The sequence below is a fragment of the Bradyrhizobium sp. UFLA01-814 genome, from assembly GCF_046718885.1.
Taxonomy (GTDB): Bacteria; Pseudomonadota; Alphaproteobacteria; order Rhizobiales; family Xanthobacteraceae; genus Bradyrhizobium; species Bradyrhizobium elkanii.
This window is the reverse complement of record NZ_JAQOSR010000016.1, coordinates 1-57,671: the sequence shown is the minus strand read 5'-3', so window position 1 is coordinate 57,671 and position 57,671 is coordinate 1. Positions and strand designations below refer to the sequence as shown.

Here is a 57,671-nt window from a genome sequence, read left to right as displayed (position 1 = left end):
AAGCGCTGCAGCGCTGTCTGGGTTTTTGGATGCAGCCTCGGGATACGCTTTCCAAGTGATCAGAACCGCAGCTTTGGGATTTGCCATCGAGTAGTCGTAGCCCTTTGCAACGGCCCGTCCAATTCCCGTTAACATCTTTGGATTGCTCTCGATCGTCTGTGTGCGGGCCAGCAAGCCCACATCCGGCAACGCGCGCAGATTTTCCGCCACCGGTAGCTCGCGAATGCCGAGACCGGAGAACTTGAACTTGGCGAGCGCGGCATCCCAGTAGACGGCCCCGTCGACAAACTTCTGACGGATCGATGTGACGGCCTGCGCTCCAACACCTATCGGCAGAAAGGAAACATCCTTGTCGGGATCCAGGCCGGCGGCCTGCACGAACGCGCGACCAAACGTCGTACCGGCGCTCCCCATCGATTGGACGCCCAGCTTCTTGCCTTTCAGGTCGCCGAGCGCCTTGATCGGACTATCAGGCAGGACGGCGACCGACCAGATGTTCGAATAGTAGAGCCCGTAGAAGTATCGAATGTCGAGCTTTCCGGACTGAACCCCAACCAGAGCTTCACCTGGCGAGGCGGCGCCGACTTCCGCGTTGCCCGCCGACACTTGTATCGCCGATTCGTTGGAGCCGCCGACCGCGATCAGCGTAACGTCGTAGCCTTCGGATGCGAAATAGCCCTTTTCCTTGGCGACGACGAATGGTGAGAACGCTTCGTCGATATTGCGAACTGGAATCAGCAAGCGTACCTTTTCCAGGGCGCTCGCACTCTGCATTCCGCCGAAATAAACGATTATCGCGGTGGCAGCCGCCCCTAATAGTCCGCGCTTACGCAACATGGTCGACATCGGCTATCTCCTAAATTGTTTCACGTCATGACTGGCGCATCGCTACGCCCGATCCAGAAGATGTACCTGCGTGCGGCATACCTCATCAGGCCGTGCATCACCAGGCCGATCGCCGATAAGATGATCAACACGGCAAAGACGCCGGAAACGTCCATGCTGAAGTTCAGCGTAACCACCAGGTAGCCGAGCCCCACCTGAGCGCCAACGAACTCCCCAACGATGGCGCCGATAACAGCAAGGACGGCAGCGATCTCGAGGCCGGCAAAGATCAACACCAATGCCGACGGAATCCTCAGACGCATTAGGGTCTGCAATTTGGTGGCACCGAATGCCTTCATCATGTCGAGCTGATCTTTATCGGTGGAGTGAAAGCCGGCGATCACGCTGACCAACACCGGGAAGAAGCAGACGAGTGCCGTGATTACGATTTTCGACGTCAAGCCATAGCCGAACCAAATGATGAAGAGGGGCGCAATGGCGACCTTCGGCAAGGTTTGCAGCGCGACGAGATAGGGGTAGACCAGTCGCTCAAAAACCGGAATGAGCGAGATCATCGCACCGATAATCAAGCCTGCGGCGCAGCCGAGCACAAAGCCGCTCAGGACCTCGACCAACGTTGCCCAGAGATGCGGCCAGATCATTCCGCTCGTGACCAGCGCATACAGCCTGAACACTATCGAGCTCGGGGCGGGAAGCACGATGGGCGAGACCGCGAATAGGCGGCAAACGCCTTCCCAGAATGCGATCACCGCTACGGCGACGGCGATTGACTGCAACAGGTGGGCTCGCGATGGGGTCATTGGACTGCTCATAGCGATGTCGTCGTCAAGGATTGTGCTCCGAAGATATTCCGGATGTGATCGCAGATCTCTCCGAAGCGTGGAGTTGCCATTGTCTGCAGCGTACGCGGCCGGCCAACGTCGACGTCGATGATCTCGGATATCCGGCCCGGTCGCGGCGACATGACCACGACACGGTCGCCGAGCAGCACCGCCTCCGGGATGCTGTGAGTGATGAAGATGACGGTCTTCTTTTCTTCGGACCAGACCCGCATCAATTCCATGTTCATCGCTTCGCGCGTCATTGCATCGAGCGCGCCGAACGGCTCATCCATCAGCAGGATCCGCGGCTCGCGCATCAATGCCCGGCAGATCGAGACACGTTGCTGCATGCCGCCGGACAGTTCGAAGGGGTACTTCTGCGCGAAGTCCTTCAGCCCCATGAATGCCAGCAGGCGCTCGGCGCGCCTTACCGTCGCTTCCGATCGATCGCTCTTGAGGTGTGCCGACAACAGGACATTGGCCAATACGGTGTTCCATGGCAGGAGCGTCGCTTGCTGGAACACCACGCCGACGTCCGGGCGCGGCCCAGTGATCTGTGTCTGGTCGCATTGAATGACGCCTGACGATGCGCCTTCGAGACCCGCGAGGATGCGTAGCAGCGTCGTCTTGCCGCACCCACTCGGACCAACCACCGAAATGAACTCGTTCTCCTGGATATCGAGATCGACGTTTGTGAGCGCGTTTACGGTTTCGCCGGAACGCGTCCTGAACCGTTTCTCAAGACCAGCGATGTGAATCATCGGCGGTTTCGATCCGCCAGCGTTCGGAACCAGAGCGCCATATGCGCCACCCTCCACGTTAGCTTTCAAAGCAATCATTGTTTCCTTCCCACAGGGCTGACAGTCGCTCTCGAGGGGAGCAAGAACTACGCCAAGGCGCCACATGCGCCGTTTTCTATTTCTGTTGACTATTCAGTTAACTGAATTTTTGAATTTGTCCAGCGTGAAATTTGGGCTGCCTTGATCGCGACAGGATCGCCCGATCGCGCGCTTATGTTGAGATGCTCGTGGAGCCGGTCGCCGCCAGTGATCGCACGTACATTCGAGTTTGCCGCAAGAGGCATCCGGAATGCCCTCGCCTTGCGCTCTGGCGGTTGGGCAGCTTCAACTTCCAATGTTGCCAGCATGGTGATCTGCTGCGGGCGAGCTGGCGCGCCACAGTTCGCTGGTTCCGCTCAAGAGCAGATCTTGGCGAGCGGATCGAGGGCGTTAGACCGAGATGGACCTCTACGTAGACCCTGCCAGCTGCACTCTTTTCAAGCGTCTCGCTTGATGCACGATCAAGAAATGCCTTGTAAGAAGCAGCTCATCTTCCTTCGAACAGGGTGAAACGAATGCTTAGCCAGGGGTCTCTGCGAGCGCTTTGACGTTTGATTTCCGTTCTAACGCCGCGCCGGGATCCAACACGCAATACTGCAGGACGAGATTCGTAACGTGCTTGAGCCAATGTTCTCGCGACGATGCTGAGCTCAAGTCTTTATTGAGCGCATTTTCCAGCGTGTATTGGTTGGAGAGGTAATGATAGCACAGCGACGAGAGTGTCAGATACACGACCGCGGGGTCCAAACCGGAACGAAAAGTTCCGTCTCGACTACCGCGCTCCAGGATGAAACTGAGAGTTTCAACGAGCGGATTGTAGAGCTCCCGGATCCGCTTCGACTTGCGGATATATTTTCCGCGGTGCTTGTTCTCTTCGTTCAGCAGGCGGATCGCATTCGGATTGCTCTCGAGCGCCACGAAGGTGTGCTCGATCAGCTGCTTCAGCGCAAGCACAGGATCACTCGCGCGCACCGAAAGATCGCTCTGTTGATTACGAAAGTCTTCGTACATCCGCTCCAGGGCGGCGACAAACAAGCCTTCCTTGGATTTGAAGTAGTAGTACAACATGTTCTTGCTGAGACCGCAGCGCTCCGCTATGCGGTCAACCCGTGCGCCCTCGAACCCGATGCGGGCGAATTCTTCGATCGCCAGCTTCAAGATCTTCTCGCGTACGCGAGCCGGATCACTGCTACGACGCGCCAAGACGCGGCTCCCTTCGTCTACAAGAGCAATACCCTGGAAGCATTCATTTCGCCAACGGCCTTTGCATTCACCGACGCTCAGGCTGGGGACGCTCCCATTTTGCTGCACGAACAGAGCGCAACCGCACCCGAAAATCAAATGCAAAATGACTAGGTTTTAGCGTGCGATGCCTCCGCCTCCTCGACCAGTTGCCAGATCCGCGGCGGCGACAGCGGCAGCTGCATCGGTTGAACATTGAGATGGGACAGCGCGTCCGCCACCGCGTTGGCCATAAGCCCCCCCACCGGAATAAGCCCACCCTCGCCGGCGCCCTTGGCACCGAGCGGGTTGTTCGGGCACGGCCTGAGCTCAAGCGTCACCGAATCCAGTTTCGGAAAGTCCGAGGCGGTGGGCAGCAGATAGTCGGCAAAAGAGCCCGTCAGGAGCTGTCCTTCGTCGTCATACACCAAGTGCTCGAGGAAGGCGCCGCCGAGGCCTTGAACCATCGAACCGATAGCCTGACCGTGCAAGGTCAGCGGATTTATCATGCGGCCAACATCCTCGACCGACATGACCTCTATCACCTTGACATGACCCGTGCCTGGATCGACGGCGACGTGCGCAGCTTGCGTGCCATAAGCCCAGGTATATTTTTTATTGAAGAATTCGGCCTCGACCTCAAGGGGGGCTTCCGACAGATCCGCAAACGAAAGCTGGTTCCCATCGAAGCTGGCGCGTTCGCTATCGACGATCACTTCCTCCGGCTTGCAGCCGAGCCGCTCCGCTGCCGTTTTCCTGATCAGCTCCTTGAGCTTTTCGGCGCCCAACAGAATGGCCGAGCCGCCCATCACGGTCGAACGAGAGTGATACGCCCCGTAACCATCTTTCACGTAGGCGGTCGATCCATGAAGGATCGTTATCTTGTGGTAAGGCATCTCCATCGCGTCGGCCGCGATCTGGGCCATGATGGTTTCCAGGCCCTGCCCCACCGAGGATGATCCCATATACACCGACAGCGCACCGTCGGTTTCCAGCACCAGGCGCACTTCTTCCTTTGGCCCCGCCGCGCCACCCTCGATGAAGCTGCCGATCGCGATGCCGTGGTAGTAACCGTCGATCAACTTACCACTCAGCTTTTTCTTTTCTTCCCAGTCGAATTCTTTCAAGCAGCGGTCAAAAACGGTGTGATAATCGCCACTATCGAGCTCGGTCGAGCTGTCGTAGGGCGTGATCGAGGGCAGCGGATAAGGCATTTGCGCGTCGGCCACCAGATTGCGACGACGAAGTTCGATCCGATCGATCTTCAAGTCCTGGGCGGCCAGATCGATCATGCGTTCGCGGACGAAATCGGTCTCGTAGCGCCCTGGGCCGCGATAGGTCCCGCACGGCGTCTTGTTGGTGGTCAGCATCGAGCTCTTCAGGTCGACATGCTCCATGCAGTATGGACCGCACATATATTGCGCGATATTCCGTGGACCGACCGATCCGTTGGTGCGCACGTAGGCGCCGATATCCGACCAGATTTGCCCACGCAGACCTATGAAGCGACCGTCACGCGTCGTCGCGAATTCGACGTCGCATTCCATATCGCGCGCGTGGTTGGCGCTCATGAGGTGTTCGCGGCGATCCTCAGTCCATTTCACCGGACGGCCTACGATGCGCGCGGCTGCAGGGATGAGGTAGTCTTCCGGGTAGAACTCGCCACGCGAACCAAAGCCGCCACCGACATCGACCTCGATGAGATCCACCGCCTCGATCGGCAGGTCGAGCTGGGCGGCAAGCGTGCGGCGGTTATGCCAGGCAGTCTTTGCCGCGCCCCACACCGTCAGTTTCCCGGCCACCGCATCCCATTCGGCCACGAAGCCTCGCGGCTCCATGAACATTGCAGCGTGGCGTTGGACCTTGAACGTCTCCCGGCGGATGTAGTCCGCGTTCTTGAACGCATCGTCGGCATCGCCGCGAAACGCCTTCCAGGTGATCGCGACGTTGGAACCATGATCTTCGAACAATACGGATCGCTTGGCTTCGGCATGCTCGCGATTGGCCACGGCTGGCAGCGGCTCGATATCCAAAATGATATGCTCCAGCGCATCCTCAGCCATGGCCGCGCTGTCGGCAATCACGACCGCGACAGGCTCACCGACATAGCGGACTTTGCCATCGGCGATCACCGGCTGATGAAACGTTTCGAGCTGCGGCAACGGCTGCAAGCGCAGCGGAATCCGCGGAACGTTGTCCCCCAGATCCTTGCCGGTCAGTACGCGATGTACCCCTGGCAGCGCGAGCGCCGCGCTGCTATCGATCGATTTGATCAAGCCGTGCGCCGTCGAACTCCGCAAGATCACCGCATAAAGCTGGTTCGGCCGGTTGACGTCTGCGACGTACGTGCCCCTGCCGCGAAGCAGGCGCAAGTCTTCGACCCGCTCCATCGGGCGGCCAATATACGAGTTGGAGGCCTTCATCACTTGCTCCCGGGAACCTGGTAAGAACTGCGCGCTTCGAGCACCGCCTCGACGATCGGGACATATCCCGAGCATCGGCAGAGGTTGCCTGAAAGGACTTCTCGTATCCGCTCCTCGTCCGCATACGGCTCATGGCTCAACAGCGCATGCGCCGTGGTGATGAAGCCTGGCGTACAGAAGCCACACTGCAATCCGTGATGCTTGCGGAACGCGGTCTGCAATGGCGTCAGTTCATCTCCGGAAAGCCCCTCGACCGTTACAACTCGCTCGCCCTGTGCCTGGACTGCGAGCATAAGGCAGGAGCGGACGGCCTCATCGTTCACCAGCACCGTGCAAGCGCCGCAGACGCCGTGCTCGCATGCCAAGTGGGTACCGGTTTGGCCAAGATCGTCCCGGATGCAATCGGCAAGCGTGGTACGAGGTTCAACGTCGGCACTGACGGGTTTTCCGTTGAGGCTGAATTCGATCTTCATCTAAAACTCCTAAACGGCCGACTTCTTTAAACCGCGACTGAGCAGCGTCGCGACAAGGGCTGCACGGTATGCGCCAGGCGCATGAATGTCGCTCGGCGGATCGACGGTTTGCCGTGCCTTTGCCGAAGCCATCGCAATCAACTTATCGGTCACCTGATTGCCATTCAGCACCGCTTCGGCTTCGGCGAGCCGGATTGGCCGGTCGGCGATCCCAATCGCGCCGATATGCGCATCGGTGATGCGGCCGCCGCCATCGAGATCGTAATGAAGAGCAACGCCAGCCATCGCGAAATCGCCCTTGCGACGCGCAAATTCGAGGAATGCCCACCGTCGTTCCGCCGGCCACGCCGGCAAATGCACCTCGGTGAGAATTTCGTCCGGCTCAAGGCTGGTCTCCAGCGGACCGGTGAAGAAATCCGCCGCCGCCTCGACGCGCGTGCCGGCGGGGCCGACGATCGTCATGCGCGCATCGCAAGTCAGGGCGACGCCGGGCATCTCGGCCGATGGATCGGCATGCGCCACCGAACCGCCCACGGTGCCGCGATTGCGGATCTGGTAGTGGGCAACGTGCTTGATGGCTTCGGCGAGCAGCGGATGGCTGACCGCGAGCCGCCGGTCATTTTCGATATCGCACCACCTCACTTTTGCACCCAGCCGGACGCCGTCCGCCTCGATCCGGATCGCAGCGAGGTCTTTCAGATGCCTCAAATCCACGAGCAGCTCAGGTGCAGCCAAACGATATGCGAGCATCGGCATCAGGCTCTGACCGCCGGAAATCACCTTGGCATTTCCGTTGCGCGAAGCGAGAAGGCTGACGGCCTCAGCCAGTGTCGAGGGCGCGGCGTATTCGAAAGCGGGCGGCTTCATTCTGTCTCCACCAATGCGCGATGGGCCGACTTACGGTCTGCATCGCGACCCAATAAGAACGAAAAGGAGCGCTCGCAATTCGCTCGGCCCAGCCATCGCCGGATCAGCGCTTCACGGCGTGGCCGGACTATGTCTTATGTTGACTATATAGTCAACAAACGAATAGGCTTTGGACGCAACCGGAGACGGCCCGTGGATCGACCTCACCGGAGCCAGCGCCGGCCAGAGGTACAAAAAGAGGCATTCGCCATGTTCAACGATACACCAGTGATCGCCATCGAGGAACACTATTGGGACCCCGAGATGGCGCGGCATTTCCCAGCCGGCGAGAACAACTCTCATGTGGCCGATCAGCTTGCCGAGATCGGCGACACCAGGCTGCGTGCGATGGATGAGGCGGGAATCGACGTCCAGGTGCTCTCCCATGGAGCGCCCGCAGCCCAAAAGCTGCGGCCTGAAATCGCGGTCGACTTAACGAAACGGGTCAATGATCGCCTTGCGGAGGCGTGCGCCAGACATCCCGGTCGATTTGCCGCGTTTGCTGCTCTGCCGACACCGGTGCCCGAGCAGGCGGCGCGGGAACTCGAACGCTGCGTCAATGAGCTCAAGTTCAAGGGCGCAATGATCCACGGGCTAACCAACGGCCTGTTCATCGACGACAAACGCTTCTGGCCAATCTTCGAGGTCGCCGAAAAGCTCGATGTGCCGATCTATCTGCATCCGTCGGTGCCACATTCCGAGGTCACCAAGTATTATTACGAGGACTATGCGCGCGATTTTCCCACGGTGATCCGGCCGGCTTGGGGATTTACCGTTGAAACGGCGACCGCGGCGATTCGGCTCGTGTTGAGCCGTGCGTTGGAAAAGTACCCAAGGCTACAGATCATCCTCGGCCACTTTGGCGAGACCTTGCCGTTCTTGCTCTGGCGCATTGACCAGGCCTTGGCCCGCCCTGGTCAGGAAGGCTTGGGCTTCCGTAGGCAGTTCAGCCAGCATTTCCACGTGACCTGCAGCGGCTTCTTTTCGACGCCGGCGTTGACCTGCACCATGCTCGAGCTCGGCATCGACCGCATCATGTTCGCCGTGGATTACCCTTACGTCGACAATAAGGATGGAATGAACTGGATCCGAGAACTTCAGCTTTCGATCGACGACAAACGTAAATTGGTCGGCAATAACGCCAGACGACTGCTCAAGCTGTAACTGGCGAACCAGCGAAGACACACGATGGTACGTCGACTGATGACCAAGCGCCCCGAGATCCCTTCCGATCTCCGCGTCCTGATGGCCGAGATTGGCCCAAAGTGGGCGAGCGACACCACGGGCCATGTGAGGCTGATGGTGGAGGAATTCAGCCGGGTGTTGAAGTCTTCACCGAAAGACGGGATCCAGGCTGAGACGGTGAGATATGGAACGCACGAACGGCAGGCGTTCGAGGTATTCCAACCGGCTGACGGCAGTTCCACAACGCGGCCCGGTCTGATTTTTGTCCATGGCGGCGCGTTCACCGAGGGCAGCCGCCATCGCAGCACGGAGATATACGCGAACGTACTCTATTACTTCGCGCGCCACGGGATCGTCGGCATCAACGCCGGCTATCGCCTGGCGCCCGACGCGCGGTATCCCGAAGCCACCCGGGACATCGCGGCCATCGTGCATTGGATGCGGAACAACGCGGCAAACCTGGGTGTCGACCCCAATCGGATATTTCTGATGGGACACTCCGCCGGCGGCGCTCATGTCGGAAGCTATGCCTATGATAGACGGCACCAGCCCGCGACGGGGCATGGCCTCGCGGGCGTTCTGATCGTCAGCGGCCGCGTACGGGCGGATGCGAGAGCGGACAACCCCAATGCCAAGCGTGTCACCGAATATTACGGGCCTGACGTTTCGACCTATGACGATGTCTCGCCCGTTTCGCATGTCGATAGTTCTAGTCCGCCGACCTTCGTCGCATGCTCCGAGTTCGAAAATCCGCTGATCGACGTATACTGCTTCGAGCTTGCCCACCGACTGGGGGCGGCGAAGGGTCATGCACCGCCGTTCGCCTGGATGAAAGGCCACAATCACACGTCGATCATCGCGCACTTCGACACCGCCGAGGACGTTCTGGGCCAGGCCTGCCTCGACTTTATCGCTGAAACGTGCGACGCGACCTCGGTTCAACTCGCCTGATGCAAGATCGCGTCACGGCCCCCTTTCTGAGGGCGTTCACCTGGTCCCCGGGTTTCTGCGTCTGCCGGAGCCCGATCGCGATCTGCTCAAGGTAGCCGAATGCCGGTGAATTTCGGCTGCGTGTATTCCTCGAACGCGTAGGGCAGCCCCTCGCGTCCAACTCCGGATCGACCGACGCCGCCAAAGGGATAATTGTCGAGCCGGAAGCGGCTCGCTTCGTTGATCCAGAGTGAGCCGACGTGGACTTCCTCGGACATCCGCAACGCGTTCGCGAGGCTTGACGTAAAGCACGATCCCTGCAGACCGAACTCACAATCATTCGCTATGCGGATCGCATCATCGATATCGCTGGCGCGCATCACCACAACGACGGGTCCGAATACCTCTTCCCTGATCAACCGGGTGCCTACGGGCGGATCAACCACGATCGTCGGCGGAATTATGCAATCGACCACTTCACCGCAGGTCTCGACCCGACAACCGCGACCACGCGCGTCATCGATCATCGCGGTGATCCTTGCGGCTGCGCGCGACGAGACGACTGGACCGAGATCGGTGTCAGGTAGCGTCGGGTCGCCCACTTTGAGGCGCTTTGCCGCATCAATGAAGCGTCGAAGGAATGCGTCGAATACTGACGCTTCCACAATGATGCGCTGCGTCGAGATACATTGCTGACCGCTCGCCTCGAACGACGACGGAACGATGCGCTTCACCGCATCCTCGAGATCGGCATCGGCAAGAACGATGTTTGGTGAGTTTCCACCCAGCTCGCCGATAAATCGCTTCGCGCCGGCTGCCCGGGCCAGCGCATCTCCTGCGGCAGTGCCTCCGGTCAAGGTGACGACATCGACATCGGAGTGAGCGGCCAAGCCAAGCGCCTCCTCGCGATCACCGGGAAGGACTTGCACCAGCCCCTCCGGGACGCCGCCGGCGATGAAAGCCTTGGCGATTGCTCCAGCGATCTCCGTGCCTTCCAGGCATGGCTTGATGATGACCGCGTTGCCGGTAATCAGCGCGGGAGCAAGCTTTTGCACCAAGAGGTTCGAGGGCGCGTTAAACGGCGTGACCGCAGCCACCACGCCATACGGCACGCGACGAGTAAAGCCGAACAACGCCGCGCCGTTGGGCACCATGTCGACCGGCACCAGCTCGCCTTTCAAGCTGTGCAAATGCGTCGCACAGGCGCGGACAAACGCGACACTGCGCTTGACCTCCATTTCGGCTGCCTTACGGGGTTTGCCGATATGAGCGATGGTCATCTCGACGAGGTCGACGGCCACGCTCTCCATTGCAGCTGCGGCCCCGCTGAGCCATGCGGCGCGCTGATGGGCGGGAGTCCTGAGATACGTCCGGAACGCCGTTTTCGCTACGCGCACACTGCTCGCGAGCCGAGCCGGACCGCCAGGTCGTACGTTGAAAGCGACGCCGCCGCTGTAAGGGTTTCTCACAGGGAATACCTGATCCATTGCGGACGCTGCCGTCGAAGCCGAGGTACCGACATCAGTCGTGGTCATCTTCTTCTTCCCGTTTGAGTGAAGCCGCCCAGGAGCGCGACCTCGATCGCGCGGAGTTTTCGGCACGGCTTGCGTGCAGAAGCCGAAAGCTTGACACTATGTTGACTATATAGTCAACATGATTTGGAGATGCGTAATCGTCCGGGATTGGAGGCCATCATGAGGGTTGCGGTCATTGGTTTCGGGGCGATCGGAAGCTTTGTCATCGAGCATCTGCAAGCCGATCGGTCCATCGAGGTGAGCGCGGCGTTTTCGCTCCCACGCCCCGAAGCGTGTTCAGTTCCCGTCGTCGACAGCCTCGAAGCTCTCCTGGCAACCGGCCCCGAACTGGTGGTCGAGTGCGCGGGTCACGGGAGCTTGCGCGACGTTGGCGAAGCCATCCTCCGGCACGGAACGGATCTTCTGGTCGCTTCAGTCGGCGCGTTGGCAGATTCGGTACTTGAGCATGCGCTGCGAAAGGCAGCAGCGGATGGAGGCGGCCGCCTGCTGATACCAGGCGGCGCACTCGGCGGCATCGATGCGGTCAGCGCCGCTCGTGAAGCCGGCCTCGATTCGGTGGAATATTCCGGCCGCAAGGCGCCGCAGGCTTGGAAAGGTACCCGGGCGGAGCAATTGATCGATCTGATCTCCGTCAGGCAGGCGACCGCGTTTTTCGAATCCGATGCACGAACGGCCGCGCTCCAGTTTCCGCAGAATGCCAACGTCGTCGCGGCACTGGCGCTGGCCGGGCTCGGCTTCGAGAAAACGAAAGTGCGCTTGATTGTCGATCCTGCCGCCGACGGCAACAATCACTCGTTTGTGGCGCGCGGCGCGTTCGGCGAGATTTCGGCTTCGATTCGATCAGCGACCTTGCCGTCTAATCCGAAAACATCCGTGCTGGCGCCGTACAGCTTGATCCAAACGATCAAAAAGCGGGCCGGCCTGATCCTTGCGTGATCCGCCGGCCCGAGTTCAGCGCCATCCCCTCCGTCACAGAAAGGCTCAGGCGCTCGGGAGAAACTGGCCTCCTACGACGCCTTCAAGTGCTCATCGCGGCGCTTGTAGAGCTCGTCATCCGCGTACCCCATCGTTTCGGGCTTGGCGCGACCGAGCATGACCTGGAAGTAGACGGGCTCGAGACTGTTGTTATCGTAGCCGTGGATCACACCGGCCGGACAGGAAATGCATTCCCATGGACCCAGGCGTTTGCTGATCTTGCGGCCATCTTCGTCCTGCACGAAGACGTCGAGGTGCCCCTGCAGGACAAAGAATACTTCTTCGACCTCATGGGTATGAGCGGCATTGCCCTGCCCGGGAGGGACGAACATGATCGAAAGAGTGAAATTCCCGGGCGGGATCGCCGCGACGTCGTTGTGCTTGCCCGAGCCGCCAGCGCCGATGAAGCGGTGTTGCGCGCGCTTGAAGCCTTCGATCTTGGCGTCCTCGAACGCCGCCCAATCCGCGCGGCGGTCGGCATAACGCGCGACGTAGCGATCCATGATCTGCTCCAATGAAGCCGATTCAAGCTCCTTCGAGCGAGCGTGCCTTGCCGTAGCCATCTAGTTCTCCTGTCTTCAAAACAATCTGGTTTCGCCTAGCGTCGGCGGGCACCGGCCCAACCTTTCGCATATCGCCTTAGATGGAAAAGCCGACCACAACTGGTGCCGCCACGTCATCCGGGTTGTACTCTATGTTGACTAACTAGTCAACATAGAGGCAGACTGGCGGTCTTACCGGAGCTGCTGCTCACCGCGTCGATCCGCGCTGCCCTCTAGGATCGTCTCGGGGGACGTCGGTTCGTGGAATGCGTGATCGGCCCGTCAAATGACTCAGATCTGTACTTCTTTGGCAAAGTTGCCGAAAAACTGGTCTGCCAGTTTTTTGGCCGAGCCAAGGATCAGGCGCTGCCCCAACTGCGCAAGCTTCCCGCCGATTTGGGCTTCGACATTGTAAGTCAGCAGCGTGCCACCGTCCTTTTCAACCAAAAGCACCGTCGCACCTCCTTTGGCGAAGCCGGCGACTCCGCCCTCTCCTTCACCGGAAATCTTGTAGCCATTGGGCGGGTCGAGATCGCTAAGCGTTACGCGTCCCTTGAAGCGGGCCGACACCGGGCCGACCTTCATTTTGGCAACCGCACGAAAGCCGCCGTCGTCCGTCGGTTCAAGCTCCTCGCAACCGGGAATGCACGCCTTGAGCACCTCGGGATCGTTCAACTTCGCCCATACCGCCTCACGAGACGCCAGAAGCTGGACTTCGCCGTTCATGGTCATGGCCATGCAAACCATCTCCTCTGTTCGCCACCCCTCCGCAGAGCCGGGGCCAGATTGTTTCCGCCGCATGATGTCCTTAGTTGACCAAATAGTCAACATAGGTATACTTTGCGGCAGATGCACCTGGGCGGAGCGGTCTATGACGAAGTTTCGAGGAGTGTTTCCCTATCTTCCGACGCCGCTTCGAAGCGACGGGACTGTCAATGGTCCCGCGTTACGGGCCATTTGCGATGATCTGATCAAGGCCGGCGTGCATGGTCTCGCAGCTCTCGGTTCGACGGGCGAATATGCCTATCTCAATGCCGACGCTCGTGCCGACGTCGTGCGACACACTGCCGATGCGACCCAAGGGCGGGTGCCTGTTATCGCCGGCGTCGCAGCCACCACGACTCGCGAGGCCATCCGGCAAGCCAGGCGCTGCAAGGAACTGGGAGCTGACTGCATCCTCCTGGTACTCGAGTCATACTTCCCGTTGGATGAGAGGCAAATCGAAAGCTACTTTCGTGCCGTTGCGGATTCGGTCGCTTTGCCACTCTTGATCTACACAAATCCCCAGTTCCAGAAGACCGACCTTTCGATTGACGTTATCGAACGCCTCGCCAACCATCCCCAAATTCAGTACGTGAAAGACGCCTCCAACAACACGGGGCGGCTCCTTTCAATCATGAACCGATGCCCCCAACTTGGCATCTTTGCAGCTTCTTCTCACGTTCCGGTCGCCGTCATGATGCTGGGAGGATTGGGATGGATGGCAGGTCCGGCCTGCATCCTGCCCCGCACGAGCGTCAGACTTTATGATCTGTCAGTCGCCGGGCGCTGGGAAGAGGCGGCTGCTCTTCAACGCCGGCTATGGCGCGTCAACGAGGTCTTCGCAAGGTTCAACCTGGCAGCCTGCATCAAGTATGGCCTTGGCTTGCAGGGATACGACGTCGGATTGCCCGCTGAACCGCAGTCTCCCCTGTCTGAAGCAGCAGGCGCCGAAGTTTCCGACATCCTCAAGGAATTTGGTGAACTCGGCACACTGATCTCTGAAAGCGCGCCCACCTCCTGAGGGTTCGATCTCAGTCATTTTTCGCTGGCCGCGCTGCCCGTCCGCGCCGGCACTCGTCAAACGCAGAAACGGAATCCGCGTGGTGGCCTGCTTCGACGGAAGCGTGAGGCGGACAACCGGGCCCACTGGATGTCGCGGAAGCAGTCGCCTGTCCTGCCGGCGCGCATCCAATTTGTACACTTGTACGACTATTCGTACAGATGTACAGTTTGCTGTCGACGGATAGAGGGCGCCATGAGAGACGTTGCGATCGTAGGGTACTCTGAAACAAAAATAGATGTCCGCACCGGGCGTACATCCTATGAGCTTGCGGGAGACGCTCTCGACGAGATCTTGGTCCGGACCAATGTCGATAAGTCTGAAATCGATGGGCTTTCCGTTTCGGAGACCATGAGCGAGAGCGCGAATCCATTTTGGGCGCAATACATGGCGGACGTACTGGGCATCTCGCCGAGCTGGCTCGAACTGATGGGATTGGGCGGCGTATCGAGCATCGGCGGCGTAGCGCGGGCAGCAATGGCGATCCGCGGCGGCATGTGCTCGATTGCGTTGGTTCTTGCAGCAGACGCGCAATCCAGTGGCGCGACGCCGGAGCAAGGTGCACAGCGGCACGAGTTTCAATATCCAACCGGCTTGCGCGGACCTGTCGGCGCCTTCGGCATGATCATGCGCCGCTATGACCATCTCTACGGCTTGAACAGGGACGCATTGGCAAAGCTGGCGGTCACCCAGCGGCAGCACTCGATCTTGAATGACAATGCTTGTCCGCGCCTGCGCAAGCCGATGACCGAGCACGACTATCTGAATTCGAAGTTGGTCTCCGACCCGCTGCGTGTGCTGGACAGCGTCATGGTCTGTGATGGTGCGAATGCCGTTCTGGTGATGTCGGCAGCGGAAGCGACGAGGCGGGGTCTCAAGGCGGTCTATCCGACGGGCTACGCGGAAAGGACGCACTACAAGGTGACCGAGCCGATGACTGAAATCATGGATTCCGGGTTTCTTGAGGTCGGCCCGCGGGCGCTCAAGCAGGCCGGGCTCGAAGCTTCGGACATCCAGTCGTTCCATCCATACGACGACTTCATTATCGCCATCATGTTGCAGCTTGAGCAGATTGGCTTCTGCCCACAGGGTGCGGGTGCGGATTTTGTCCTGAGCCGGGACATGACGTTCAAGGGCGATTTGCCCCTCAACACCGGAGGCGGTCAGATATCTGCGGGTCAACCAGGTCTCGCGGGCGGCGGGCTCAATCTGGTTGAGGCCGTTCGGCAAATGTTTGGTGACGGCGGCCCGCGCCAAATCAAGAGAACCCGGAATGCTATGGTGACCGGCATCGGCGGCATTCCCTACGCGCGCAACTGGTGTACGTCCGGTGTGATGATCCTGGAGCAATAATATGATCAACGACAACATCAAGCCCCAGCGTCCACTGCCGAAGATCGGCTCCTATCTCGATACCAAGGAGTTTTGGGGCGGGGCCAAGCGCGGCAAACTCATGCTGCAGTTCTGCACACAGACGCAAAGATACCAGCACTATCCGCGGCCGATTAGTCTCTATACCGGCCGACATACGATCGAATGGCGCGAGACCTCGGGAAAGGGCACAGTCTATTCGTGGACGGTAACGCGCTCGCCCTGGCCCGGTCATGAGGCGCGGGTGCCTTACCTGTGTGCCTATGTCGACCTCGCGGAGGGAGTGCGGTTTCTGTGCAATCTCGTCGATTGTTCAGAGGACGAAGTTGTCATCGGCATGCCGGTCGAGGTTCGCTGGGACCGGCTAAACGACGAGACCGTCTATCCCGACTTCGCTCCTGTACGGGTCGCGCCGTGAAGCTTGCATCTTATCTGGCTGCGCAAGCGCAGGCGTTCCCTGACAAAGCCGCACTCGTCTGCGGCGAGACCCGCGTGACGTTTCGTCAATTGTACGAGGACAGTGCTCGTATAGCGACCGCACTGCGGAAGTCGGGCGTTGCTATCGGTGATCGGGTGGCAATGTGCCTGCCCAATTGCTGCGAGTTCGTCACAGTGTTCTTCGCGATCGTGAAGAGTGGCGCGCTAGCGATGCCGATCAACATGCGATTGTCGACCAACGAGATTGCGACCATCTTTGCTGACGCGGCGCCAGCCGCGGTCTTCTTCAGCGAAGGCGAGCGTGAAGTGGTCGATCATATCTGCCGTGGAGGCGCCGTCCGCCGCTTCGTGGTCGGGCCTTCCGACGACCCGACTGAACTTTCCATTGCGTCGATGCTCGCATGTCAACCGGAACCAATTGAACGGCCTTCCGAGCACGACGATTGCATGATTTCCTACACGTCCGGTACGACTGGACACCCCAAGGGCGTCATCACCACGCAGGCGAACTATATCGTCGGAAACGGCTTCCTGAACGCGATGTATTGGAAGCTGTCGCCCGATGATCGCATCGTCGTGACGACGCCGCTTGCGCATCGCACGGCATTTGCACGGGTCGGCAACATGGCCGTGTTGGGCGCGACACTGTATATCATGCCGCGCTTTGACGTGAATGAAGCGATGCAACTGATCGAGGCCGAAAAGATCAGCTTGATTTCGATCGTTCCGACCGTCGGAAGAATGATGTTGCCCGTCATCGAGGCTGAACCGACCCGATTCAGTTCATTGCGCGTGCTGGTCGCAACGGGCGAGGCCTTTCCAGCCGAGATCAAGCGGCGTTTGCTAAAGGCGCTGCCGAAGCTCGAGATATTTTCATTTTTCGCAATGACGGAGGCCGGCTCGCTGGCGATGCTCAAGCCGGACGAACAGTTCGACCATGGGGCTTCGGTCGGTCGCGTCACTCCCGGCGTCGAAATGCGCCTCGTCGATGCAGACGGACAGACGGTCAACACCGGCGAAGCAGGCGAGATTTGGGTCAGATGCGGGTTGCCCGGACAATATCTGCTGTTCAGGACTTACTTCAATCAACCGCAGGCGATGCGAGACGCCTTCCAGGAAGGCTGGTTCAAGACAGGCGATATCGGCCGTTTCGACGCGGATGGATTTCTCTATATTGTCGACCGCAAGAAGGACATGGTGCTATCCGGCGGATACAACATCTACTCCAAGGAGGTCGAGCAAGTGCTGCTCCGATATAGCGGGGTTGCCGACGCCGCCGTCGTAGGCGTCCCCGACGACGTTTACGGAGAAGCCGTTGCCGCGTTCATCGAGCCTGAGGTGGATGTGATGCTCACCGAGGACGAATTGATTCGATGGTGCGCCTCTGAGCTGGCGAGCTACAAGAAGCCGAAGCACGTGGTGTTCTTGCGCGAATTGCCGAGGAACAGTACCGGCAAGGTGATCAAGACTGAATTGCGGACGCTATTCCGCTTACGACACTGACACGCCAAGCGTGGCTACCTAACGCACGAGCGCAACAACGCAAATGAGCGTCAATTCCTTCAAACGGACACCACCGCCTGAAACTCGCGGGCAATTGCAGCAGAAGCATATTGCCGGCGTGGTGTATGATCTCATTGCGGAGCAAGGGATCGAGAATCTCACGATGCGACAAGTTGCCGATGCTGCCAAGGTAAGCCTGGGCACCATCACGTACCATTTTCGCAGCAAGGAAGCATTGATCGCCGCTGCGCTGGAATCTGGTTATGAATTGCCGGACGACTGGGATCAGTATAAGGGCTCGCCAGCTGCCCAGCTTCGCCGCATTGCTCTATCCTACGCATTGCAGTCGCCCAAGGAGCGCTGGTGGCGATTCTGGATAAACTATGTCGCAATGAGCACCCGCGACGCTGAAATTCAGGCGATTCAAACCAGACGCTTCGACAAGCAGCGCCGGTTCTGGATCAAGCTCTTCAGGGAAGGCAAGGAGCTCGGCGAAATCCGTGGCGACCTACCGGTCGAAGAGACCGTCGATCGGATGCTGGTCGAGGTGCATGGTCATGTCATTCTGCAATTGGTCAAGCCCAATCCGAGAATGCGGATGGATGCGCGCGAGGCAATAAACAGGATGATCGACGCGATCCTCGACAAGCCGTAATTGCACATCCGTATTTGGTCGGCACCGCGGCTCGCGTTCGCGCTTTCCGGCGCGAGGGCTTCCTGTTCGTTGGTCGGGATCTGCGCTGGCAGCTGCTGGAGCGAGGCCGATCGCGGCCGCACCACCGGCGTGATGGGTGCCGCCACTCGTGGAACATTGAGCGCTGGCGGCGAGCACTGGATTCGCGACGCGCGGCCCGTCGAACGATGCCGATCGGCAGGTCCGCGGTATGTCGTTGATGTGAAGGGCGCAAAGGAGCTGGCGGAGAGAGTGGAAGTCGAACCTACGAGCCAGGCCGTTCGGCGGTCGGGATCGGAAGCTCGGCCAACCGCACCAGTTTCGCACCAGAAACGATCCCTCCAAGAGCGATAAACGCGGCCAACCATCACAAAAAATGCTGAAAAATCAACGGCCGCATCCCTTGTCCTGCCGCTCATAACGGTCTGGTTGCAGGTTCGAGTCCTGCCGGGCCCACCAGAAGATCAAACACTTACCGAACTGCGTGCCGCTTTGCCGGTGATTTTCCCCACAGATATTCTACGACGAAGTCGAACGAATGTCGTCGAACGCGGACGGATTCGCGCAAATGACGATCATATGGTTGGCCGTCTGAGACGGCGTGCTCGTACGTCATTCAACAGGAAAGTCGGCTGCTAAGACGTCTGCTTCTGCGCGACAATCGGACATTGGCTGGCGACGTTCGCAGGTCCAAGATGGGCCACTTCCAGATATCGCCGATGGGTATATAGGATCATCGTCCACCCCGGAGAACAGCAAGTGGCCCGAATAGAAACCTCCGTATGGATCGTAACGACTTTCATAATCATTATTGCCGCCACTCCACTACGGGCTTTAGCAACACCAGAAGCGTCTGCATGCGGTTACCTCGCTGGTCTAATCGACAAGGCACCGCCAGGGCCGTTGTTCTTGCCCAGCTATCCGACCGTGGAATCGGGGCCTCTCCATGGCGCCGCATACCTTTATGACAATGCGGTGGCCGCCATCGCATTGGTCGGTTGCGGTGAGCGAGACAAAGCATCTCGGATCGGCACGGCGATTCTCTGGGCCATCGATAACGACCGGACCTGGCATGATGGACGGCTCCGGAACGCTTACGCCGCGGGTGTGGTGGCGAGTGGCTTCGCCAAACTTCCGGGTTGGTGGGACAATACTCAGAACAAGTGGTTAGAAGATCGATATCAGGTGGGCAGCGATAATGGCAACGTTGCATGGGCAATGTTGGCTTTGCTATCGATTGACGATGTGAGTGCCAGCTCTCGGTTCCGCGATGGTGCGGCACGGCTTGCCACCTGGGTCGCGCAATGGGCCGACACGCGCGGTACTGGCGGTTTCACGGGCGGTACTTTTGGGCACGAACCGACGCCCGACGTACGGACATGGAAATCGACCGAACACAATACTGACCTCGCCGCCGCGTTTGGCCTTCTTGCAACCCGCACGGGCGATTCGCGCTGGCGTGATATGGCAACAGCTGCTGAGCACTTCGTAAATACGATGTGGGATCCGGCATGCGCCTGTTTCGCAGCAGGCACCGCCGAAGACGGCGTCACGCGCAATCCGATTTTGGCACTTGATGCTCAAGTCTGGCCCTTAATGGCACTCGCCGGAGCGGCCAAGAAATTTGCATCGGCAATTACTACCGCCGAACAGCGAATGAGCGTCGACAAGGGCTTTTCTTACGGTGAAGACCGAGATGGTGTGTGGACCGAAGGGACCGGCCAAATGGCTCTCTTGCTGGAATTGCTCGGCAGGACTGGAGAGGCAAAATCGTTGGTCGCTGTCATCGAATCCCAGAGGTCGCCGGATGCCGGATTCTATGCCACAAGTGTCCGAGGGCTACCGACTGGGTTCATGTTGGATACCGATCCGGCCAAGCCACGGCTCTATTTCCGATTGCCACATCTTGGCGCAGCTTCGTGGGCTGCTCTTGCAGAACGGGGGTTCAATCCCTTTACGGCGACAAAAGGACTTCCGTAGTTAAGGCCGCAGTGGCGCCCGTCTCAGCCCTTCAGTCCCATCCAAGTTAAGTGCTTTTTCGATTTCGATAGGTCCGAATTTGGTCAATCGCGTCGTTTCTGTCGACGGCGCATGACTTCCGGTCTCCACCCGAAAGCCGACATGATCAAATGGGCCGCAGCCGCAAGGAAAGAAAAGCCGCCCACCAGAAATCCCACAGAAACCCCGTGAACAAACGCGCACGAACGTGCGCAAGAATGCGCGAGCTTTGTTGAAAATGCTCAGATATTCCGGATGTTCGCTGCGCTCTTAACGGTCTGGTTGCAGGTTCGAGTCCTGCCGGGCCCACCAAGAAGATCAAGATCTTACTGGGTCCCGGTTGCCCGCAGCGCGGCCACCGCACCAGAAACCGCACCAGATACGTGCTCTTTTCGTTCGTGCGCAAGTTCGCGCACCGAAATCGTTCACGACGCCGGAGGGTGTGTCAGGAGTTCGTGTCAGAGACGCTCGTCGCTCATCTGGTTGCAGATTCGAGTCCCGCCGGGCCCGCCAGCAAATCAACTTGTCGGGTGGTGTCCCTTCATCGTCCATGGGATCATCGCACCCGAAACGCCTCACGCCTTCGCGGTGACCATTCTCCACAGCACCTCGGTCAGCACGGCGTAGCCCTTGTCGAGGGCCGCGGGCGCCGTGAACTCGCGCGGATTGTGGCTGAGCCCGCCCTGGCTCGGGACGAAGATCAACGAGGACGGAACAGATTTCTGGATCGCCAGCGCGTCGTGGCCGGTAATGGTCTTGAGCGTCATGGCCTTGAAACCGAGATCCGCGGCGGCAGAAAGGACCAGTGCCACGCCGCCGGGATCGAGCACGGTCCCCGCTCGCCTCTCGTCGGCTACGATCGAGAGACCAACGCCAATCTCGCCCGACTCACGCTCAATTCGCCGCAGAAAGCGGTCGCTGATCGCTGAGACCACGGCTTCGTCCTCATGCCGGATCTCGAACCAGACCCGAACACGGCCCGCCACGACATTCGGCGAGTTGGGATAAACGCTGATGCGCGCCGCGGAGGCATGGGCGCCCGCTGTCTCGCTCGCGATCTCCTGGTACAGCGCCTCGATCGCCCGGGCCGCTGCGCGCAGGGCGTCGCGGCGGAGCGCCATCGGCATCGGTCCGGTGTGCGAGTAGTCGCCTTCGAACATCACCGATATCTTGCGCGTCATCCACGCGCCGGACACTGCGGCAATGTCGGCGGCCGCCCGCTCCAGGCGATCGCCCTGCTCCACATGCAGCTCGACATAGCGCACCGGATTGTGTTCGAGCGGCGTCGTCCCGCAATAGCCGATCGCGGACAGCGCCTCGCCCAGGGTGACGCCCTCTGCGTCGCTGCACGTATATGCATCCTTCAGGCTCAGGGCGCCGGCGAAAACCGAGCTGCCGGTCAGGCTGGGCTGGAAGCGGGCACCCTCCTCATTGGTCCAGTTCACGACGGCGAGGTTGCGTCGGGCGGCGCCGGGATTGGCACGGCAACGCTCCCTGACGGCCTCGACCGCAAGGATCCCGGCGAGCACGCCGAAGACCCCGTCATATCGTCCTCCCGTCGGCTGGGAATCGAGGTGCGAGCCGGTCATGACGACGTCCGTGGACGCCGGCGCCAGCATCGCCACGCCAAACAGATTGCCGATCGCATCGATCCTCGGAACAAGGCCGCGATCGGCGATCTCGTGCAAGAAGAGGTCCCTCGCCTCCTTGTCGCGCGCCGTTCCAGCCAGCCGACACACGCCACCGTCGTCGGTCGCACCGATCCTGGCAAAGCGCGCGATGAGGTCATGCAATGCGGTCATGTCTGCTCCAGCGATGCGATCCAGTTCCTCAGCTCGGTCTGCCGGCAATCATGGCTCAGAATGTCGCGGTGAAGTGCCAATTTCCAGGCGAGATCGCCACGCCGTTCGTCCACGTCGAGCGCCGAGAGGTCGGCAGCATAACGCGCGAGCGCGTCCAGATCGGCAAAGAAACCCTCGTCAACCAGGAGCTGTCCGTAGCGCCGGATGACGGCGACGACGTCGTGCAGGCGATATTCGGGATGATACTGCACGCCCCAGAATAGCCCGCGACCGAAACGGATCTCCGCCGCCTGAACCTCGCACATGGTATTCCAGGCGGTGACGGTTGCGGACTGCGGAAGGCGGGTGACAATATCGCTGTGGATGGCCGGCGCGTCGAAAACCGCCGCACGACCAGCATGCATGGGATGAGCGCGGCCTTCAGCCGTCAGCATAATCCTTCGCGCGAATCCGACCTCGCGTCCCGCCGGGTTGAGACCGACCTCGCCGCCCGCCGCGACCGTCGCGAGCTGCAAGCCCCAGCACGAGCCGAACATTGGCACGCCGCGAACGAAGATCTCGCGCACGAGGTCGATCTGCCGCAGCGCTTCGACCTCCCGCTGGTAGATATTGAGGGCCGATCCCGTGATCGCGATGCCGGGGTAAGCTTCGAGCGGTTGCGGCAGCGCGAAGCTCGCATCCGCCGGCGTCGCGATGTCGACGACGACGCGAGGTGCAAGCGACCGCAGGACCGCCGCATAGCTCTCCGCAGGCATTGCGCCCGCCGTCTCGGCGATCCGTCGCCGGCCGGCCAGAGTATTGCCCTCGAGAACGAGCAGCCTCAGCACGGCTCAGCTTCCAAGATCGCCTCGAATGGCGGCCAGCGTCAGCTGCTTGAACTCGGGCTCGGTCAACGGCCGCGGATTGGCACCCGCCGTCGGATCCTTGACGGCATCCGCCGCGATCGTTCCGGCATCGGTCTCCTTCACCCCGAGTTCGGCGAGCGTATGCGGCACGCCGAGCTTCTTGCGGAAGGCCAACAGCCAGGACAGCACGGCATGGAAGTCTTGGCCCGGCAGGTTGAGCGCGCGGGCAATGTGCGGAATCTTGTCGGCGATCGCAGCCTTGTTGCAGACCAGGACATAAGGGAAGACCACACCATTGGTCAGCCCGTGATGAGTATCGTATCGGGCGCCGACCGGATGGGATATCGAGTGGATCGCGCCCAGCCCCTTCTGGAACGCAGTGGCTCCCATCGAGGCCGCAGCGAACATGTAGGCGCGCGCTTCGAGGTCGCGACCGTTCTCGACCGCACGCGGCAGATAGCTGTCGACGATCTTCATCCCCTCCAGCGCGATGCCGTCGGCAAGCGGGTGAAATACCTTGACGCAGTAGGCCTCGAAGCAGTGCGACAGCGCATCCATGCCGGTTGCCATGGTGAGAAACGGCGAGAGACCGACCGCGAGCTCGGGATCCTCAATTGCGATCCTGGGCATCATCATGGGATGGAAAATGATCTTCTTCTCATGGGTATCCTCACGGGTGATCACGCCGGCGCGGCCGACCTCGGACCCCGTGCCTGCCGTCGTCGGCACCGCAATGATCGGCGCGATGCCCTCAGTGTTGGCGCGCGTCCACCAATCGCCGACGTCCTCGAAATCCCAGACCGGCCGCGACTGCGCCACCATGAAGGCCACACATTTTCCGACGTCCAGCGCCGAACCTCCACCCACCGCAATCACGCCGTCATGACCGCCGGCCTTGAAGGCTTCGACGCCGGCCGTCAGGTTGGTTTCGGTCGGATTGGCCTTCACGTCGGAAAACACGGCGAGCGGAATGCCCGACTCGCGCACGCGGTCGACGATGCCGGCGATGAGATCGGTCTTGGCGAGCCCGTGATCGGTAACCAGGAGCGGCCTGGTGAGGCCGTTGGTCCTGCACGCCTCGGGAAGCTCGGCAATGCGGCCCGCGCCGGTGACGACGCGCGTCGGAAAATTCCAGGCGCCGGTGATCTGAACGTCCATGTGCTGCTCTCAGTGCTCGATGCGAAGGTGGAATGATTTGGGTCTCGTCAGCGCCTCGAAGCCGAGGCGCGACATGGCGGCACCACGTCCGGTGTCCTTGACGCCGGTCCATGCCAAAGCGGGATCGACATAATCGCAGCGGTTCATAAATATGGTGCCCGTTGCGATACCGTCACCGATGCGTTCGGCTGCGGCGGCGTCCTCGGTCCAGACCGATGCAGTCAGGCCATACGGGCTGTCGTTCATCAGGCCAATCGCCTCCTGATCGGAGGAGACCTTCATGAGGCCGACCACGGGCCCGAAACTCTCCTCCATCATCACCTGCATGGAGTGATCGACGCCGACCAGGACCTGAGGCATCAGATAGGCGGTACCGACCTTGTCCGCCGGAAACCGGGCTGGATCGATCAGAGGCCGCGCGCCTTTTGCCACGGCCTCGCCGATATGGGCGCGGACGGTATCGGCAAAGCGTGTCGCCGCCATCGGGCCGAGCGTTGTGTCCTGCGACAGCGGATTGCCGAGCCGGTAGCGCGCGGTCAGGCCGGCAAAGGCGTCGACAAAGGAGTCATAGATGCGCTCATGCACGTAAATCCGCTCGATGCCACAGCAGCACTGGCCAGAATTGTAGAAGGCGCCGTCCACGAGCTGCTCGACCGCGAAATCGAAATCGGCGTCCGGCCGCACATAGGCCGGATCCTTTCCGCCGAGCTCCAGCCCAAGGCTAGTGAATGTCCCGGCTGCTGCCCGTTCGACCGCCCGGCCGCCGGCGACCGAGCCGGTGAAGTTCACGTGGTCGACCGAGCGCGACGAGATCAACTCCCTGGTCATGCCACGGTCGAGCGTGAGCGTCCTGAACAAGCCCTTGGGCAGGCCAACCCGGTCCAGTGCCGCCTGGAAGCGCTCGCCGACCAGCAGGGTCTGTGCGGCATGCTTTAGGATCACGGCATTACCGGCCAGCAGCGCCGGCACGATGGTGTTAGCCGCCGTGAGATAGGGATAGTTCCAGGGCGCGATCACCAGCACGATGCCGGCAGGGACGCGCTTGATCATGCGGCGGAAGCCGGGACGCTCGGCCGGCACGATCGGCGCCAGCGCCTCATCGCTGAGCTCGACCAGTGCGCAGACGCGCTCTTCCAGGCTACGTAGTTCGCCGCCATGGCGCACCGGCCGGCCCATCTGCATCGCGAGTTCCGGAACGACCTCGTCGTTCTGCACCCGCATCTCGTGCAGGAAGGCGAGCATCATGGCCTTCCGCTCGGCGAGCGGCACCCTTGACCATTCCTGCTGCGCTTTCCGCGCTTGCGCGAGAGCCGCTGCGACCTCAGCACCGGTTGCGACGGGCCGCCGCGCAACCTCGTTGCCGTCGACCGGAGAAATGCAGACGATATCGTTCACGTGATGTCACTCGTCTTCGAAGCAGGATCGGTCTCAGATGATCTCGAAGTAGCGCGCGAGCTCCCAGTCGGTGATGGCCTTGCGAAACTCGCGCTCCTCCCACTGCCGCGTCATCGCGTAGTGATCGACGAAGACGTCGCCGAACAGGTTGCGCGCCTCCTGCGAAGCGACCAGCCGATAAGCCGCTTCCGAGAGTGTACGCGGAAACGCGCGCACGGGCGGATGCTTGCGGTCATAGGCATTGCCGGTGATCGGCTCGTCCGGTTCGATCCGGTGCTCGATTCCCCAGAGGCCCGATCCAAGCGCAGCCGCGATTGCGAGATACGGATTGATGTCGGCGGCGGCGACGCGGTACTCGACGCGCTGGCTCGACGGCTTGCCGGGAATGACGCGCAGCGCACAGGTCCGGTTCTCGATTCCCCAGGTCGCGTCGGTCGGCGCCCAGAAGCCGGGGATCAGGCGCGAGTAGCTGTTCACGGTCGAGGCAACCATCGCAAGCAGCTCCGGCAGCAGCGCCTGCTGGCCGCCGACGAACCAGCGCATGATGTCGGACATGTTGCCGGGTCTGCCGCCCTGGTGAAAGACCGGCTTGCCGTCCCGGTCGCGCAGCGACAGATGCAGATGCCCGGATTGCCCGGGATAGGTGTTCGACCACTTGGCCATGAAGGTGAGCATCTTGCCCTGACGCTCGGCCCAGACCTTGGAGAAGGTCTTGAACAGCACGGCGCGGTCGGCAGCGGCGAGCGCATCGGTGTATTGGATCGCGGCCTCCAGCACGCCGGGTCCGGTCTCGGTGTGCAGGCCTTCGACCGGCATGTCCATCTCGTTGCAGAGCTTGAGCAGCGAGCGATGAAATTCCGACTCGACGGAGGCGCGCAGCATGGAATAGCCGAACCAGCCCGGCGTGAGATTCTTCAGGCCGCGAAAGCCCTTCTCGCGCACGCTGTGCGGTGTCTCGTCGAACACGAAGAACTCGAACTCCGCGGCCACGGACGGCGAGAACCCCATGGCTTCGGCGCGATCGATGACGCGGCGCAGCAGCCGGCGCGGACACAGCCCGGCCGCGGCGCCCTCGAACTCGCCGAGGAAGAACAGCATGTTCTCTTCCGTCGGCACATCGCGGCAGCTCGAAGGATCGATGCGCGCGGTCGCGTCGGGAAAGGCCGTGTGCCAGCCGGTGAAGGCACCATTGTCGTACATCTGGTCGTTGGAGTCCCAGCCGAACACGATGTCGCAGAAGCTGAAGCCCGCCTCAAGCGCACCGACGAACTTGTCGCGCGCGAGATATTTTCCGCGAATGACACCGTCGAGATCGACGATGCCGAGCTTGACGTGGGACAAGCCCCGCTCCTCGACAAGAGCCTTCGCCTCGGCGGCGGTTTTTATGCTTCTTGCATCCATGGTGATCAAATCTTCGGCTTTGGTGACATCGCGGGCTATCGGCGATCGCGTCAGGACGCGGCGATCTCGCGCAACTCCTCGTCGCAAGCGGTGATGAATATGTCGGCGTGGTCCTTGCCGAAGCACAGCGGCGGACGAATCTTGAGCGTATTGCCGAAGGGACCCGCAGCACCGACCAGGATGCCGCGCTGGCGCAGGCGGTTGATCAGCAGGCTCGCATGCTCCGCCGCGGGCTCCTTGCTGTCGCGGTCGCGCACCAGCTCGAGCCCGATGAACAGGCCGGCGCCACGAACGTCTCCGATGGTCACGTGGCGATTGCCGATCTCACGCAATCCATCCATCAGTTGACGGCCGGCCTCGCGCGCGTTCTGCATCAGGCCCTCGTCCTCGATGACGTCGAGCACGGCAAGGCCTGCGGCCGCGGCCACCGGGTTGCCGCCGAAGGTGTTGAAGTACTTCACCTCCGCGGCGAAGCCATCGAGCAGCGCGGCGCGCATGGCGACGCCGCCCATCGGAAAGCCGTTGCCCATGGGCTTGCCCATCGTGACGATGTCGGGGACGACGCCATGGCGCGCGAAGCCCCACATCGCCGCCCCGGTTCGTCCGAAGCCGGGCTGCACCTCGTCGGCGATGAACAGTCCCTGACGGTCGTGGACGAGCTTCACGATGGGTGCCAGGAAGCCGGCAGGGTCGGCATAGATACCGTCGCTCGAAAAGATCGTGTCGACCAGCAGCGCGGCAAAGCCGAAGCCGCTGCGCTCAAGATCGGTGATCGCTGCGGCAACGCTCTCAGCGAAGCGCTGGCCAGGATCGCCGACCGGATTGCGATACATCTCGGGTGCGGGAACGGCGCGCACGTAGGGCGGCAGCGGCTGACCGGGACGCGAGGACGGCGAGACATCGGTCACGGCTGTGCTGTTGCCGTGGTAGGCGGTCTCCGTGACGATGAAGCCCGTCCGCCCGGTCGCCACTTTCGCAACCCGCAGCGCCAGGTCATTCGCCTCGCTGCCGGTGCAAGTCAGAACCAGATGATTGATCCCGCGCGGAAACGTCGCAAGGAGACGCTCGGCATAGCCATCGACGACGTCGTTGAGATAGCGTGTGTGCGTGCTGAGCAGGCCGGCCTGACGGCTGATCGCTTCGACGACGCGCGGATGCGAATGCCCGACCGACGGGACGTTGTTGTAGAGATCGAGATAGCGCCGGCCATCGACGTCGAACATGTAGACGCCTTCAGCGCGCGCCATCCGGATCGGCTCCTGATAGAACAGGACCGAGGCCTTTCCGAAGGACCGCAGGCGCCGTTGCACCGCCTCGCCGAGCGCCGGGTCGATTGACGACACCCGGCCCTGATCGAAGGCGTTCAACGCCAGAATCTCTTTTTCCTGCTGCATCGCCCGCCTTCCCTTTGGCCCGCGGCCTGCGCGGACCAAAGCCGTCCCCTGCAGCGATCATGCCCCAGCCGTTCCGCTACGACCTTGGATCTATGTGCGAATTCCCACAATTGAAAAGCGGATTGCAGGCACAAGACATCAGAACGTCAGGCATGCGCTCCGCATTCCAAAAACATATTCCATATGTTTCAGTATCTTATGCGATCACTGCGATCCCTTTGCGAAGAGCATAGGCAGCGCGGCGCCCAAAAAATGGGGAATATGCCACATAATTGGTGTGGACTCACAACATCGCTTGGGGAACGATCATGAGGCGGACGCTGGAGAGGTTTGCAGCCGGAGAGACAGCGGAATGACTGATGACGCCCCTGCTGCGGCCGACAAGCGGCCACGAAAGGCCGACGGCGACCGCCTCTCGAAGCTCGCGCGCCACAAGCACATCATCTCGCAACTCACCGCCGCGCCGACGCTGCGGGCTTCCGAGCTCGCCGCCGTGCTCGGCGTCTCCGGCGAGACCATCCGGCGCGATCTGATGGAGCTTCAGGAGCAGAAGCTTATCAACCGCACATATGGCGGGGCGTCCCGTCCCTTCGCACTCGAGCCGGCGCTGACCGATCGCAAGGCGATCATGATCGCCGAGCGCGAGGCGATGGCCGCGGTAATCGCCGACCTCATCCTGCCGAACGAGGTGCTGATGCTCGGCGCCGGCGCTACCACGTTTCACATCGCAAGACGGCTGGCTTCGCGCGCGCACGATGTCACCGTGATCACCCATGATTACGCGATCGCGGCCGCGCTGGCTGTCAATCCGTCGATCCGCGTGCTCTGCTGTCCCGGCCGCTATCACCCCAACGAAGGCTATGTGTTCGGCACGCAGACGATCGCGAACATCAACAGCTATGAGGCCAACCGCGCCATCGTGAGCGCGACCGGCATCAGCGCGCGCGGCGCGAACGATGCCGACGACGAGGCCGGCGCCATCTATGGCGCGATGGCCAAGCGCGCCGCGGAAGCCATCCTGGTGGCCGATCACAGCAAGTTTGACCAGCGTGCGCTCACCGTCTTCGCGCATTGGACCGATATCGATCGTCTGGTTACCGATCGGCAACCAGAGGGAGCCCTGGCAACCGCTCTCCGTGCGGCCGGAACGGAGATCATTGTTGCGCAACCCTGAGAAAGGCCCAGCCATGGCACGCCTGACATCTGTTGCTTCCTGCGAGGACCACACCGGCCTTCATGCTGGCAACGACAAGGACCCCGGTCCCACGCAGGATTGGCGGACCCGCATCGGACGCCTCGATCTCGAGCTGATCGGGCCGGATCACGCCTTTGCCCGCAACTGGGAGCGCGTCGCCTGCATCCACGATGCCGCCTATGTGCTGGTGTTTCCCCTGACCGGATGCGTCGCATTCAGCCAGGACGGCCGCATCGGGATCGCCCGTCCCGGCGAATATGTCCTGCTCAGCGAGCTCGCCTTCTACGAATTGTCGTCTGACAAGACCGCGCGTTTCCTGATGCTGCGCATTCCGGCCGCCGAGCTGCGCGGCCGGCTGGTCTCGGTTGAAGATCACATCAGCCGGCGCTTCAAGCCGAACGAACAGATGACGCACCTGCTCGCGGGCATGATCCGCAGCGTGGCCGAGCTGTTCGTCGCCTCGCCGCCGCCGAACCCCCAAGCGCTAGCGACCGAAATGGTCAGCTTCGTCGCGCTGACGATCGGATCAGAGGATCGCGGCGCCGCAACCGATGTACGCAACGCGCGCTATCATTTGCGCCGCCGGATCGTCGATTTCATCGAGAGCCATCTCGGCGACCAGTCGCTGTCGCCGAAGAAGATCGCGGCTTCGAGCCGCATCTCGCTCAGCTATCTCTACAGCCTGTTCAACGACAACGAGACCACGGTCAGCCAGTTCGTTCAGACCAAGCGGCTGCAGCGCGCGTATGAGATCCTGGTCGCCGACCCGAAGGGCCGGCGGACCGTCTCGGAGGTCGCCTACGAGGTCGGCTTCAAGAACGTGTCGCATTTCTCGCGCTGCTTCAGCCGGCACTTCAAGGTGGCGCCGCGCGACGTTCGCCAGACGCCGGTGGCGCCGCCGCAGCCGGCCGCAAGCGCGCGCTCGCCGCAGCCGAAGAGCCCTGCTGCCCGGGTGGCGCCGCGCAACGGATACGGCTCCCCCTATTGGGAGATCGACAAGCAGCCGGTCCACGAGACGGCGTAGCGCCCCATCCCAAGGCAAGGCGTCGAGCGTCCCGCGACGCCGGCGCGCCTCCCGCCCGGAGCGATCATTGGACGACATTCAAGACAGATTATCCGCAAGCGAGCTTGCCTCGTTCTTCAACGAACTTGCCGACGTCGCCGGTAGGATCGCCGTGACGCACTTCCGCTCCAGCGTCGACTTCGAACGCAAGCAGGATCTGACGCCGGTCACGATCGCCGATCGTGCGATCGAGATGGAGCTGCGGCGACTGATCGGCGCGCGCTTCCCCGATCACGGCATCCTCGGCGAGGAGACGGGATCGACTGCCGGGGACCGCTACACCTGGTATCTCGATCCGATCGACGGAACGAAGAGCTTCATCTCCGGCATGCCACTGTTCGGCACGCTCGTCGCGCTCGCCGACGAGAAAGACGGCTCGGTCGCCGCCGGCATGATCGATATGCCCGCGCTGGCGGAGCGGTGGTACGGCACCCGGCAAGGCACCACCTTCAACGGCAAGCAGGCAAAAGTGAGCCGCACGACGCGACTGGAAGACGCACAGATCTACACGTCATCGCCGGACTTCTTCACGCCGGACGACTGGGCTCGCTACGACGCGCTGAGCCAGAAAGCCATGTTCCGGCGATTTGGCGGCGACTGCTACCAATATGGCCTGCTCGCGTCCGGCCACTGCGATCTCGTGGTCGAAACCTCCCTAAAGTCGTTCGACTTCATGGCGCTGATTCCGGTGGTCGAGGGCGCCGGCGGCATCGTCCGCGACTGGCAGGGGCAACCGCTGTCGCCGGACTCCGATGGCCGGGTCATCGCGGCTGCGAACGACAGCCTGCTCGAGCAGGCACTCGCGATCCTCGATCAATAGTTTGCGGAAACCATCCTGCGGCTCGGCTCAGACGAGACGCAACCAGCCGTCCCAGCGGGGATCGTACATCACGTCACGGGCGCGCATGTATTTCCAGACGCCGTACTTCTGATAGTCGAAATCCCAGTCCTTGAGCTTCCGGTTCACGACCGCCCATGACGCCCATTTCATGTCGGCGAGCGCCCGGTTGAGGATCACGCGCGCGACCATCTGCGGCCGCGCCTCGCCCAGATATTGCTCGATCAGGGCCTCCGTCAGATGCTCGTCGAAGAACATCTCGGCGAACAGGACGCCGAGCTCATAGCTACGCTCGTTGTTGGAAGCGAACTCGTAGTCGATCAGCTTCATCGGCTTTGGGGCGCCTGATTCCGCCGAGATCAGGAAATTGCCCGGCATCGGATCGTTGAAGCACGGCACAAGATCGAGACCCGACGCCAGGAACGCCGACTTGGCCTGATTGTAGCGATGCATCAGCCAGGGCATGTCCTGCGGGAAATGCGCGCCGAGCTCCCTGCCCTGCTCGATATGTTCCTCGATCATGTCGAAGATGGTCTTGGTCTGCCCGAGCTTCGGGCCGGCATGCAGGCGGCGGTAAAGGTCGAGCACGTCGGCCTGGATGGTGGCATCGCCGAAATCGGCATTGGTGCAGGCGCGATAGCCTTCGAGGAACTCGCTGATCTCGAGCCCGTCCGCGGCGTCGAAAAAGATCACCTCGGGCGCAACGCCCATGGCGTGGGCGTTGCGCGCAGCCTCGTTGGCGGTCACGCGATCGATGAACATCTCCGAGCCCTCGCCGGGCACTTTGATGAAGTAGCGCCGTCCATCGCCGGATATCTCGACCAGCCAGTTCTGATTCATGAGGCCGCCGACCAGCGGGGTATAGGCCGCCCCCTTGCCGTGCCATTGCGGCACGCGGGCGATCGCCGCCTCGACATTGCGCTCGTGGACTGTCGCTCCCTCGCCGAGCTTCCTGCGGACAGTCATGCGATCCTCCGAAGCATCTCGCCAAAGCGCGGCTCCCGGACCGTCATGCGGCAACGCACGAAGCGCCAGCTGGCGAACTTGTAGAACTCAAAGGTGTTGCGCGCCGACCGCGCGGCGAGCACGGCGCCGATCAGGCCCCAGCGCAGATCATCCGCCACACCGTAGATGCGGGCGCGGCTGAATGCGCACTCGTCGAACCCGCCGGCATTGCGGCTGAAGGCCTCGCGCGCCTCCGGCTCCTGCGCGAAGGCTTCGACGAGGAAGCTGCCGAGGTCCTCCAGCGGGTCGGCCGTCGTGGCGCGATCCCAATCGATCAGGCGAACCTCGCCGGTGTCGCTGATCAGGATGTTCGAGACATTGCCATCGCCATGGATTGGCACCGGTTTGATGTCGAGTTTCCTCAAGGCATCGGCCGCAAAACGCAGCTCCTTGACCAGCCATTCCGCATCCGAGGGCAGTTGCGCCTTCGCGGCCTTTGCCGCCTCGTAGAAATGCTCGATCTCGTCGAAGACTCCCATGCGCCGCGGCAGAGGCGCCCCTGCCTGGAACAGTCGCCGCGCCGCGATGACCGCGTCGACGATCTTCGGCTCCAGCATCCGCTCCAGCGTGCCGACCCGCCAGCCACGGTTGAGATCCTCCATGACCAGAAGTCCCGCGTCCGGATCCGCCGCAAGCACCTTGGGACCGATACCGAGATCGGATGCGCGCCGGGCCGCCTCGAAGGCGCAGGCAACGTCGATGTAGAGCTTGGCATCCACATCCATGCTCTTGATGAAGATGCTCTCGCCGCTTCCATTCCTGGTGGCGCGCCAGGGAGCGCCGTCGACCCCGCGCCAGCTTGGCGAGGCGAGGACCGGAATGGCGGGCTCGATCACGATATCGCCCGTCCCCCATCCCGGGAGCCCGGCAATGTAGTTCCGGACCGTGGCGATTTGCGTTCCAGACTGGTTCATGACGACTTCTGATCTCTCGCGGGTGTCATTCGGCCCGCTTATCGCGGGCCTCCCGGTTTGATGACAAATTCGATCAAGACAGATGCAAAGGGGATGCCTCGCACTCCACCAAATCATGCCCTTGCGGCAGCGGCACTACCCCGACGGGGGCGACTTTCGCTATCCGGACACTGATCCAAAACACCATTTGTCGAGGCCAAGATGTCTGCTGCGGAACTGATCGGGATGAGCCTTGCGGGGCTGACGGAGGCCTACGCATCGCGCGCATTGTCGCCGGTGGAGGTGTTGCGAACCGTGCTCGGCCATGCCGAGGCGGTCAATCCCGCGATCAATGCGCTGTTCTGCTTCCGTCCGGAGCAAGCCATGGCAAGCGCGCAAGGCTCGGAAGCGCGATGGAAGGCGGGAGCGGCGCTGGGTCCGCTCGACGGCGTCCCCATGACCGTCAAGGACAGCGTCGCCATGATCGGCTGGCCCTATTTTCACGGCATCGGCGCCAACCGTGCCCTGCCGTCCTCCAACTACGATTCGCCGCCGGCGATCGCGCTCCGCGAGGCCGGCGCCGTGATCTTTGCCAAGACCACGATGCCGGACTGCGGCCTGATGGCGTCGGGCATCAGCTCGCTGCACGGCGTTACCCGCAATCCCTGGGGGCTCGCCTGGAATACCGGCGGCTCGTCGGCCGGCGCAGGCGCCTCCGTCGCCGCCGGCGCCGGCTATGTTTCCGTCGGCACGGATATCGCGGGCTCGGTCCGCCTTCCGGCCGCCCATTGCGGACTGGCCGGACTGAAGCCGACCCATGGCCGTGTGCCGCATTTGCCGGCCGACACCATGCGCATGGCAGGCCCGATGGGCCGCAGCGTGGACGATATCGCGCGCCTCCTGACCGTGCTGACGCGGCAGGACGAGCGCGACACCTGGAGCCTGCCCGCCGATGGCGTGCGCTATCACGAGCATCTGAAGCGCGACGTGAAGGGACTGAAGATCGGCGTCCTCACCGACATGGGCTTCGGCATGAAGGCGGAGGCGGCGGTTCGCAGCGCGGTCGAAGCGGCCGGCAAGCTGCTCGCGGGCGCCGGCGCGATCGTCGAGCCGTTCACCTCTCCGCTCACCGACGACGCCTATGCGCCGATCGACCTGTTCCTCCAGGTGCGCGGCTATCTCGAATATGCATCGCTGCCGCCGCATGGCGACACCGCAGGCGACATCAATCCCTACGTTCGTGCATGGTGTCTCGCAGGGGCGAAACATTCGGGCGCCGACCTCTACCGAGCGCTGGGCCAGATCGGCAAGATGAAGGCGGCGATGCTCGCGGCCTTCGAGGGCTGGGACTATGTCATCGCCCCGACGCTGCCGGTGGTGAATTTCCCGGCCGAGGAGCCCGGCGTGTCGCGCGAGATGCCGCTCGCGCACACGCTGTTCACCGCAATGTTCAACCAGACCTGCCAGCCCGCCTCCACCGTCTGCATGGCATTCGATTCCCGCCATTTGCCGATCGGCGTCCAGGTGACCGGGCACCGCTTCGACGATCTCGGCGTGCTGCAGGTGACCAAGGCGCTGGAAGACATGCGCTCGTTCGCGATGAACTGGCCGTTCAAGCCGCGCCCCTGAGCGCTCAGGCCGCGGCCTGCGCCGGCTCGCCGTCGAGGAGGTGGCAGGCGGCAAAGCGCCCCGGCGCGCGTTCGACCAGATTCGGCGTCTCCAGCCGGCAGCGGCCGAATGCCTTCGGGCAGCGCGAGGCAAAGCTGCATCCCGCCGGGATATCGATCGGGCTCGGCGGCTCGCCCTCCAGCAGGAAGTCCGCGGGGTTGAACGGCTTCTCCTCCAGCGTCGGGGCGGCCGAGAGCAATGCCTTGGTGTAGGGATGCTGGGGATCGAAGAACAGCTCGCGGTTGTCGGCGATCTCGACCATCTCACCGAGATACATCACGGCAATGCGCGTGCAGACCCTGCGCACCATTGCGAGATCATGGGAGATGAAGACATAGGTGAGGTCGTTCTTCTCCTGCAGCTTCGAGAACAGGTCGATCAGCCTGGACTGCTCGCGCTGATCCAGCGCGGACAGGGTTTCGTCGAGGATCAGAAGCTTGGGATCGAGGATCAGCGCGCGCGCGATCGAGATACGCTGGCGTTCGCCGGTGGAAAGCGCGTTCGGTAGCTGGTCGTAGAGCTCGGCGGCGAGACCGACTTCGGCCATCGCTGCGATGACCCGGCTGCGCAGCTCCGCGCGGGCGACATTGCCGCGGATCAGCAGGCTCTCCTCGATCATGCGGCCGACGGTGGTGCGCGGCGGCAGCGCGTTGTACGGATCCTGCAGCAGCAGCTGGAATTCGTTGCGCGCACGGATCAGCTGGCGCGGCGACAACGTCCCGAGCGACGTGCCATTGAGGACGATGCTGCCGTTGTCGGGAACCTCCAGCCAGGCCAGCAGGCGTGTGAGGGTCGACTTGCCGCAGCCGGATTCCCCGACGATGCCGAAATTCTCGCGCGGCATGATGTCGAGCGTCACGCCGCGTACTGCCTGCACGTTGCTGTAGGTATTGAACGTGCCCCGCTTGCGTGCGCGATAGGTCCGAACAACGTGTTCCACCTTCATCAGGGGCAATTCGTCTTGCGCTTTGCGGCGGGCCGGCGGGCCCTCCGTGGTCGCCCACATGCGCGGCACGCTGGCAATGGCCTTGCGCGTGTAGTCGGTCTGCGGCGCGGCGAGCAGGTCGGCGAACGCCTGCTGCTCGACGAACCGGCCCTGATGGAGCACGGCCGTGCGGTCCCCGAACTGGCCGAGCGTGGGCAAGGACGACGAAAGGTAGATCGTCGCCATCCTGTGGCGCAGGCACAGGTCGTGCAGCAGCGCGACGATCTGTGCCGCGATGGTGACATCGAGCGGCTGGGTAATGTTGTCGGCGATCAGGACGGCGGGCTCGGCGCAGATCGCATCCACGATCATCGCGCGCTGCATCATGCCGCCGGAGAATTTTGCCGGGTAGTCCCAATAGCGCTCTTTCGGCGATGGAATCCGGACCTCGCCGAGGAGCTGCACGACCCGCTCGCGACATTCGTGCGGATTCCATTCGGGCCTGACGCTGTGCAGCTTTTCCGCGATCTGGGTCCCGACCGGTATCGTCGGATCGAGCGAACTTTGCGGCTTGGAGCCGATATAGGCGATGTCGCGGCCGATCCGCACCTCGCGCGCCCCGGCGCCGAGAATGTCGTGGCCGGCGAAGGTGACCCGTCCGGAGCGATACGCCAGACTTTGCGGCAGCCAGTTCGCCAATGCGCGGCTGAGGACGGTCTTGCCGGCGCCGCTTTCGCCATAGATGCCGAAGATCTCCGACGTGTTGAGGCGGAAGGAGATGTGATCGAGGATCGGCGCGGCGCCCGGCGCCGAAGCACCGACCGTGAGGTCGTCGACCTCCAGAATGAGCGAGAGATCCATCTCAGAGACCCCCATAGATGCGGTTGCGCGCCTTCTCGAGCGCCGACCCCATCAGGTTGATCGAGGTAAGCGCGATCGCCAGGAACACGCCCGGCGTGGTCGCGATCCACCAGGCATTGATCAGGTATTTGCGGGAGTCGGCGATGATGCTGCCGAAGCTCGGCGTCGGCGGTTGGATGCCAAGCCCCAGGAAGCCGAGGATCGCCTCGAAGATCATCATGCGGGCGACGTCGAGCACGGCGACGAATGCGATCGGCGGCAGGATGTTCGGCGCGGCGAACAGAAACAGGATCCGCCAGTCCCCGGCGCCGAGCACGCGCAGGCCGCGAACATATTCCTTGCCGCGCTCGGTGACCGCGGCGCTGCGCGCCACACGCGCGTAGAGCGGCCAGCCGGACAGCGCCAGCACGATGATGATGGTCGGCACCGTCGGCCGCGACACGCCGAGAATGGTGATCGCCAGGATGATCATCGGAATCGACAATTGGGCATCGGTGATCCGCATGATGACGGTGTCCCACCATTTGCCCTTGAAGCCGGCAAACAGGCCAAGGCCGCAGCCGATGACGAAGATGAGCAGGACCGTGACGACGCCGACCAGCAGCGAATAGCGCAGGCCGATCAGGCTGCGCATCAGCATGTCGCGGCCGAGCTGATCCGTACCCAGCGGATGATCCCAGGTCCATTTGTCGCCGAGAAAGACCGGCGACATGAACTTGTCCTTCACCACCATCTTGGTCGCACTGATCGAGGACACCTCGGGATAGATGGCCGAGGCCAGCACCAGCACCATGAAGATGATGAAGCCGATCTTGAAGCTCGGCATGCGCCAGGCGGCGGCCATGATGCGGCGGTTGACCGAACGGGTTGGGGCCGCCGGTAAGGCGGGCTCCTCGGCGATGATCGTGGTGGCCGTCATGATCAGATCTCCACGCGGGGATCGATCAGATAAGCGACCAAATCCACGATGATATTGATGAAGACAAAGACGGCGCTGGTCGTGATGGCGATGCCCTGGATGACTGGAAAGTCGCGCCCGACGACGGAGACCACGGTCAGATTGCCGAGACCAGGATAATCGAAGATGTATTCGATCACGAGAACGCCGCCGATCAGCGTCGAAAGCTGGATCCCGAGCAGGTTGACCAGTGGCACTGCCGCGTTGCGCAGGGCGTGCGAATAGACGATGCGGCGGCGAGACAGGCCGCGCACCCGCGCCTCATCGATGAACGGCGCTTGCATGACCTCGCCGAGCGAGGTCGTCAGCGTGCGGATGATGAAGGGGGCGATCTCCACCGCGAGCACGAAGGCCGGCAGGATGACATAGGAAAATCCCTGGTAACCGAGCGCCGGCAGCAGCTTCAGTTTCACCGACAGAAACAGGATCAGAACGATCGCGAGCCAGAAATTCGGAATCGAGACGAACAGCGACTGCATTCCGAACGCCAACGCGTTCTGCCAGCGATGCTGGTGCAGCCCGCCCGCGATGCCAATCGGAAACGACAGCAGTAGCGCGAACACGAGCGCCATGCCGCCCAGTTGCAGCGTGAACGGCAGGCGTTCGAGGATGAGATCGATCACCGGCGCCATATCCGACTTGGTCGGGTCAACATACTGCCCGCCGGTCGCGATCATGCCGCTGCGCGGCCGCAAATAGGATTGCCCGAGATCGCCCTGTACCAGCCCGCGCATGTACCGACCATATTGCACGATGATGGGGTCGCGCAGCCCCATCTTGGTCGCGACCTTCTCGACCACGTCGGCCGGCGCCATGCCGCCGACGATCAGGCGCACGGGATCGCCCGGCACCACGCGCAGCAGCGTGAAGATGATCAACGAGGTGATGAAGACGATCAGGATGCCCTGCGCGATCCGCTTGACCAGGAATTCCAGGATCAACATCGCGAAGAGCTACCTTTGCAATTCATGAGGACCAGACCCGACCAGTCCGGCCTGCGTCCGCGAACCGGCAGGTCGGGCGTACCCGGCCTGCCGAGCAATCATCATGCCAGTGTTGCCTTGGTCATGTCCTGCATGCCGTTCGGATAGATGTACAGACCATCCAGCTTCTTGCTGTAGGCATGGATGAAGACCGAGGTGAACAACGCGAGCGCCGGAGCCTTCTTGGCGATGGTCGGCAGCGTCTCGGTCTGCAGGATCTTCTTGCGCTCCTCGATTGTCGTGGCGTTGCGCTCCTTGTCCAGCACTGCGTCGATGTCCTTGTCGACGATGCCGGTGATGCGCTTGGAGGAGGAGTGGAAGTGGGTGCGCAGGACGAGATCCGGCTCGGGCGAACCGGTGCACCAGCCGCAGTCGATCATGTTGCCCTCACCGCCGCCGGGCTTGTCGTAAAGCAAATTGCCCCACGCCGCGACTTCGAGCGTCTGCAGATTGACCTTGAACCCCTGCTCCTGGAGCATGCCGGTAATCAACTCGGCATATTCCTTCGTCTTCGGATAGAAGCCGACCGACGTGTAATAGGTGAGCTCGGGCAGGCCCTGGCCTTTGGGGAAGCCGGCCTCCGCGAGCAGCTTCTGCGCCTTGTCCGGATCGAATTCAGGATAGTCGGCCACCTCGGCATAGCCGAACTTGACCGGCGAGATGTGCGCCTTGGAATAGATGCCGGAGACGCCGAGCACGTCGAGCACCTGCTTGCGGTCGATCGAGTAGCATGCGGCGAGGCGAATGCGCGGATCGTCGAACGGCTTCTTCGAGCAGCGGAAGAACAGGTATTTGTTCTCGACCGAAACCGCCTTGTGGATGCTGAAGCGGGCATCCTTCGAGATGGTCTCGACCTGCTCCTGCTCGAGCCGCTCGATGATGTCGGCCTCGCCGTTCAACAGCGACAGCGTGCGCGTCGTGGTGTCACCGACGAAGTGATACTCGACACCCGGGATCTTCGCTGCGCCGAGGAAGAAGTCGGGATTGGCGGCGAGAACGGTGGTGTCACCTTTCTGCTCGACATATTTGTAGGGGCCCGTGCCGTTCATGCGCGCCGAGAGGTGCGCCTTGTTGGCAACGTCCTTGGCCGACATGATCGGCAGGAAGGACGACAGGTAGTAGTAGAGCGTCGCCGGATAGCCCTGCGCCTTGGTGTTGATGTGGCAGGTGTAGTCGTCGACGACGTCGACGGTGACGAGACCGGGGTACCACTGCGCCGGACGATCGGGTTGGCAGCCATATTCATAGGTCGCCTTGACGTCGGCCGCTGTGAACGGGGTCCCGTCATGAAATTTGACGCCCTTCCTGAGTTTCACCTCCATCGTATAGGTGTCGATGGGCTTCATCGATTCAGCCAGCTCGAAGATCAGCTCGTCCGGCTTCTCCGGCCGCATCGGCGCCCGCGTCAGATAGCCGAACACAAAGCCCTCGACGATGAGCTGGCCGAGATTGGTATGGGTGGTTGGGTCCCAGTTGCCGGTCAGCGCTTCCGCGCCAAGAAAGCGCAGTATCTTGCCTTCGGCGGCAAAGGCGGAATTCACAAGAAAGTCGGGATTGACCCGCCCGAAGCCGAACGCCGCGGCCCCGGCCAGTCCCCCCAACATCAAGTCTCTGCGGTTGATCATATGGTAATCCCTCGATGATTTCGGCAACGCTGAAACTGCTCTCGAGGCCGCAAGGCACTCAGCCGTTTCGATCGTCTTGCACAAATCGTGGCTTTCACGCCTGCAAAGCCTAGACCAAAGGCCGCAATCGCCCGATTCCTGCTGCTCCACGATTCCGTTGCTGACACTCCCGGGGCGCCGCAGTCGCGCACGGAGATTTTCCGCTCCCGGAAGCATGGCGCACAACAGCAAGGCAAGGACGCCTCTCCAATGTGCAGCACACAAATGATGGATGCACAGAGCAGCAACGCCATGCCGGTAACCATATGATCACGCTCGCGGAACTGAACGGAATCCCAGCATTGGAACAGCGTGTTGCTCCGGCCGACCATCCCATTCGCGGCATCATCTCGGATCTCGACGGCGTCGCCTATCGCGGCGACACTCCGATCGAAGACTCCGTCAAGGCATTTCGCGGATGGAGCGAGCGGGGCCTGCCCTACGCGTTCGTCACCAACAATTCGACGAAATCCGCCGCGCAATTTGCCGCCAAGCTGAGCCGCATCGGCATTCCGGCCGAGCCGTCACAGGTCTTCACGACGATTTCGGCGGTCACGTCCCTGCTCGAACGGCGCTGGCCGCGCACCACGCCCGTGTTTGCGATCGGCGAACGACCACTGCTCGAGGCGATCGAGGACAGTAGCTATCGCCTGACCTGCGTCGAGCCCAAGATCGTCGTGCTCGGATTCGATGCCGCGCTCGACTACGCCAAGCTGCGCACCGCGGTCAGGGCCGCACTCGCCGGCGCAACCGTCATCGCCACCAATCCCGATGTCCTGACGCCGGTTCATGACGGCTACGATCCCTGCGTCGGCGTGATCACGGCCGCAGTTGCCGCCGCCGTGCCCAATACCAAGCCGATCGTGCTAGGCAAGCCGCAACCGTTCCTGATCGAACAGGCGCTGGCGCATCTCGGCACTGCCCGGCATGAGACCGTCATGGTCGGCGACCAGCTCGGCACCGATATCGCGGCAGGAAAGGCCGCCGGCATGCGGTCGATCCTGCTCGCCAGCGACGTCCCTTTCAATGCGGTTGCGGGCGTCGTCCCCGATCGCATCATCGCGAGCCTTCTTGACCTCGCGCCCCCCGAGGCGGCCGGTTGGCCGCGATGATGACTCCTGGCCTCATCGAGAGCATGCAGGCCTCTCTTGCCGCGAGCCTGCCGCGCTGGGGACTATCATCGCAATCGACGCTCGCCTTTCTCAGCCATTCCGAGAACACCACGTTTCTCGTGCAGGATCCGGCCTCGCGGCAAAAACTCGTGTTGCGCGTGCAGCGGCCCGGCTATCACTCGCCGGACGAGATTGCGTCCGAGCTCGCCTGGATCGACGCCTTGATCGCAGACAACGTGGTGCTCACGCCGCGCCCGGTCGCCGATCGGGAGGGACACCTGTTGTGTCCCATTCCCCTGAGTGGCGCGACGCGACACGTCGTTGCCTTCGAATTCCTCAGCGGCAAGGAGCCGGACGCCTCGGACGATCTGGCCACCTGGTTCGGCAAGCTCGGCGCGACCAGCGCGCGGCTTCACGCGCACAGCCGCCGATGGACAATGCCATCAACGTTCCAGCGCAAAGTCTGGGATTTCGATGCCATGCTGGGCCGCCGGCCACTATGGGGTGACTGGCGCGCCGGTCTTGGCCTGCGCGACGATGGCCGCAGGCTGTTGCAGAGGGTCGCCGACCAACTTGAACGGCGCGTCGAGGCTTACGGACGGGACGAGCAGCGGTTTGGCCTCGTTCACGCCGACCTCCGCCTCGCCAACCTGCTCGTCGAAGGCGACCGGCTCGGCGTCATCGACTTCGACGATTGCGGCTTCTCGTGGTTCTTCTATGACTTCGCCGCGGCCGTCAGCTTCATCGAGCACGAGCCGGTGATAGACCTGCTCCAGCAGTCGTGGCTTGCGGGATACCGGACCGTCGCACCGGTCTCGCGCGACGACGAGGCCATGCTGCCTGCGTTCGTGATGCTCAGGCGCATGCTGCTGACGGCCTGGCTCGCTTCGCATTCGGACACCGAAACCGCACGACGCCTCGGTACGGGCTACACCGACGGAACGGTCGCGCTCGGCGACCGGTTCCTGCGCGGATTGTGACGCGGAATTTCGGGACCAGCCGCGGCGCGCCTGCCCTCTTCTCCAGTGTTGTTGCTCCCGGACTCCAGAATGCCACAACAGATGTTTCCCCGCCGGCTTTGATCCGCGAATGATGGGCGCGCGTTCGGACATCGCGCGTCCGAAGCGGACTTAACCAGCGAGCGTGGGCGGCGTCAGATGGATATCCAGGCTTATTTCGAGGAGTGGTCCTGCGAGCCCGGCGATGTCGTCCGGCTCGCGATCAGCACGCCGCACGCCACCGCCCGCGCAAGCCTCGTGCGACTGGTCTCGGGTCCCGGGCGCGACGAAGCGATCGAGGGCAAGGTGATCGATTTCTCGTCGGTGCTCGACCGCACCGTTTCCGGCGGCGTGCAATCCACAATGGTCGGCTCGCACGCCGAATTTCCGCTTCCCTCACCGATCAACGATGCGGCGATCAGCGTCCATTGCTGGGCATGGCCGACCGTCCCCGAGCGGAGCGCACCGCAGGCCATCTGGTCGATTGGCGACGTTGCGCTCGTCATCATCTCAGGCGGTCTTGCGCTTCGAATGGGCAGCGCAACGCTCGCGGTCTTGCCGGATGCGATCATCGCCAAACACTGGTATTCGATCCTGACTTCCATCGGCGACGGCGAGGTCTGCATCGACCTCAGGCGTCTTGATGCCAAGGTTGGGGCACAACGCACGCTCTGCGCGGCAACCGGCGCGACGGCAAATGCGGCGACGCTCCTGCTCGCGGCGGCCGGCATCGGCCGGTCCGGGTCGCCGCTGGAGCCATATAACGGCAAGATCGACTCGCCAACGCTGCACCTCGCGAAGCCATCCGCCGAGATGATCGCCGCATGGCACGCAGGGAAGACTCCCACGCAGCCGGCATGGGCAGCATGGAAACTCGGCAGGGACTTCGCGTCAGAGACGATTGAGCCGGACGCTGGAGGCAAACAGGGGCACCTCGTCAACGGCGTCGAGCGCGGTGTGACCGGACGCAACTGGGACGGGCGAAGCGACTCCTTCGTCGAAGTTCCCGAGCAGTACTGTGCGCTGCAATTCCACGACGACGACATGGTGGATGCCGGCTGGAGGTATAATCTCGAATTCCGCCTGCCGGAGGACCTTCAAAGCGGAGTCTACGCAGTTCGGCTCGAGGCCGGCGGAAGCCGCAATCATTTTCCGCTGTTTGTGAGGCCAGTCCTGGGCACTTCGGCACCCGTGCTGTTCCTGGTGCCGACCAACACCTATTTGGCCTATGCGAACGACCACCTGGCCTCGCTCGATTTCTCATCGGTGATGCCTCATGACAAGGTGGTGCCCGAGGACGAACAGTACCTGTTCTCACATCCGGAGCCGGGCCGCTCCTGCTACGATACCCATGCCGACGGAACGCCGGTTCGCTATTCGAGCCGCAGACGGCCGCTGTTCAACGTCCGCCCTGGTTTTCCGAACTGGCTAACGGGCTCGTACCGTCACTTTCCCGTCGACATGTACATCATCGAATGGCTGGAGCACCTCGGCATCGAATACCACGTCGCAACCGACGAGGATTTCGAACGTGGCGGCCGCAACCTGGCCGACCGGTACGCGGCGATCGTCACGGGCTCGCACCCGGAATACTGGACACGAACCGGCCTCGATATCCTCGACGGATACCTGCATGACGGCGGACGGGTCATGTATCTTGGCGGCAACGGCTTCTACTGGGTGACGAGTCGGCTCGGTGCAAAGCCCTGGGTCATCGAGGTGCGCCGCGACAACAGCGGCACGCGCTGCTGGGATGCCCCCTATGGCGAACGGACCCATGTTGCGACGACTGAAGCCGGCGGCATCTGGCGCACGCGCGGCCGCGCCCCAAACAAGATGCTAGGCGTGGGCTTCGCATCGGAGGGATGGTCGAGGGGCTGCGGATATCGGCGTCTGGAGGCGAGCTACAATTCGCCCGCCGCGAAATTGTTCGACAGCATCACTGAGGAAATCGTCGGCGATTACGGCTATGTGCTGGGTGGAGCAGTGGGAGACGAGGTCGACAGGTACGACGTTGCGCTCGGAAGCCCCGAGCATGCCTATGTGCTCGGGACTTCGACCGGGCTTGGCAACGAGTATCAGCTCGTCATCGAAGATCTCACACTTTCGCTTCCGGATCAGGGAGGCGCACAGCGGCCTGACGTGGTGAGATCGGACATGGTCCTGTTTCCGATCGATGGAGGCGGCTGGGTGTTTTCGGTCGGCTCCATCGCCTATGCCGGCACCCTGGCCTGGAACGGCTGCGACAACGGTCTTTCGCGCCTGACGGCGAATATACTCAGGGCCTTCACCGGCAAGGAGCCGGTGCTCGGAGCATGAGACCGTCAGCGCGACTTCGCCCCCGAAACGAAAGGTCAACGACCTTCGTTCGCCACTCATAACGGTCTGGTTGCAGGTTCGAGCCCTGCCGGGCCCACCAAGACACGCTGAGCCGCTACCGTTTCAATAGGCGCGCGCGAAGTCACCCTCCTGCTTGATATCGGTGAATACAGGAAAGCGCGCCTTCCACGGCGTGCCCTTGGCCGTCGTCAGCCTGTTGAGCCGCTCAAGCACGCCGAGCCCATCCTTGCGCAGGCTCGCCGAAACCGCCGTAAGGTCCGGGAAATTCTTCAGGACGGCATCGAGCCAGATGGTGCGGCCCGCCAGGAAACCGCCCGCGCCGGCGGCATAGGCGAAGTCGAGGACGCGTTCGAATTTTTCCGGCGCCGCGCCGCCCGACAGCAAGACCCAGGGAATGCTCCGCGCACGGCAGATATCGCCGATCGCATCGAACTCCTTCTGCGCGGCCCTGGCTTCGGCGCTGCCGTCACGGGCCGGCAGGCTGTTTGCCGCGAGAGGGCTCTCAAGCTTCAGGAGATCGACGCCGTATTCGGGCTTGGCAAACTCGCGCACGCTATCGATGACGAGGCCCGGGAGCTTGCCCGGCGATTCCACATAGTCTGCGGTGTGATTGGCGCTACCAAGGAACGGATAGACCAGCAATTCAAGAACATAGGGAACGTCGTGGCGGGCGCACTCCTCGCCAATCTCGCGCACGAAGCGCTTCTGATGCTCGTTTACCGCGGCGTCCGCATCCGGCCGATACCAGGCCAGCACCTTGACGGCGTCGCCGCCCATGGCGCGAATTTTCTCCACACTCCAGTTGGCGATCGCGCGCGACTTGCGACCGCCCGCCGTCTCCTCGACGCGATGCTCCTCCAGCGTCATGATCAGGCCGCAGCGCGGCGGCAACAGATCGATCGCGGCGGGCACGGCAAAATTCGGGTCGAACAGCATCGAGCTGCAATGCGGCGCAAGGTTCTCCACGAGGAGCCGCTTGGCCGCGGTGACGTCGGAATATTCGACCTGATCCCGCGTGATTCCCTTCGCCTTCGCAATGGCATCAAACAGCGGCGGCCGCTGATCCAGCGCGACCATGCGAAAGTGGCCTTCCGCGTCAGCAAGGCGGCCCAGCCCGCGGTTCTTTCCAATCGTTCTCATGGCTTCGTCCTCATGAATGCAACACACTCGTTGATGGTAGGGTTTCCGTTGCGGCCACCGGCGTGGCGACATTTCATCGCGGCCGTGGCTGCAGAAAACGCCATGGCGTTGCGCACATCGAGGCCGGCGCCGATCGCAAGGGCATAGGCGCCATGAAAGACATCGCCTGCTCCGGTGGTATCGACGACATCGACGGCATAGGCGGCGTGCCAGTGCACCTGGCCATTCTCGTACCAGCTCACACCGTCCTCGCCGCGTGTGACGGCAACAACACTGCAGCCGAAGCGCGCCAGTGCCGCGAGAGATTCGTCTTTGGCAGATCCGGCGAAAGAAGCGAGCGCGGGCTCGGAGAAGATCGCGTGGTCGGTCAGGGGCAGCAGTCGCTCGAATACCTCGGCATCAGCCATGTCGCCGTCGAGCACCGTCGGAATGCCGCACGCTCGCGCCTCGCGAAACAGCGTCGCGGCGCCCTCCACCCAGCGCGGATCGGCCAGCACCGAGGACGCGCGAGCGACGGCTTCAAGCGGAAGCCAATCGGCCGCTTCCGGAAAGAGACCACGGAAGTTCACGATCTGCCGCTCGCCCGAACTGTCGACAATGATCCCCGAGACCGATGAGCGGCCATCGGCAAACAGCCGGAAATTCTCGACGTCGACACCTTCTGCAGCAAAAGCCGATCGCATCTCGTGCCCGGCGGCATCGTCCCCTGCCCGTCCCCAGAACGCGACGGAGGCACCGAGCCGCGCGACCGCGACCGCGGCATTGGCGGCCATTCCGCCGCCAATGGTACCGTAGTCGATGGCCTTTATCTTCTCGCTGTTGCCCGCAAAGAGCCGATCGACGCGCCAGACCTGATCGAGCGCGGATAGCCCAAGGCAGATCACCTGGACACGCCTGGCTCCGGACGCCACATCCGCGAGCGCCGAAAGATCTCCGATATTTGCCGATGCGCTCACCGCAAGACCTGCCCGTTCGCTGCATCGAACAGATGCGTCTTGCCCGGCTGCGGCCGCAAGCTGAGGCGATCGCCGAGCTTTGGTCGCAACGACGGATCGACCCTTGCAATCGCGGAGACGCCGGCGAGATCGAAATGGATCAGCGTATCCGAGCCGAGCGGCTCGACGAGCTTGACGTTGATGGCAACGCCATCGGCCGTATCAGTGGCCGCGACGAAATGCTCGGGGCGAACGCCGAGGATCGCGCTGCCGGCCCGGCGCAACCGGCTTGCGGTCTCGCCATCCAGCGGCACCGCCGTTGCGCCTTGCAAAAGGTTCGCGCGCTCCCCACGCCATTCGACCGGGAAGAAGTTCATGGCGGGCGAGCCGATGAAGCCGGCGACGAACTGGTTGGCCGGCCGCTCGTAGACCGTCTCCGGCGTGTCGTATTGCTGGATCGTACCGTTCTGGAGCACCACGATCCGGTCGGCCATCGTCATGGCCTCGATCTGGTCGTGAGTCACGAAGACCATGGTGGTCTTGAGCTCCTGCGATAGCGCCTTGATCTCGGCCCGCACCTGCCCGCGCAGTTTTGCGTCGAGGTTGGACAGCGGCTCGTCGAACAGAAACGCCTTGGGATTGCGCACAATCGCACGGCCCATGGCGACGCGCTGGCGCTGTCCGCCGGAGAGCTCCTTCGGCTTGCGATCGAGATAAGGCTCGATGTGCAGCAGCGCGGCGGCACGCTTGACGCGCGCATCGATCTCCGCCTTCGGCGTTCCCCGCAACTCCAATGCGAACGACATATTGTCGTAGACGCGCATGTGCGGATAGAGCGCGTAGTCCTGGAACACCATCGCAATGTCGCGCTGTGCAGCCTGCACGCCGTTGACGCGCTTGTCGCCGATGTAGAGGTCTCCGGACGTGATCGGCTCGAGACCCGCGATGATTCGTAGCAGGGTCGACTTGCCACATCCGGATGGCCCCACAAAGACGACGAATTCATGGTCCGCGATCTCCAGATTGAGATCGGGGATCACGGTGAAACTGCCGTAGCGCTTGACGAGGTTGCGGATCGAGATCGAGGCCATGATCGCTTAGTCCAGCGCCAGTACCGGCTTGATCAGCTCGCCCTTGGCAAAGCGGGCGAAATTCTCAGGCAAGGCCGACAGGCTGAACTCGCCGTCGACGAGGACGCGGTATTCATCCTTGAACTTGCGCAGCAGCTCGATGTTCGGCTCGAAATCCGAGACCGGGAAGTAGAAGGTCCGGATCATGTAGAAGTCCTTGCGGCGGAACACCTTGCCCTCCTCGATGGTCCAGGGCGCAGCGTTCTCGCCGACCAGCACCAGCGCACCGCGCGGCAGGACAAGCTCGATGCCGAGATTGCGCGCCGCATGCGCGCCGGAGCACTCCATAATGAGAGCGAAGCGCTGCGAGGTGTCGCCTACGGGATGCGCCTTCGCGCCGAAGGATTGCGCGATCTTCAACCGCGTCGCATTGGGGTCGGCCACGTAGATGTCGTTGTAGCCGAGTGCGCGCAGCGCCAGCACGACGCCGAGACCGACCGGCCCGGCGCCCATGACAAGAACAGGTCCGGCCTCACCCGGCGGCACCACGCGGCTGACGAAGCGCACGGCGTGGCCCGACGTGCCGATGGTGTCGAGCAGCAGCGGCGCGAGGCTGTCCTCGATATCGTCAGGCACCGGCAGCAAACAGTTTTCCGGCACCGGCACATATTCGGCATAGCCGCCCGGCCTGTTCCAGCCGATCAGGCTGGAGACTTCCAGGCACATCTGGGTGTCGCCGCGTTTGCAGGCCGCGCAGTGGCCGCAGTGGAGCGGAATATAGACGGCACAGCGGCGACCATGCAGCCGGTGACCGGGCTGCTCGACCATGCCGAAAATCTCATGGCCGGCGGTGAACTCGGCGCCCTTGTGCCAGAGCTTGAAGTCGGAGCCGCACAATGCGGTGCGCGAAACGCGCACGAGCACTTCACCCGTGCCGACGTCGGGCATTGCCACGCGCTCGATGGTGATGCGGTCGTTGCCGTGGAAGACCGCGGCCTGCATGATCGAATTCGGACGGGGTGACACGTTCATCAGATACCTAGCCTTTCACCGCACCGAGCGTCAGTCCCGATACCAGCCAGCGCTGAACCAGGGCCGCGAGCACCAGCGGCGGCAGCGCGATCAGCGTCGCCGCGGCCATGAGGGCTCCCCATTGCGTTGAGCCTTCGCCGATGAAGTTGAAAGCCGCCGCGATCAGCGTCTTGGTGTCGCCGTTGGAGAGCACCAGCGCAAACAGGAAGTAGTTCCACGAGAAGACGAAGGCGAGGATCGCCGAGACGGCGACGCCGGACGCCACCAGCGGCAACGCGATGCGCCAGAGGATGCGCGTGACGCTGCATCCATCGACCTGCGCCGCCTCGAAGACGCTGCGCGGGATGCCGTCGAAGGATGGCAGCAAAACCCAGATCACGATCGGCAGCGTGATGACCGCGTGGCTCAGGATCAGCGCGGTGTAGGAGCCGATCATGCCGATTTGCCGGAACATGACGTACCACGGCAGCAGGAACAGCGTGCCCGGCGCCATGCGCGCGGCGAGCGTCAGGATCGCCGGCCACGAGATCCGTGTCCAGGACACGGCGAAAGCGGCGGGAATCCCGAAGAGTAGGCCGAGCGCTGTCGAGCCGACGGTGACGATGAGGCTGTTGAGCGCATAGCTGAGGAACGGCGTGGTCTTCGTCAGCTCGACATAATTGTCGAGCGTTGGCGTGAAGATCAGCGTGGGCGGATAGGCCGTCACCTCGAACGACGGCTTGAACGAGGACAGCACCATCCAGACGGTCGGCGCCATGATGAGCACGCCGGCCAGCACGAGCTGCGCGGTGTTGAGCCAGCGGATCCAGCGGTCGGTGTTGGCGGCATCCGTCATGACATCACCACGCCACTGCGCCGCGCAGGCGGTTGAAGGCGAGCACGGCGCCGAACACGATCGCCGTCAGCGTCAGCATCAGGGCGCTGGCATAGCCGATGTTGAAGAACTCGAAACCCACCCGGAAGCCGTAGATGTTGAGCGTGTTCGAGGCGTTGCCGGGGCCGCCCTGGGTCGTGATGTAGATGATATCGAAGAAACGCAGGAGATCCACGCTGCGCAGGATGGCCGCGGTGACGATGGTCGGCAAGAGCAGCGGCAGAGTGATGCGCTGGAAGGTCTTGAACGGCGAAGCTCCGTCGATCTGCGCCGCCTCGTAGACGCTCGGCGGCAGGGATTGCAGGCCGCCCAGCACGATCAAGGCGACGTACGGTGTCCACTGCCAGCTGTCGATCAGAGCGACGGTCGGAATGACCCAGGTCGGCGACGCCAGCCAGTCCGACGGCGGCAGGCCGAACGACTGGAGGATGTAATTGGCCGCACCCAGCGAGGGATCGAGGATCACCAGCCACATCATGCCCGCCACCACCGGCGGCATCATGAACGGGGAGATGAACAGCGAGCGCACGATTCCCGGCAGGCGCTTGGCGTGAAACAACACCAGAGCCAGCCACACGCCGAAGACGAGCTGGAGCACCAGCGACAGCACATAGAGCGCTATGGTGACCCAGAGCCCGTGCCAAAACTCGTAGTCGGAGATCAGCTTTGAGTAGTTGGCGAGACCCGCGAAGGACTGCTTGCCGGTCGAGGAGAATGTCTGGAAGCCGAGCCAGATCGTATAGACGACCGGAAACGCGATCATCGCGACCGTGAAGATCACGGCCGGCGCCGATAGCGCCGACATTTCCAGCTTTTGCCGGTCCTGCGTGAGTGTCGCAGCCGCGTCCGACATGCATCCGTTTCCTTGAGAGTGAGGCGCCGGCACGCACAAGCCTGCCAGCATCAAGCGGTTACTTCTGGGCGATCAGCGCATCGAGCGCCTTGTCGGCATCAGCACAGGCTTGGTCGATCGGCTTCTGCTTCAAGATCAGGTCCTGCACGGCCTGGCCGATGAACTCGCGCGATTCCGGGTTGGCGATGATGGGATAGCCGACCTCGGAGGAGCCCTTCGTAGCCAGCACGTCGAGCGCAGCCTGCCATTCCTTGCGCACCGGCTCCTCGTCGATCCACTTGCGATACTCGGGATCCTTGGCAACCGACGGCCGCGGCGGGGCAATGCCCTGGAGTGCCATTTTCTTCTGCACCTCGGGGCTGGTCGCCCACTGCACGAAGTACCACGCCGCGTCCGGCTGTTTGCTGTGCGAGGACACCGCCATGCCCCAGCCGATCGTGGTCGGCACCTGGCCGGCCTCGCCTGCCGGGAATGGCAACAGGCCGGTGTCTTTGAGCCGCGCGCCGCCCTCCATCACCGTGCGCAACTCATTCGAGGATTCGAATGCCATCGCGGCGCGGCCGCTGCGGTAGAGCGCCGAAATCTGCTGGAAGCTGTAGTTGACCACACCCGGCGGACCGAAGTCGCGCAGCAGCCGGCTATAGGTGTCGAGCGCTTCCTTGCCCTTGGCCGAGCAGAGGTTCGACTTGCCGCCTGCGATGTAGCTGCCGCCGATGTTGTGCAGCATGTTGCTGAAGGTGTAGGCGACCGCGGGCTTGAGGCCACGCGAGACAAACGGCGTGACGGCGCTGTCGCAGGTCTTGATCTTCTCGGCGGCCGCCTCGACATCCTTGATGGTCTTTGGCGCCTCAAGGCCGCACTTCTTGAAGATGTCGGTGCGGTAATAGAAGATCGGACCTTCGATGTTCATCGGCATGCTGGTCAGTTTGCCGCCGAAGGTCGCAGCCTTGAGCAGGGCCTGGCTCAAGCCGGCCGGGTCGTATTCCCTGGCCACCTCGTTCTTGGCCATCGCAGTGAGATCGCCGTACCAGCCGGCCGCGGCGAACTGCTCGCCCTCGCGCGAAGGCAGCGTCATGAACACGTCAACCTCGTCGCTGTTCGCATTCATGACGGTGACCAGACGCTGGCGCATCTGCTGTTCCTGATAGCCGTCGACCTTCAGGGTCATGCCGGTCAGCTTCTCGAAATCGGCCTTGTAGGTCAGCAGCGCCTGCGCGACCGGATTGTTATTGGCGAGAAAGGTGACGGTCCTGCCCTTGAACTTCATCCAGTCGAAATCGGCCGCATGAGCCTGCGCTCTGACGGCGACAATCGCGAGAACGGGCAACGCGACGTGCGTCGCGAGCATCCTGGCCTTCATCGAACTCTCCTCCCGGCTGGCCGCCTTAAGCTGGCGGGCCATTTGAACGCGACTTGAAAACGGTTACAATTTAGACCTCACATCGGTTGTGTCAAGCAATGGACAAACCGGATATTCTGCGGCAAATTTACGAGATTACCGCTACCGCGCGGTTTGCCTCATCGAATGTAACGTTACATTGATGCGATTGACCAACGCCAAATCCGTGAAACAGGGCATCCGCGCCGTGGCAGCCCGTGCCGGCGTCTCAACGGCCTCGGTGTCGCGCGCACTCAACAATCCCGATGCGGTAAGCCCTTCCTTGCGGGCGCGCATCGAACAGGCCATCGATGCGCTTGGCTACATTCCGCATGCGCCGGCGCGCATTCTGTCGTCACGGCGCTCGCGCACGCTTGGCGCGATCGTTCCGACAATCGACAACACGATGTTCGCGCGCGGCATCGCCTCGCTGCAGCAGTATCTCTCCTCGGTCGGATACATGCTGTTTCTCACCACGAGCGGCTACGATCTCGATGTCGAATTGCAGCAAGCGCGCAATCTGATCAGCCGCGGCGTCGATGGACTTGTGCTGCGCGGTGATTGCCATCACGACGGACTGCGCAAGTTGCTTGCGGACAACGCGGTTCCCTTCATCAATGTCGGCATCTACCAGCCCGATCGACCCCACCCTTGCGTCGGGACGAACAACGAAGCGGCCGCCCATCGCGCCGCCGCGCACGTCATCGAACTTGGCCACCGCCGCATCGGGATCGTCTCGGCGCTCCAGCGCAACAACGACCGCGCCAGCGCTCGCGTCGCCGGCTTTCGCCGCGCGCTCACCGAGAACGGCCTGGAGCTTCCGCCGCAATGGCATGTCGAGGTGCCCTACACGCTGGACGACGCGCGCGAAGCGGCCCGCTATCTCCTCAACCTGAAGGACCGTCCGACCGCCGTCGTCTGTGGCAACGATGTCATCGCCTACGGCGTGTTGCTCGAGGCGGAGCGCGATGGATTTTCGGTGCCGCGCGACCTGTCGGTGGTCGGTTTCGACGATCTCGACTGGAGCCGCCATTTGCGGCCGAGCCTGACCACGATCCACGTACCGACCGGAGAGACCTGGCAGCGCGCCGGGGAATATCTGGTGCGCAGCCTCGCCGGCGAGCAGACCATCATGCATCGCGAGATCGACTTCTCCCTGGTGGTCCGTGAATCGACGGCTCCCCCCTCTCAAATCCTGAAGTGAGACCCCTCCAATGCGCTCAAATTTTTCTCTTGCGCCCGACTTCCATGCCGTGGTGATCGGCGGCGCCGGCGACATTGGCGCCGCAATCAGCAATCAGTTTTGCGACCTCGGCGCGACCGTGACCGCAACGGCGGCCAACGAGACCGATCTGGCGCGCACTTTGCTGAAATCGCGCCCCGGACTCACACTCGCAACGCTCGACGTCACGAACGACGACGCTGTCGCCTCTTTCGCCCGCCAGCACAAGCGCGTCGATGCGCTGGTCAATTGCGCGGGAATTCTCGCCCGCGACAAGGAATACGAGATCGAGACCTTCATGAAGGTGCTCGACGTCAATCTCACGGGCACCTTTCGAACCTGCATGGCGCTCCGTCCGCTTCTCGCCGAGAGCAAGGGCTCGATCGTCAATCTTGCCTCGATGAATGCGACATTGGCGCTGCCGCGAATCCCGGCTTATTGCGCCAGCAAGGGCGGTGTCGTGATGCTGACCAAGGCGCTCGCCTTGGCATGGGCCGAGCAAGGCATCCGGGTCAATGCGGTTGCACCCGGCTATATCGAAACGGCGATCAATGCAGCCGGCCGCACCGATCGCGTGCACTATCAGCGCATCGCCGACCGCACCGCTTTCAAGCGCTGGGGTCAGCCGGAGGACATCGCGGGAGCCGTCGCGTTCCTCTGCATGCCGGCATCACAATATGCGACCGGCACCGTCGTCGCGGTGGATGGCGGATTTCTTGCCGGATGAGCCAGGAAACCAACGAATACGGCCTGCATAATGTCGCCGGAAATGTCTGGGAATGGTGCGAGGACCGCCTCGCACCGCCGGGAGTCCCCTTGAATCGCGAGCCCGCACCGAACCGCTCGACGCGCGGTGAATCCTTCCTCAGCGACGAGTCCTGCGGCAGCCGCCACCACTTCGCAGCACGAAACCTGAACGGGTCGGTCGGCTCGTCGAGCAAGATCGGCTTTCCTGTCGCGCGCACCGGGCCGCTGCGGAGCCAAGCATAGGATGACGCTGGCGACAAATGCCGCGAAGCCGGCCCCTGCTCCCGGCACCCGTCTGTTGCCGCAGTTCTTGCGAAATTTCGTGCGCAATCGCGAGACTGGCCTCGTGCTGGTCGGCATTGTCGTCGGGTTGCTGAGCGGCGTCCTCGTTGCCGCGATCTCGGGCCTCAGCCAGGCCTCGCACGCACTGCTGTTCGACATTCCCCTCGACGCACATCTCAGCGCCACCGGCGTCATTTCCTGGCAGCGCACACTGCTGATCCCGGCAGTTGGCGGCCTGGTCCTGGCGCTGATCGGGCTGTACTTCGCGCGGCGCGTGAAGGGACAACAGCTCGCTGACGCCATCGAAGCCAACGCGCTCTATGGCGGCCGGGTGTCCTTCCGCGGCAGCCTGCTGATCTCGATCCAGACGCTGCTGTCCAACGGGTTCGGTGGATCGGTCGGACTGGAAGCGGGATACACGCAGATCTGCTCGATGTTTGGCTCCCATGTCGGCCAGCGCCTCGCCGCCCGCCGCAACGACATGCGGCTATTGGTGGCCTGCGGCGCGGCGGGGGCGATCAGCGCAGCGTTTTCGGCTCCGCTGGCCGGCGCCTTCTATGCCTTCGAGGTCGTGCTGGGAGCCTACACTTCGGCCGCTCTCGTGCCCGTCATCGCCAGCGCAGTCACGGCCTGGCTGGTGGCGCGGGAGTTGACGCACCAGTCCTTTCTGATGGTGCCCGGTTTCCCATCGCCCGTGTCCGTCGAGATGATCGGACAGACCGTGCTGATCGGCGTCATTTGCGCATTCGTCAGCATCCTCGTCATGCTCGCGGTCGCATTCTCCGAGCGTTGCTTTCAGCGCGTCACGCTCTTCAGCGGCTTCATGCGTCCGATCCTCGGCGGCCTGCTGCTCGGCGGCCTCGCCCTGCTGACGCCGACCGTGCTCGGCGCAGGCCATGGCGCAATGCAGATCCTGCTGGTCAGCAATCCGACCTGGCTCCTGCTCACGACGACCATCGTGCTCAAGATCCTGGCGTCGGCCGTCTCGCTCGGCTCCGGCTTTCGCGGCGGCCTGTTCTTCGCCTCGCTGCTGCTCGGCGCGCTGATCGGCCAGCTCTACAGCGTCGTGCTGACCGGCCCCCTCCCCACGCTCGCGCTTCAGCCCGGCACCGCCGCCATCGCGGCTCTCGCCGCACTCGGAACCGGTGTGCTGGGCGCACCGTTCAGCATGGTTTGTCTCGCGCTCGAGATCACCGGCGATTTCTCCGTGACCGTCGGGGCCGTGGTCGCATCATCGGTCTGCGCGCTCATCGTCCGCGAGTTGTTCGGCTACAGCTTTGCGACATGGCGCTTCCACCTGCGCGGCGAGGTGATCCGCGGTCCGCAGGACATCGGCTGGGTCCGTCAGATGAGCGCGGCTTCCCTGATGCGCGCCGACTTCGAGAATGCACTGACGACAATGCCGATCGGCGAGGCGCAGAAGCTGTTTTCTCCGGCGCAGGTCCGACAGGTCATGCTGCGCGATCCGAACGGCAGCTATGCCGGCATCGTTGCGGCGGCGACACTGCATTCCGTCACCAATCGGGACGACGAACCGCTCGGGTCGCTGGCCCAGCAGCAGGATGAATACCTGCTTCCGACCACGTCGGTTCGCGAGATCCTGAAGGCCTTTGAACGGAGCGAAGCCGACGTCCTCGCGGTCATTGACCGTGCCGACCATCGCGTCACGATCGGCACCTTAAGCGAATCCCATGTGCTGCGTACCTATGGGGAAGAGCTCGAACGCCGGAACCAGGAGCTGTTTTCGCGGTGATCCTCGCGCGCTATGGCCTTAGATCCATATCGATCCGCACAAAATCGCCGCGATAGGTGACTTCACCGAGATAGATCACGGTGCGATCGCTGGTCGTAAAGACACGGCGGACTTCGGCGACCGGCGAGTTCAAAGGTACGCGCAGCAGCCGCGCCGCCTCGATGTCTGCGGTTCCGATGGTCAATGTCTGGCGGGCGCTGGCAATCGCCGGATCCCTGAGATCGTTGAGGATCGGGATCACCGTCTCGTTGCGAAAGCGCTTTGGAGACCTGCGAAAGATCTTCTCATCGAGGTAGATGGAAATGACGCAGTAAGGTTGCTTCTGCCGCGAGTGCAGACGGCGCATGAAGACATATTTCTCGGCCGGCTTGCCGTCTTCGGGAAGCAACGGCGCATCGCTCCGGCTTTCCGAGATGTTGATGATCTCCGGTGAGGTGTCGCGGTACATGTCCGCGAGATCGGACAGGGTGGTCTCGACCTTGAGCCAGCGGTCCTGTCGTACGGTCCCGGTGACGAAGGTGCCGCGGCCCTGCTGCGCCTCGATGACACCGTCGCGGGCGAGCAGTTCGACGGCCTGCCTGATGGTGACGCGCGAGACGCCGAACTCGGCCGCCAGCTCCTCGTTGGCCGGCAGGCGAAAACCTTGACTCCAGACACCGCGCGCAATCCGCTGGCGAAAGATATCGGCAATCTGCGCGTATTTGGGGACGTGACTGTCGGAACTCAATTCCATCTCGCCCTCCAGAAATCAAGCGGCCCAATCACGGCATGACAAGGGCTGCACCGCGTTCGCCGATCATCAGGCTGGTCGCATTGGTGTTGGCCGAGGTGATCCGCGGCATCACCGAGGCGTCGATCACGCGCAGCTGCTCGACGCCGCGCACCCGCAGCTGCGGATCGAGTACTGCCCGCTCGTCGCTGCCCATGCGGCAGGTCCCGACGCAGTGAAACACCGTGCCGCCGGTATTGCGCGCGAAATCCCACAGCCCGGCATCATTGCTTGCGGTCTCGCCCGGCACCATTTCGGCATCCCAGAACGGGCGGAAGGCCTTTTGCCGATAGATCTCGCGCAGGATCTTCAGGCCGGCAACGATGGTCTTGCGGTCGATCTCCTCGGCGAAATAGTTGGGCGCGATCAGCGGCTGCTCGAACGGATCGGCCGAGCGGATCGCGAGCTGTCCGCGCGACCGGCCGTGGCATTGCCAGACCGAAGCCGTGAAGCCGGAATAGCTGTGGAGGGGTTCGCCGGGCTTGTCGACGGAGAGCGGCATCACGTTGAACTGCACGTCCGGACGGCCACCGACCGCATATTCGGAACAGGCCGCTCCGCCCACCTGTCCCGCCCCTGTCTCTTATACACATCTCCGAGCCCACGAGACTTAGGAT

General features: G+C 62.5%; 52 protein-coding genes (1 of these 52 running past the window's edge). 20 read left to right on the top strand and 32 right to left on the bottom strand.

What is annotated here, in order from left to right; genetic code table 11:
• From PMN64_RS07700 to PMN64_RS07665, 8 genes are all read right to left on the bottom strand, one after another.
• Window positions 1-846: the 5' portion of an ABC transporter substrate-binding protein gene (locus PMN64_RS07700; protein ID WP_077230983.1), read on the bottom strand. Its footprint begins 258 nt before the window's first position; the window shows 846 of its 1,104 coding nt (coding positions 1-846); it begins with the start codon at window positions 844-846; its stop codon lies off the left edge, out of view.
• 20 nt (window positions 847-866) lie between these two features.
• The gene (locus PMN64_RS07695) at window positions 867-1,622 is read right to left on the bottom strand and encodes an ABC transporter permease (protein WP_411780265.1); all 756 of its coding nucleotides are present in this window, start codon (window positions 1,620-1,622) and stop codon (window positions 867-869) included.
• A gap of 32 nt (window positions 1,623-1,654) precedes the next feature.
• Complete coding sequence (locus PMN64_RS07690; protein WP_245288814.1) at window positions 1,655-2,572, bottom strand: ABC transporter ATP-binding protein; 918 nt, start codon at window positions 2,570-2,572, stop codon at window positions 1,655-1,657.
• Between the two features lie 23 nt (window positions 2,573-2,595).
• The gene (locus tag PMN64_RS07685; RefSeq protein WP_125459128.1) at window positions 2,596-2,814 is read right to left on the bottom strand and encodes a hypothetical protein; all 219 of its coding nucleotides are present in this window, start codon (window positions 2,812-2,814) and stop codon (window positions 2,596-2,598) included.
• 211 nt (window positions 2,815-3,025) lie between these two features.
• Window positions 3,026-3,664, bottom strand: coding sequence for a TetR/AcrR family transcriptional regulator (locus PMN64_RS07680; protein WP_016844809.1), 639 nt, complete (start codon window positions 3,662-3,664; stop codon window positions 3,026-3,028).
• A gap of 194 nt (window positions 3,665-3,858) precedes the next feature.
• Window positions 3,859-6,150, bottom strand: a complete 2,292-nt coding sequence (locus PMN64_RS07675; RefSeq protein ID WP_035632283.1) for a xanthine dehydrogenase family protein molybdopterin-binding subunit — start codon at window positions 6,148-6,150, stop codon at window positions 3,859-3,861.
• Window positions 6,150-6,623, bottom strand: coding sequence for a (2Fe-2S)-binding protein (locus tag PMN64_RS07670; protein ID WP_016844813.1), 474 nt, complete (start codon window positions 6,621-6,623; stop codon window positions 6,150-6,152). The genes PMN64_RS07675 and PMN64_RS07670 overlap by 1 nt, the downstream gene beginning before the upstream one ends.
• A 9-nt stretch (window positions 6,624-6,632) precedes the next feature.
• Entirely contained in the window at window positions 6,633-7,490 is an 858-nt protein-coding gene (locus PMN64_RS07665) for an FAD binding domain-containing protein (RefSeq protein WP_028342717.1), read from the bottom strand.
• A 249-nt stretch (window positions 7,491-7,739) separates the two neighbouring features.
• Between PMN64_RS07665 and PMN64_RS07660 the strand changes: the two genes are divergently transcribed.
• Window positions 7,740-8,693 carry an amidohydrolase family protein gene (locus PMN64_RS07660; RefSeq protein WP_016844816.1) on the top strand — a complete coding sequence of 318 codons (954 nt, stop codon included), beginning with the start codon at window positions 7,740-7,742 and terminating at the stop codon, window positions 8,691-8,693.
• Between the two features lie 24 nt (window positions 8,694-8,717).
• Window positions 8,718-9,665 carry an alpha/beta hydrolase gene (locus PMN64_RS07655; RefSeq protein WP_063607104.1) on the top strand — a complete coding sequence of 316 codons (948 nt, stop codon included), beginning with the start codon at window positions 8,718-8,720 and terminating at the stop codon, window positions 9,663-9,665.
• A gap of 86 nt (window positions 9,666-9,751) precedes the next feature.
• Here the strand turns inward: PMN64_RS07655 and PMN64_RS07650 are convergent, their stop codons facing one another.
• Window positions 9,752-11,179, bottom strand: a complete 1,428-nt coding sequence (locus PMN64_RS07650; RefSeq protein WP_077230981.1) for an aldehyde dehydrogenase family protein — start codon at window positions 11,177-11,179, stop codon at window positions 9,752-9,754.
• A 159-nt stretch (window positions 11,180-11,338) separates the two neighbouring features.
• Between PMN64_RS07650 and PMN64_RS07645 the strand changes: the two genes are divergently transcribed.
• Entirely contained in the window at window positions 11,339-12,115 is a 777-nt protein-coding gene (locus tag PMN64_RS07645; protein ID WP_168388408.1) for an aspartate dehydrogenase, read from the top strand.
• 71 nt (window positions 12,116-12,186) lie between these two features.
• Here the strand turns inward: PMN64_RS07645 and PMN64_RS07640 are convergent, their stop codons facing one another.
• Both PMN64_RS07640 and PMN64_RS07635 read right to left on the bottom strand, forming a co-directional pair.
• Window positions 12,187-12,657, bottom strand: a complete 471-nt coding sequence (locus PMN64_RS07640; RefSeq protein WP_077230984.1) for a cupin domain-containing protein — start codon at window positions 12,655-12,657, stop codon at window positions 12,187-12,189.
• A 330-nt stretch (window positions 12,658-12,987) separates the two neighbouring features.
• Entirely contained in the window at window positions 12,988-13,434 is a 447-nt protein-coding gene (locus PMN64_RS07635; protein WP_028342715.1) for a CoxG family protein, read from the bottom strand.
• Between the two features lie 133 nt (window positions 13,435-13,567).
• Between PMN64_RS07635 and PMN64_RS07630 the strand changes: the two genes are divergently transcribed.
• From PMN64_RS07630 to PMN64_RS07605, 6 genes are all read left to right on the top strand, one after another.
• Window positions 13,568-14,479: a dihydrodipicolinate synthase family protein gene (locus tag PMN64_RS07630; RefSeq protein WP_050994232.1), complete on the top strand. Its 912-nt coding sequence runs from the start codon at window positions 13,568-13,570 to the stop codon at window positions 14,477-14,479.
• Window positions 14,480-14,713: 234 nt separating this feature from the next.
• Window positions 14,714-15,871: a thiolase family protein gene (locus tag PMN64_RS07625; RefSeq protein WP_028342714.1), complete on the top strand. Its 1,158-nt coding sequence runs from the start codon at window positions 14,714-14,716 to the stop codon at window positions 15,869-15,871.
• Between the two features lies 1 nt (window position 15,872).
• On the top strand, window positions 15,873-16,307 hold the full coding sequence (locus PMN64_RS07620) for a Zn-ribbon domain-containing OB-fold protein (protein ID WP_016844824.1): 435 nt from the start codon (window positions 15,873-15,875) through the stop codon (window positions 16,305-16,307).
• Window positions 16,304-17,830: a class I adenylate-forming enzyme family protein gene (locus PMN64_RS07615; RefSeq protein WP_411780264.1), complete on the top strand. Its 1,527-nt coding sequence runs from the start codon at window positions 16,304-16,306 to the stop codon at window positions 17,828-17,830. Before PMN64_RS07620 ends, PMN64_RS07615 begins: the two co-directional genes overlap by 4 nt.
• Before the next feature lie 43 nt (window positions 17,831-17,873).
• Window positions 17,874-18,485: a TetR/AcrR family transcriptional regulator gene (locus PMN64_RS07610; RefSeq protein WP_080583573.1), complete on the top strand. Its 612-nt coding sequence runs from the start codon at window positions 17,874-17,876 to the stop codon at window positions 18,483-18,485.
• Window positions 18,486-19,262: 777 nt separating this feature from the next.
• Entirely contained in the window at window positions 19,263-20,483 is a 1,221-nt protein-coding gene (locus PMN64_RS07605) for a hypothetical protein (protein WP_411780263.1), read from the top strand.
• Between the two features lie 593 nt (window positions 20,484-21,076).
• Here PMN64_RS07605 and PMN64_RS07600 read toward each other — a convergent pair.
• The 6 genes from PMN64_RS07600 to PMN64_RS07575 all read right to left on the bottom strand — a co-directional run bounded on the left by PMN64_RS07600 (window position 21,077) and on the right by PMN64_RS07575 (window position 28,496).
• Window positions 21,077-22,303 carry a Zn-dependent hydrolase gene (locus tag PMN64_RS07600; RefSeq protein ID WP_411780262.1) on the bottom strand — a complete coding sequence of 409 codons (1,227 nt, stop codon included), beginning with the start codon at window positions 22,301-22,303 and terminating at the stop codon, window positions 21,077-21,079.
• A complete protein-coding gene (locus tag PMN64_RS07595) occupies window positions 22,300-23,130 on the bottom strand; it encodes a type 1 glutamine amidotransferase (RefSeq protein WP_411780261.1) in 831 nt (276 codons plus the stop codon). The genes PMN64_RS07600 and PMN64_RS07595 overlap by 4 nt, the downstream gene beginning before the upstream one ends.
• 3 nt (window positions 23,131-23,133) lie before the next feature.
• Window positions 23,134-24,306, bottom strand: a complete 1,173-nt coding sequence (locus PMN64_RS07590) for an iron-containing alcohol dehydrogenase (RefSeq protein WP_411780260.1) — start codon at window positions 24,304-24,306, stop codon at window positions 23,134-23,136.
• A 9-nt stretch (window positions 24,307-24,315) separates the two neighbouring features.
• Window positions 24,316-25,701: an aldehyde dehydrogenase family protein gene (locus PMN64_RS07585; RefSeq protein WP_411780259.1), complete on the bottom strand. Its 1,386-nt coding sequence runs from the start codon at window positions 25,699-25,701 to the stop codon at window positions 24,316-24,318.
• Between the two features lie 33 nt (window positions 25,702-25,734).
• On the bottom strand, window positions 25,735-27,042 hold the full coding sequence (locus PMN64_RS07580) for a glutamine synthetase family protein (RefSeq protein ID WP_411780258.1): 1,308 nt from the start codon (window positions 27,040-27,042) through the stop codon (window positions 25,735-25,737).
• Window positions 27,043-27,152: 110 nt separating this feature from the next.
• Window positions 27,153-28,496, bottom strand: a complete 1,344-nt coding sequence (locus tag PMN64_RS07575; protein WP_411780257.1) for an aspartate aminotransferase family protein — start codon at window positions 28,494-28,496, stop codon at window positions 27,153-27,155.
• 352 nt (window positions 28,497-28,848) lie between these two features.
• Between PMN64_RS07575 and PMN64_RS07570 the strand changes: the two genes are divergently transcribed.
• The 3 genes from PMN64_RS07570 to PMN64_RS07560 all read left to right on the top strand — a co-directional run bounded on the left by PMN64_RS07570 (window position 28,849) and on the right by PMN64_RS07560 (window position 31,574).
• Window positions 28,849-29,670, top strand: coding sequence for a DeoR/GlpR family DNA-binding transcription regulator (locus PMN64_RS07570; protein WP_411780256.1), 822 nt, complete (start codon window positions 28,849-28,851; stop codon window positions 29,668-29,670).
• A gap of 13 nt (window positions 29,671-29,683) precedes the next feature.
• Window positions 29,684-30,715 (top strand): helix-turn-helix domain-containing protein, encoded by a 1,032-nt coding sequence (locus PMN64_RS07565; protein WP_411780255.1) that lies wholly within the window; start codon window positions 29,684-29,686, stop codon window positions 30,713-30,715.
• 67 nt (window positions 30,716-30,782) lie between these two features.
• Entirely contained in the window at window positions 30,783-31,574 is a 792-nt protein-coding gene (locus tag PMN64_RS07560; protein WP_411780254.1) for an inositol monophosphatase family protein, read from the top strand.
• 27 nt (window positions 31,575-31,601) lie between these two features.
• Here PMN64_RS07560 and PMN64_RS07555 read toward each other — a convergent pair whose 3' ends face one another.
• Both PMN64_RS07555 and PMN64_RS07550 read right to left on the bottom strand, forming a co-directional pair.
• Entirely contained in the window at window positions 31,602-32,558 is a 957-nt protein-coding gene (locus PMN64_RS07555) for a phosphotransferase (RefSeq protein ID WP_411780253.1), read from the bottom strand.
• On the bottom strand, window positions 32,555-33,511 hold the full coding sequence (locus tag PMN64_RS07550) for a phosphotransferase family protein (RefSeq protein ID WP_411780252.1): 957 nt from the start codon (window positions 33,509-33,511) through the stop codon (window positions 32,555-32,557). Before PMN64_RS07550 ends, PMN64_RS07555 begins: the two co-directional genes overlap by 4 nt.
• A gap of 201 nt (window positions 33,512-33,712) precedes the next feature.
• Here PMN64_RS07550 and PMN64_RS07545 point away from each other — a divergent pair, with 201 nt between their 5' ends.
• Window positions 33,713-35,119, top strand: coding sequence for an amidase (locus tag PMN64_RS07545; protein ID WP_411780251.1), 1,407 nt, complete (start codon window positions 33,713-33,715; stop codon window positions 35,117-35,119).
• A gap of 4 nt (window positions 35,120-35,123) precedes the next feature.
• Here PMN64_RS07545 and PMN64_RS07540 read toward each other — a convergent pair whose 3' ends face one another.
• From PMN64_RS07540 to PMN64_RS07525, 4 genes are all read right to left on the bottom strand, one after another.
• Entirely contained in the window at window positions 35,124-36,944 is a 1,821-nt protein-coding gene (locus PMN64_RS07540; RefSeq protein WP_411780250.1) for an ABC transporter ATP-binding protein, read from the bottom strand.
• Between the two features lies 1 nt (window position 36,945).
• The gene (locus PMN64_RS07535) at window positions 36,946-37,863 is read right to left on the bottom strand and encodes an ABC transporter permease (RefSeq protein WP_411780249.1); all 918 of its coding nucleotides are present in this window, start codon (window positions 37,861-37,863) and stop codon (window positions 36,946-36,948) included.
• 2 nt (window positions 37,864-37,865) lie between these two features.
• The gene (locus PMN64_RS07530) at window positions 37,866-38,846 is read right to left on the bottom strand and encodes an ABC transporter permease (RefSeq protein WP_018272936.1); all 981 of its coding nucleotides are present in this window, start codon (window positions 38,844-38,846) and stop codon (window positions 37,866-37,868) included.
• A 101-nt stretch (window positions 38,847-38,947) separates the two neighbouring features.
• The gene (locus tag PMN64_RS07525; protein WP_411780248.1) at window positions 38,948-40,510 is read right to left on the bottom strand and encodes an ABC transporter substrate-binding protein; all 1,563 of its coding nucleotides are present in this window, start codon (window positions 40,508-40,510) and stop codon (window positions 38,948-38,950) included.
• Between the two features lie 341 nt (window positions 40,511-40,851).
• Here PMN64_RS07525 and PMN64_RS07520 point away from each other — a divergent pair, with 341 nt between their 5' ends.
• The 3 genes from PMN64_RS07520 to PMN64_RS07510 all read left to right on the top strand — a co-directional run bounded on the left by PMN64_RS07520 (window position 40,852) and on the right by PMN64_RS07510 (window position 44,978).
• The gene (locus tag PMN64_RS07520; RefSeq protein WP_411780247.1) at window positions 40,852-41,661 is read left to right on the top strand and encodes an HAD-IIA family hydrolase; all 810 of its coding nucleotides are present in this window, start codon (window positions 40,852-40,854) and stop codon (window positions 41,659-41,661) included.
• Window positions 41,658-42,641, top strand: a complete 984-nt coding sequence (locus PMN64_RS07515) for a phosphotransferase enzyme family protein (RefSeq protein WP_304496635.1) — start codon at window positions 41,658-41,660, stop codon at window positions 42,639-42,641. The genes PMN64_RS07520 and PMN64_RS07515 overlap by 4 nt, the downstream gene beginning before the upstream one ends.
• Window positions 42,642-42,818: 177 nt before the next feature.
• On the top strand, window positions 42,819-44,978 hold the full coding sequence (locus tag PMN64_RS07510; RefSeq protein ID WP_411780246.1) for a N,N-dimethylformamidase beta subunit family domain-containing protein: 2,160 nt from the start codon (window positions 42,819-42,821) through the stop codon (window positions 44,976-44,978).
• A 123-nt stretch (window positions 44,979-45,101) separates the two neighbouring features.
• Here the strand turns inward: PMN64_RS07510 and PMN64_RS07505 are convergent, their stop codons facing one another.
• The 7 genes from PMN64_RS07505 to PMN64_RS07475 are packed head-to-tail and all read right to left on the bottom strand — an operon-like array spanning window position 45,102 to window position 52,263.
• Complete coding sequence (locus tag PMN64_RS07505) at window positions 45,102-46,139, bottom strand: tagatose 1,6-diphosphate aldolase (RefSeq protein ID WP_411780245.1); 1,038 nt, start codon at window positions 46,137-46,139, stop codon at window positions 45,102-45,104.
• Window positions 46,136-47,095, bottom strand: a complete 960-nt coding sequence (locus PMN64_RS07500) for a sugar kinase (RefSeq protein WP_411780244.1) — start codon at window positions 47,093-47,095, stop codon at window positions 46,136-46,138. Before PMN64_RS07500 ends, PMN64_RS07505 begins: the two co-directional genes overlap by 4 nt.
• A complete protein-coding gene (locus tag PMN64_RS07495) occupies window positions 47,092-48,165 on the bottom strand; it encodes an ABC transporter ATP-binding protein (RefSeq protein ID WP_411780243.1) in 1,074 nt (357 codons plus the stop codon). The genes PMN64_RS07500 and PMN64_RS07495 overlap by 4 nt, the downstream gene beginning before the upstream one ends.
• A gap of 6 nt (window positions 48,166-48,171) precedes the next feature.
• The gene (locus PMN64_RS07490) at window positions 48,172-49,176 is read right to left on the bottom strand and encodes a zinc-dependent alcohol dehydrogenase family protein (RefSeq protein WP_411780242.1); all 1,005 of its coding nucleotides are present in this window, start codon (window positions 49,174-49,176) and stop codon (window positions 48,172-48,174) included.
• Window positions 49,177-49,183: 7 nt separating this feature from the next.
• Window positions 49,184-50,011 carry a carbohydrate ABC transporter permease gene (locus tag PMN64_RS07485; RefSeq protein WP_137483332.1) on the bottom strand — a complete coding sequence of 276 codons (828 nt, stop codon included), beginning with the start codon at window positions 50,009-50,011 and terminating at the stop codon, window positions 49,184-49,186.
• A gap of 4 nt (window positions 50,012-50,015) precedes the next feature.
• Window positions 50,016-50,903 (bottom strand): carbohydrate ABC transporter permease, encoded by an 888-nt coding sequence (locus tag PMN64_RS07480; RefSeq protein WP_035631714.1) that lies wholly within the window; start codon window positions 50,901-50,903, stop codon window positions 50,016-50,018.
• A 58-nt stretch (window positions 50,904-50,961) separates the two neighbouring features.
• Entirely contained in the window at window positions 50,962-52,263 is a 1,302-nt protein-coding gene (locus tag PMN64_RS07475) for an ABC transporter substrate-binding protein (protein ID WP_411780241.1), read from the bottom strand.
• A 181-nt stretch (window positions 52,264-52,444) separates the two neighbouring features.
• Here PMN64_RS07475 and PMN64_RS07470 point away from each other — a divergent pair, with 181 nt between their 5' ends.
• Genes PMN64_RS07470 through PMN64_RS07455 form a run of 4 tightly spaced genes read left to right on the top strand, consistent with a single transcriptional unit; the run spans window position 52,445 to window position 56,285 of the window.
• Window positions 52,445-53,485 carry a LacI family DNA-binding transcriptional regulator gene (locus PMN64_RS07470; RefSeq protein ID WP_411780240.1) on the top strand — a complete coding sequence of 347 codons (1,041 nt, stop codon included), beginning with the start codon at window positions 52,445-52,447 and terminating at the stop codon, window positions 53,483-53,485.
• A 10-nt stretch (window positions 53,486-53,495) separates the two neighbouring features.
• Window positions 53,496-54,230 (top strand): SDR family NAD(P)-dependent oxidoreductase, encoded by a 735-nt coding sequence (locus PMN64_RS07465; RefSeq protein WP_411780239.1) that lies wholly within the window; start codon window positions 53,496-53,498, stop codon window positions 54,228-54,230.
• Window positions 54,227-54,493: an SUMF1/EgtB/PvdO family nonheme iron enzyme gene (locus tag PMN64_RS07460; protein WP_028341185.1), complete on the top strand. Its 267-nt coding sequence runs from the start codon at window positions 54,227-54,229 to the stop codon at window positions 54,491-54,493. Before PMN64_RS07465 ends, PMN64_RS07460 begins: the two co-directional genes overlap by 4 nt.
• A 1-nt stretch (window position 54,494) precedes the next feature.
• Window positions 54,495-56,285, top strand: a complete 1,791-nt coding sequence (locus tag PMN64_RS07455; RefSeq protein ID WP_028341186.1) for a chloride channel protein — start codon at window positions 54,495-54,497, stop codon at window positions 56,283-56,285.
• A gap of 10 nt (window positions 56,286-56,295) precedes the next feature.
• Here the strand turns inward: PMN64_RS07455 and PMN64_RS07450 are convergent, their stop codons facing one another.
• Entirely contained in the window at window positions 56,296-57,018 is a 723-nt protein-coding gene (locus tag PMN64_RS07450; protein ID WP_028341187.1) for a GntR family transcriptional regulator, read from the bottom strand.
• 28 nt (window positions 57,019-57,046) lie between these two features.
• Entirely contained in the window at window positions 57,047-57,619 is a 573-nt protein-coding gene (locus PMN64_RS07445) for a GMC family oxidoreductase (RefSeq protein ID WP_411780238.1), read from the bottom strand.
• Window positions 57,620-57,671 lie beyond the last annotated feature (52 nt).

Excerpts from the sequence above, each read along its gene's own strand:
- PMN64_RS07675 (WP_035632283.1), bottom strand. The coding sequence starts at position 6,150 with ATGAAGGCCTCCAACTCGTATATTGGCCGCCCGATGGAGCGGGTCGAA.
- PMN64_RS07480 (WP_035631714.1), bottom strand. The coding sequence starts at position 50,903 with ATGTCGGACGCGGCTGCGACACTCACGCAGGACCGGCAAAAGCTGGAA.
- PMN64_RS07685 (WP_125459128.1), bottom strand. The coding sequence starts at position 2,814 with ATGCTGGCAACATTGGAAGTTGAAGCTGCCCAACCGCCAGAGCGCAAG.
- PMN64_RS07540 (WP_411780250.1), bottom strand. The coding sequence starts at position 36,944 with ATGGATCTCTCGCTCATTCTGGAGGTCGACGACCTCACGGTCGGTGCT.
- PMN64_RS07575 (WP_411780257.1), bottom strand. The coding sequence starts at position 28,496 with ATGCAGCAGGAAAAAGAGATTCTGGCGTTGAACGCCTTCGATCAGGGC.
- PMN64_RS07650 (WP_077230981.1), bottom strand. The coding sequence starts at position 11,179 with ATGACCACGACTGATGTCGGTACCTCGGCTTCGACGGCAGCGTCCGCA.
- PMN64_RS07565 (WP_411780255.1), top strand. The coding sequence starts at position 29,684 with ATGGCACGCCTGACATCTGTTGCTTCCTGCGAGGACCACACCGGCCTT.
- PMN64_RS07635 (WP_028342715.1), bottom strand. The coding sequence starts at position 13,434 with ATGGCCATGACCATGAACGGCGAAGTCCAGCTTCTGGCGTCTCGTGAG.
- PMN64_RS07670 (WP_016844813.1), bottom strand. The coding sequence starts at position 6,623 with ATGAAGATCGAATTCAGCCTCAACGGAAAACCCGTCAGTGCCGACGTT.
- PMN64_RS07610 (WP_080583573.1), top strand. The coding sequence starts at position 17,874 with ATGAGCGTCAATTCCTTCAAACGGACACCACCGCCTGAAACTCGCGGG.
- PMN64_RS07470 (WP_411780240.1), top strand. The coding sequence starts at position 52,445 with ATGCGATTGACCAACGCCAAATCCGTGAAACAGGGCATCCGCGCCGTG.
- PMN64_RS07485 (WP_137483332.1), bottom strand. The coding sequence starts at position 50,011 with ATGACGGATGCCGCCAACACCGACCGCTGGATCCGCTGGCTCAACACC.
- PMN64_RS07590 (WP_411780260.1), bottom strand. The coding sequence starts at position 24,306 with ATGGACGTTCAGATCACCGGCGCCTGGAATTTTCCGACGCGCGTCGTC.
- PMN64_RS07450 (WP_028341187.1), bottom strand. The coding sequence starts at position 57,018 with ATGGAATTGAGTTCCGACAGTCACGTCCCCAAATACGCGCAGATTGCC.
- PMN64_RS07600 (WP_411780262.1), bottom strand. The coding sequence starts at position 22,303 with ATGACCGCATTGCATGACCTCATCGCGCGCTTTGCCAGGATCGGTGCG.
- PMN64_RS07640 (WP_077230984.1), bottom strand. The coding sequence starts at position 12,657 with ATGGATCGCTACGTCGCGCGTTATGCCGACCGCCGCGCGGATTGGGCG.
- PMN64_RS07455 (WP_028341186.1), top strand. The coding sequence starts at position 54,495 with ATGACGCTGGCGACAAATGCCGCGAAGCCGGCCCCTGCTCCCGGCACC.
- PMN64_RS07525 (WP_411780248.1), bottom strand. The coding sequence starts at position 40,510 with ATGATCAACCGCAGAGACTTGATGTTGGGGGGACTGGCCGGGGCCGCG.
- PMN64_RS07630 (WP_050994232.1), top strand. The coding sequence starts at position 13,568 with ATGACGAAGTTTCGAGGAGTGTTTCCCTATCTTCCGACGCCGCTTCGA.
- PMN64_RS07535 (WP_411780249.1), bottom strand. The coding sequence starts at position 37,863 with ATGACGGCCACCACGATCATCGCCGAGGAGCCCGCCTTACCGGCGGCC.
- PMN64_RS07465 (WP_411780239.1), top strand. The coding sequence starts at position 53,496 with ATGCGCTCAAATTTTTCTCTTGCGCCCGACTTCCATGCCGTGGTGATC.
- PMN64_RS07460 (WP_028341185.1), top strand. The coding sequence starts at position 54,227 with ATGAGCCAGGAAACCAACGAATACGGCCTGCATAATGTCGCCGGAAAT.
- PMN64_RS07690 (WP_245288814.1), bottom strand. The coding sequence starts at position 2,572 with ATGTGGCGCCTTGGCGTAGTTCTTGCTCCCCTCGAGAGCGACTGTCAG.
- PMN64_RS07475 (WP_411780241.1), bottom strand. The coding sequence starts at position 52,263 with ATGAAGGCCAGGATGCTCGCGACGCACGTCGCGTTGCCCGTTCTCGCG.
- PMN64_RS07550 (WP_411780252.1), bottom strand. The coding sequence starts at position 33,511 with ATGAACCAGTCTGGAACGCAAATCGCCACGGTCCGGAACTACATTGCC.
- PMN64_RS07510 (WP_411780246.1), top strand. The coding sequence starts at position 42,819 with ATGGATATCCAGGCTTATTTCGAGGAGTGGTCCTGCGAGCCCGGCGAT.
- PMN64_RS07545 (WP_411780251.1), top strand. The coding sequence starts at position 33,713 with ATGTCTGCTGCGGAACTGATCGGGATGAGCCTTGCGGGGCTGACGGAG.
- PMN64_RS07570 (WP_411780256.1), top strand. The coding sequence starts at position 28,849 with ATGACTGATGACGCCCCTGCTGCGGCCGACAAGCGGCCACGAAAGGCC.
- PMN64_RS07505 (WP_411780245.1), bottom strand. The coding sequence starts at position 46,139 with ATGAGAACGATTGGAAAGAACCGCGGGCTGGGCCGCCTTGCTGACGCG.
- PMN64_RS07645 (WP_168388408.1), top strand. The coding sequence starts at position 11,339 with ATGAGGGTTGCGGTCATTGGTTTCGGGGCGATCGGAAGCTTTGTCATC.
- PMN64_RS07625 (WP_028342714.1), top strand. The coding sequence starts at position 14,714 with ATGAGAGACGTTGCGATCGTAGGGTACTCTGAAACAAAAATAGATGTC.
- PMN64_RS07495 (WP_411780243.1), bottom strand. The coding sequence starts at position 48,165 with ATGGCCTCGATCTCGATCCGCAACCTCGTCAAGCGCTACGGCAGTTTC.
- PMN64_RS07530 (WP_018272936.1), bottom strand. The coding sequence starts at position 38,846 with ATGTTGATCCTGGAATTCCTGGTCAAGCGGATCGCGCAGGGCATCCTG.
- PMN64_RS07515 (WP_304496635.1), top strand. The coding sequence starts at position 41,658 with ATGATGACTCCTGGCCTCATCGAGAGCATGCAGGCCTCTCTTGCCGCG.
- PMN64_RS07620 (WP_016844824.1), top strand. The coding sequence starts at position 15,873 with ATGATCAACGACAACATCAAGCCCCAGCGTCCACTGCCGAAGATCGGC.
- PMN64_RS07555 (WP_411780253.1), bottom strand. The coding sequence starts at position 32,558 with ATGACTGTCCGCAGGAAGCTCGGCGAGGGAGCGACAGTCCACGAGCGC.
- PMN64_RS07665 (WP_028342717.1), bottom strand. The coding sequence starts at position 7,490 with ATGAAGCCGCCCGCTTTCGAATACGCCGCGCCCTCGACACTGGCTGAG.
- PMN64_RS07490 (WP_411780242.1), bottom strand. The coding sequence starts at position 49,176 with ATGAACGTGTCACCCCGTCCGAATTCGATCATGCAGGCCGCGGTCTTC.
- PMN64_RS07660 (WP_016844816.1), top strand. The coding sequence starts at position 7,740 with ATGTTCAACGATACACCAGTGATCGCCATCGAGGAACACTATTGGGAC.
- PMN64_RS07655 (WP_063607104.1), top strand. The coding sequence starts at position 8,718 with ATGGTACGTCGACTGATGACCAAGCGCCCCGAGATCCCTTCCGATCTC.